At 61.1% G+C, this 57,671-nt stretch carries 44 protein-coding genes and 3 pseudogenes (1 of these 47 running past the window's edge); 40 read left to right on the forward strand and 7 right to left on the reverse strand.

The genetic code is table 11. The features are described from left to right. From AC1DIS_RS23285 to pgm, 3 genes are all read left to right on the forward strand, one after another. On the forward strand, window positions 1-1,487 hold a 1,487-nt coding region (locus AC1DIS_RS23285), incomplete at its 5' end, for a hypothetical protein (RefSeq protein ID WP_477781102.1). Between the two features lie 67 nt (window positions 1,488-1,554). Beyond that, on the forward strand, window positions 1,555-2,955 hold the full coding sequence (locus tag AC1DIS_RS23290) for an aminotransferase-like domain-containing protein (RefSeq protein WP_477743066.1): 1,401 nt from the start codon (window positions 1,555-1,557) through the stop codon (window positions 2,953-2,955). Between the two features lie 110 nt (window positions 2,956-3,065). Further along, a complete protein-coding gene (gene pgm / locus AC1DIS_RS23295; RefSeq protein ID WP_477781103.1) occupies window positions 3,066-4,712 on the forward strand; it encodes a phosphoglucomutase (alpha-D-glucose-1,6-bisphosphate-dependent) in 1,647 nt (548 codons plus the stop codon). A gap of 154 nt (window positions 4,713-4,866) precedes the next feature. Here the strand turns inward: pgm and AC1DIS_RS23300 are convergent, their stop codons facing one another. Next, window positions 4,867-5,562 carry a pirin family protein gene (locus AC1DIS_RS23300; RefSeq protein ID WP_018926013.1) on the reverse strand — a complete coding sequence of 232 codons (696 nt, stop codon included), beginning with the start codon at window positions 5,560-5,562 and terminating at the stop codon, window positions 4,867-4,869. A gap of 281 nt (window positions 5,563-5,843) precedes the next feature. On the opposite strand from AC1DIS_RS23300, the gene AC1DIS_RS23305 reads away from it, so the two are divergent. The 3 genes from AC1DIS_RS23305 to AC1DIS_RS23315 all read left to right on the forward strand — a co-directional run bounded on the left by AC1DIS_RS23305 (window position 5,844) and on the right by AC1DIS_RS23315 (window position 11,169). Continuing rightward, the gene (locus AC1DIS_RS23305; protein WP_477745500.1) at window positions 5,844-8,318 is read left to right on the forward strand and encodes a UvrD-helicase domain-containing protein; all 2,475 of its coding nucleotides are present in this window, start codon (window positions 5,844-5,846) and stop codon (window positions 8,316-8,318) included. A gap of 281 nt (window positions 8,319-8,599) precedes the next feature. Continuing rightward, window positions 8,600-9,976: a pyridoxal-phosphate dependent enzyme gene (locus tag AC1DIS_RS23310; protein ID WP_064618027.1), complete on the forward strand. Its 1,377-nt coding sequence runs from the start codon at window positions 8,600-8,602 to the stop codon at window positions 9,974-9,976. Next, window positions 9,973-11,169: a cystathionine gamma-synthase gene (locus AC1DIS_RS23315; protein WP_477743069.1), complete on the forward strand. Its 1,197-nt coding sequence runs from the start codon at window positions 9,973-9,975 to the stop codon at window positions 11,167-11,169. The genes AC1DIS_RS23310 and AC1DIS_RS23315 overlap by 4 nt, the downstream gene beginning before the upstream one ends. Window positions 11,170-11,386: 217 nt before the next feature. Here the strand turns inward: AC1DIS_RS23315 and AC1DIS_RS23320 are convergent, their stop codons facing one another. After that, window positions 11,387-11,662, reverse strand: coding sequence for a DUF1652 domain-containing protein (locus AC1DIS_RS23320; RefSeq protein ID WP_018926009.1), 276 nt, complete (start codon window positions 11,660-11,662; stop codon window positions 11,387-11,389). A gap of 279 nt (window positions 11,663-11,941) precedes the next feature. On the opposite strand from AC1DIS_RS23320, the gene AC1DIS_RS23325 reads away from it, so the two are divergent. The 5 genes and pseudogenes from AC1DIS_RS23325 (at window position 11,942) to AC1DIS_RS23345 (ending at window position 15,997) form a co-directional block, all read left to right on the forward strand. Next, on the forward strand, window positions 11,942-12,757 hold the full coding sequence (locus AC1DIS_RS23325) for a helix-turn-helix transcriptional regulator (RefSeq protein ID WP_477781104.1): 816 nt from the start codon (window positions 11,942-11,944) through the stop codon (window positions 12,755-12,757). Window positions 12,758-12,808: 51 nt separating this feature from the next. Next, complete coding sequence (locus AC1DIS_RS23330) at window positions 12,809-14,215, forward strand: NAD(P)/FAD-dependent oxidoreductase (protein ID WP_477743071.1); 1,407 nt, start codon at window positions 12,809-12,811, stop codon at window positions 14,213-14,215. Window positions 14,216-14,217: 2 nt separating this feature from the next. Further along, a pseudogene (locus tag AC1DIS_RS23335) lies at window positions 14,218-14,304 on the forward strand (cupin domain-containing protein); the annotation flags it as partial. 59 nt (window positions 14,305-14,363) lie between these two features. Further along, a complete protein-coding gene (locus tag AC1DIS_RS23340; protein ID WP_477781105.1) occupies window positions 14,364-15,449 on the forward strand; it encodes a polyamine ABC transporter substrate-binding protein in 1,086 nt (361 codons plus the stop codon). Between the two features lie 89 nt (window positions 15,450-15,538). Next, window positions 15,539-15,997: an REP-associated tyrosine transposase gene (locus AC1DIS_RS23345; protein WP_192350564.1), complete on the forward strand. Its 459-nt coding sequence runs from the start codon at window positions 15,539-15,541 to the stop codon at window positions 15,995-15,997. 270 nt (window positions 15,998-16,267) lie between these two features. On the opposite strand, the gene ahr is transcribed toward AC1DIS_RS23345, so the two are convergent. Beyond that, window positions 16,268-17,299: an NADPH-dependent aldehyde reductase Ahr gene (ahr, locus tag AC1DIS_RS23350; RefSeq protein ID WP_477781106.1), complete on the reverse strand. Its 1,032-nt coding sequence runs from the start codon at window positions 17,297-17,299 to the stop codon at window positions 16,268-16,270. A gap of 514 nt (window positions 17,300-17,813) precedes the next feature. On the opposite strand from ahr, the gene AC1DIS_RS23355 reads away from it, so the two are divergent. The 11 genes and pseudogenes from AC1DIS_RS23355 to AC1DIS_RS23405 all read left to right on the forward strand — a co-directional run bounded on the left by AC1DIS_RS23355 (window position 17,814) and on the right by AC1DIS_RS23405 (window position 32,806). Further along, entirely contained in the window at window positions 17,814-19,262 is a 1,449-nt protein-coding gene (locus AC1DIS_RS23355) for a serralysin family metalloprotease (RefSeq protein WP_018926004.1), read from the forward strand. A 67-nt stretch (window positions 19,263-19,329) separates the two neighbouring features. After that, entirely contained in the window at window positions 19,330-19,752 is a 423-nt protein-coding gene (locus AC1DIS_RS23360; protein WP_018926003.1) for an AprI/Inh family metalloprotease inhibitor, read from the forward strand. A gap of 212 nt (window positions 19,753-19,964) precedes the next feature. Beyond that, entirely contained in the window at window positions 19,965-21,752 is a 1,788-nt protein-coding gene (locus AC1DIS_RS23365) for a type I secretion system permease/ATPase (RefSeq protein ID WP_477781107.1), read from the forward strand. Beyond that, on the forward strand, window positions 21,749-23,098 hold the full coding sequence (locus tag AC1DIS_RS23370) for an HlyD family type I secretion periplasmic adaptor subunit (RefSeq protein ID WP_064618013.1): 1,350 nt from the start codon (window positions 21,749-21,751) through the stop codon (window positions 23,096-23,098). Before AC1DIS_RS23365 ends, AC1DIS_RS23370 begins: the two co-directional genes overlap by 4 nt. Window positions 23,099-23,100: 2 nt before the next feature. Beyond that, window positions 23,101-24,465 carry a TolC family outer membrane protein gene (locus AC1DIS_RS23375; RefSeq protein WP_138867582.1) on the forward strand — a complete coding sequence of 455 codons (1,365 nt, stop codon included), beginning with the start codon at window positions 23,101-23,103 and terminating at the stop codon, window positions 24,463-24,465. Window positions 24,466-24,639: 174 nt separating this feature from the next. Further along, window positions 24,640-25,143 (forward strand): annotated as a pseudogene (locus tag AC1DIS_RS23380) (S8 family serine peptidase); the annotation flags it as partial. Continuing rightward, a pseudogene (locus AC1DIS_RS23385) lies at window positions 25,139-25,396 on the forward strand (autotransporter domain-containing protein); the annotation flags it as partial. The pseudogenes AC1DIS_RS23380 and AC1DIS_RS23385, both read left to right, overlap by 5 nt. Before the next feature lie 66 nt (window positions 25,397-25,462). Then, the gene (locus AC1DIS_RS23390; protein ID WP_477743074.1) at window positions 25,463-28,510 is read left to right on the forward strand and encodes an autotransporter domain-containing protein; all 3,048 of its coding nucleotides are present in this window, start codon (window positions 25,463-25,465) and stop codon (window positions 28,508-28,510) included. Between the two features lie 23 nt (window positions 28,511-28,533). Further along, complete coding sequence (locus AC1DIS_RS23395) at window positions 28,534-30,231, forward strand: polyurethane esterase (protein ID WP_477743075.1); 1,698 nt, start codon at window positions 28,534-28,536, stop codon at window positions 30,229-30,231. A gap of 97 nt (window positions 30,232-30,328) precedes the next feature. Beyond that, window positions 30,329-32,182: a polyurethane esterase gene (locus AC1DIS_RS23400; RefSeq protein WP_477781108.1), complete on the forward strand. Its 1,854-nt coding sequence runs from the start codon at window positions 30,329-30,331 to the stop codon at window positions 32,180-32,182. Window positions 32,183-32,440: 258 nt separating this feature from the next. Then, a complete protein-coding gene (locus AC1DIS_RS23405; protein WP_477743077.1) occupies window positions 32,441-32,806 on the forward strand; it encodes a hypothetical protein in 366 nt (121 codons plus the stop codon). A 258-nt stretch (window positions 32,807-33,064) separates the two neighbouring features. On the opposite strand, the gene AC1DIS_RS23410 is transcribed toward AC1DIS_RS23405, so the two are convergent. After that, window positions 33,065-33,991, reverse strand: coding sequence for a 2-hydroxyacid dehydrogenase (locus AC1DIS_RS23410; RefSeq protein ID WP_026286404.1), 927 nt, complete (start codon window positions 33,989-33,991; stop codon window positions 33,065-33,067). Between the two features lie 137 nt (window positions 33,992-34,128). On the opposite strand from AC1DIS_RS23410, the gene gabT reads away from it, so the two are divergent. The 4 genes from gabT (at window position 34,129) to AC1DIS_RS23430 (ending at window position 38,485) form a co-directional block, all read left to right on the forward strand. Then, window positions 34,129-35,421, forward strand: a complete 1,293-nt coding sequence (gabT, locus tag AC1DIS_RS23415; RefSeq protein ID WP_204123552.1) for a 4-aminobutyrate--2-oxoglutarate transaminase — start codon at window positions 34,129-34,131, stop codon at window positions 35,419-35,421. Window positions 35,422-35,517: 96 nt separating this feature from the next. Continuing rightward, entirely contained in the window at window positions 35,518-36,174 is a 657-nt protein-coding gene (locus AC1DIS_RS23420; protein WP_064617999.1) for an HAD family hydrolase, read from the forward strand. Between the two features lie 45 nt (window positions 36,175-36,219). Further along, window positions 36,220-36,708 (forward strand): Lrp/AsnC family transcriptional regulator, encoded by a 489-nt coding sequence (locus AC1DIS_RS23425; RefSeq protein WP_003174918.1) that lies wholly within the window; start codon window positions 36,220-36,222, stop codon window positions 36,706-36,708. Between the two features lie 571 nt (window positions 36,709-37,279). Further along, window positions 37,280-38,485, forward strand: coding sequence for an acetyltransferase domain-containing protein (locus AC1DIS_RS23430; RefSeq protein ID WP_477743079.1), 1,206 nt, complete (start codon window positions 37,280-37,282; stop codon window positions 38,483-38,485). Window positions 38,486-38,552: 67 nt separating this feature from the next. Here the strand turns inward: AC1DIS_RS23430 and AC1DIS_RS23435 are convergent, their stop codons facing one another. Both AC1DIS_RS23435 and AC1DIS_RS23440 read right to left on the reverse strand, forming a co-directional pair. Next, entirely contained in the window at window positions 38,553-39,266 is a 714-nt protein-coding gene (locus AC1DIS_RS23435; protein WP_477743080.1) for a cupin domain-containing protein, read from the reverse strand. A 69-nt stretch (window positions 39,267-39,335) separates the two neighbouring features. Next, window positions 39,336-40,193 carry a GNAT family N-acetyltransferase gene (locus AC1DIS_RS23440; RefSeq protein ID WP_192350543.1) on the reverse strand — a complete coding sequence of 286 codons (858 nt, stop codon included), beginning with the start codon at window positions 40,191-40,193 and terminating at the stop codon, window positions 39,336-39,338. A gap of 241 nt (window positions 40,194-40,434) precedes the next feature. Between AC1DIS_RS23440 and AC1DIS_RS23445 the strand changes: the two genes are divergently transcribed. From AC1DIS_RS23445 to AC1DIS_RS23505, 13 genes are all read left to right on the forward strand, one after another. Continuing rightward, on the forward strand, window positions 40,435-41,907 hold the full coding sequence (locus AC1DIS_RS23445) for an aldehyde dehydrogenase family protein (RefSeq protein ID WP_477743081.1): 1,473 nt from the start codon (window positions 40,435-40,437) through the stop codon (window positions 41,905-41,907). 321 nt (window positions 41,908-42,228) lie between these two features. After that, the gene (locus tag AC1DIS_RS23450) at window positions 42,229-42,897 is read left to right on the forward strand and encodes a haloacid dehalogenase type II (protein WP_018925987.1); all 669 of its coding nucleotides are present in this window, start codon (window positions 42,229-42,231) and stop codon (window positions 42,895-42,897) included. 42 nt (window positions 42,898-42,939) lie between these two features. After that, window positions 42,940-44,214 (forward strand): NAD(P)/FAD-dependent oxidoreductase, encoded by a 1,275-nt coding sequence (locus AC1DIS_RS23455; RefSeq protein WP_064617988.1) that lies wholly within the window; start codon window positions 42,940-42,942, stop codon window positions 44,212-44,214. A gap of 94 nt (window positions 44,215-44,308) precedes the next feature. Beyond that, window positions 44,309-45,946 (forward strand): ABC transporter substrate-binding protein, encoded by a 1,638-nt coding sequence (locus AC1DIS_RS23460; protein ID WP_477781109.1) that lies wholly within the window; start codon window positions 44,309-44,311, stop codon window positions 45,944-45,946. Window positions 45,947-45,993: 47 nt separating this feature from the next. Then, window positions 45,994-46,950, forward strand: a complete 957-nt coding sequence (locus AC1DIS_RS23465; protein WP_018925984.1) for an ABC transporter permease — start codon at window positions 45,994-45,996, stop codon at window positions 46,948-46,950. Then, window positions 46,947-47,822 (forward strand): ABC transporter permease, encoded by an 876-nt coding sequence (locus tag AC1DIS_RS23470; protein ID WP_018925983.1) that lies wholly within the window; start codon window positions 46,947-46,949, stop codon window positions 47,820-47,822. The genes AC1DIS_RS23465 and AC1DIS_RS23470 overlap by 4 nt, the downstream gene beginning before the upstream one ends. Window position 47,823: 1 nt before the next feature. Then, complete coding sequence (locus AC1DIS_RS23475; RefSeq protein WP_477743083.1) at window positions 47,824-49,665, forward strand: ABC transporter ATP-binding protein; 1,842 nt, start codon at window positions 47,824-47,826, stop codon at window positions 49,663-49,665. Beyond that, window positions 49,662-49,970 carry a (2Fe-2S)-binding protein gene (locus AC1DIS_RS23480; RefSeq protein ID WP_018925981.1) on the forward strand — a complete coding sequence of 103 codons (309 nt, stop codon included), beginning with the start codon at window positions 49,662-49,664 and terminating at the stop codon, window positions 49,968-49,970. The genes AC1DIS_RS23475 and AC1DIS_RS23480 overlap by 4 nt, the downstream gene beginning before the upstream one ends. Further along, the gene (locus tag AC1DIS_RS23485) at window positions 49,952-51,343 is read left to right on the forward strand and encodes an FAD/NAD(P)-dependent oxidoreductase (protein ID WP_258614378.1); all 1,392 of its coding nucleotides are present in this window, start codon (window positions 49,952-49,954) and stop codon (window positions 51,341-51,343) included. The genes AC1DIS_RS23480 and AC1DIS_RS23485 overlap by 19 nt, the downstream gene beginning before the upstream one ends. After that, window positions 51,340-52,509, forward strand: a complete 1,170-nt coding sequence (locus tag AC1DIS_RS23490) for an NAD(P)/FAD-dependent oxidoreductase (protein WP_477743084.1) — start codon at window positions 51,340-51,342, stop codon at window positions 52,507-52,509. Before AC1DIS_RS23485 ends, AC1DIS_RS23490 begins: the two co-directional genes overlap by 4 nt. Beyond that, window positions 52,506-53,663: an acetylornithine deacetylase gene (gene argE / locus AC1DIS_RS23495; RefSeq protein WP_019578987.1), complete on the forward strand. Its 1,158-nt coding sequence runs from the start codon at window positions 52,506-52,508 to the stop codon at window positions 53,661-53,663. The genes AC1DIS_RS23490 and argE overlap by 4 nt, the downstream gene beginning before the upstream one ends. A gap of 149 nt (window positions 53,664-53,812) precedes the next feature. Continuing rightward, window positions 53,813-55,270 carry an NAD-dependent succinate-semialdehyde dehydrogenase gene (locus AC1DIS_RS23500; RefSeq protein WP_477743085.1) on the forward strand — a complete coding sequence of 486 codons (1,458 nt, stop codon included), beginning with the start codon at window positions 53,813-53,815 and terminating at the stop codon, window positions 55,268-55,270. Window positions 55,271-55,294: 24 nt separating this feature from the next. Continuing rightward, window positions 55,295-56,374, forward strand: coding sequence for a tartrate dehydrogenase (locus AC1DIS_RS23505; protein WP_477781110.1), 1,080 nt, complete (start codon window positions 55,295-55,297; stop codon window positions 56,372-56,374). 180 nt (window positions 56,375-56,554) lie between these two features. On the opposite strand, the gene AC1DIS_RS23510 is transcribed toward AC1DIS_RS23505, so the two are convergent. Then, window positions 56,555-56,779 carry a YgdI/YgdR family lipoprotein gene (locus AC1DIS_RS23510; protein ID WP_018925975.1) on the reverse strand — a complete coding sequence of 75 codons (225 nt, stop codon included), beginning with the start codon at window positions 56,777-56,779 and terminating at the stop codon, window positions 56,555-56,557. A gap of 207 nt (window positions 56,780-56,986) precedes the next feature. Here AC1DIS_RS23510 and AC1DIS_RS23515 point away from each other — a divergent pair, with 207 nt between their 5' ends. Continuing rightward, window positions 56,987-57,671, forward strand: the 5' end (the start) of a protein-coding gene (locus AC1DIS_RS23515) for a VRR-NUC domain-containing protein (protein ID WP_477743086.1). The gene runs 983 nt beyond the window's last position; the window shows 685 of its 1,668 coding nt (coding positions 1-685); its start codon is at window positions 56,987-56,989; its stop codon lies off the right edge, out of view.

Consider the following 57,671-nt stretch of genomic DNA (forward strand, 5'->3'; position numbering starts at 1 on the left):
CCCATACCCATGAACAGGCAATGAATTATGTTTATCAACAAGTACTGCAGCGCTTGCTGAGCTTTTTCTCTCGCGCCGAGCGCACGGCATTGCAACTGATGATTCAGCGCCTGGTGGTGTCGGCTGGAGGTATGGAGCGTATCGGCGATTACAAGGTGTTGGTGATCCAGTCCGGCTCCCGTGACAGCTGCTACACACTGGCGTTGCTGCGCGCCGCGCAACTGAGTATCGCCGGTCGGGCACCGGCGACGTTTCAGCTGCGAGTGGCCACTTTGCGCTTGAGTGGTACGGCTGCGACAGCACTGGAAAACATCCATCGCAGCAGCAGTGCATTGTTTCTATACGACGATCCCCGGGTCGAAATGTTGATGGTCGATAATCGTGAGGTCCTGCCGTTCAATCACTTGGCGCCAATCTCCGATGCCGGCCGCGAGTCGAATCGGCTCAATCTGCTGATGGTCGGGCACCGTCGGGCCTGGAACGGGCCGCTTGAGTTGTGGGACGACGGGTACCTGGCCACAGGTGATTTTTATGGACAAATTGCCCGCTGGGACAACGGCGTCGATGTCATGGTCAGCAGCGATTCACCCCGTCGGCAGGCTCAGTTTATCGAGGGTTTGAACCGTGCCGCAGCCAAGGCCGGGCTTGCGCCGACGAGCCGCCATGAAACGGGCTACGAGGGATTGTTCGCGCGGCTCGATGAACTGGGCAGCGACTGCTATCGCGAGTTTTATCCCGACTCTGCTCAGGCTGCGTGGCGTCCTGCCGAGCGCTTTGAGGCCTGCCGTCGCACGACCTTCATCGACATCCACGACATGCTGGTCAGCAACCTGGAAGAGCGCTGGCCGCTGCTCACTGACTTCCTCGGCTTCCAACCTGATGAACTGACGGCTCAATTCAGTGATAACAACCATGTCAGTCCGTCGATATCCGCGCACCTTCGCGGCTTGCAAGCGCGCTTTGTACACGGTCGCACCTACGAAGAGGGGGTCAGCGAATACCTGCAGCGGGCGTTGGTGATGATGCGTCGTAAACAATTGCCCGAGCGCTTTTGCGAGCAGGCAGTGGAGGCCCTCGGCAATCCGCTGACCATGGCCGATCAGCGCGGATTGGCGACAGCCGAGGCACAAAAAAATCTCGGTTTGAGTGAAGCGCAACTGGTGTGCCTGCTGTTCGCCCCGTTTGTCGATAACGGCGCGGCCCTGGAGCATTTTCTTCGTCAATGCCATCCCGGCATGCTGGTAGCGCTGCCGGAATTGCACCGGGCGATGCAGGGCGGTCCGGCACCCGAGCAGGTTCTGCAGTGGATGGTGGATGTCAGCGGGTTGCCGGTCAGCCTGATCGGTACGCTTTACCGCATGAGGCCGGTGGTTCGGGATGAGGGTAGGGTGCCAGGCACGGAAAGCGGCGACGCGGGCGTGCAAGTCGAAGACATGGACCCCGAGAATGAAGCAGCAGTGACTGGCGAATGGTCGATGGGCCAGTGAATGTTCCTGGTTTGGCGGACGCATCAAGAGTGCGTCATGACGTTCGTAGCGTGTTCGGTCATCACCCATGAAAGGATCACGAGATTCCGATTTCGCGTACCAGGCGGTGTACCGCTACCTGAACAATCTGATCAATGAGCCGGGCAGTGACGTGCGAGTGCGCCTGCCCTCATTGCGGCAGTTGGCGGATCGTTTGAGTGTGTCGATCTCGACCATTCAATACGCCTATTCGCTGCTGGAGAAGGAAGGACGCATCTATTCGGTTGCCAAGTCAGGCTATTACGCACTGCCGGTGTCTTCTATCGGTCTTCCCGGCAGCGGTAAAGACCTGCTCGAAACGGTCTATGTCAACGCCAGGCGCCCCGGCATGCTGGTGTTGAGCGCCGATGAACCGGCGTTGTTACAACCCCTGGACAGCCCGTTGTTGTTGCTGGAGAGAGAATTGCTGCGCCAGTATCCGCGCCAGCCACAACCGTCTTCACAACCCTGCGGCGAGCTGGAACTGCGCACGGCCCTTGCGGCACGCTACACCACTTCGCCGACACGCTGCTGGCATGCCGATGATGTCTATATCGGCGCAGATATGCGCGGCGTACTTGAAATATTGATCGCCGTTCTTGAGCTCAAAGATTCGGTGGTGGTGGTCGAGTCGCCGTGCGACTGGGTGATTCTGCGCTTGTTCCAGGACGCCGACGTGCAGATTGTCGAGCTGCCGCTGCAAGCCTGTGGTGGCCTGGATCTCGAACAGCTGAGAGAGCTGCTCGAGACCGGGCAGGTGCGACTGATGATGCTTTCATCGGGACTGAACATGCCGCGCGGGAGCGTGGCGCCTGACGACAACCGGCAGTCCACTGCGCAACTGCTGGGACGGCATGGCTGTTGGGTGTTGGAAAACGATTGTTACGGCGAGCTCGAATTCGAGCCGAGCGGCTTGCGGTTTCGCGACCTGGTGGACCCTGATCGGCTGATCGTGTTTTCCACTTTCGAGAAAATCATCGGCTCGGAGGCACCCTTTGGTTACCTGCTCTCGCGACAACTGCGTGCCGAACTGCAACGGCACTTTCTGCTGCGGGCATTCCGTTTGTCGCTGATTCGTCAGAAAGCCATCGCGCGGCTGTACAGCAACGGACGCATCGATCAACACCTGCTGGTGTTGCGTCGACTGCTCAAGGAACGCATGGTGCTGATGACCCAACTGCTCCAGGAGCGTCTGCCGGAATCGCTGCATTTCGTCGAGCCCCAGGGCGGGGCGACGGTGTGGATTCGCTCGTTGCGCCAGGTCAATGTACATCGAGTGTTCCAGAGACTGCTCAAGCAGCAAGTGGTCATCGCACCGGGGGAGTTGTTCAGTTTGCAGGGCCTGCACGCGCAGCACTTGCGCCTGAGTCATACATTCGGTGGCGACCACGAGCTCGTCGCTGCACTGGGGCTACTGGGGGATGCCTTGCGTCTGGAATCGATCGATTGAGCCGAGGTGGCAGAGCTCCTCGGAACCTGACATTCGATAACGTCGCGCAACGGCCAAACTGTCAGTAAACTGCGCTCCTATCCCGAACCACTCTCTCTCAGAGGTTTTGCATGACACTCAGTCCTTTTGCGGGCAAACCGGCACCGGCAGAACTGTTGGTCGACATCCCGCGACTGGTAACGGCCTATTACACCGGCCAGCCCGATGCAGCCATTTCTACCCAGCGCGTCGCCTTCGGCACGTCCGGACACCGAGGTAGCTCGTTCGACTTGAGTTTCAACGAATGGCATGTCCTGGCCATCAGCCAGGCGATCTGCCTGTATCGCGAGGCCCAGGGCATCGATGGCCCGCTGTTCGTCGGGATCGACACCCACGCACTGTCCACGCCGGCCGGTGCCAGTGCCCTGGAAGTGTTGGCGGCGAACGGTGTCACGGTGATGATCGCCGAAGGCGACGAGTACACCCCGACGCCGGCCATTTCCCATGCGATTCTTTGCTACAACCGCGGGCGCACTTCAGGCCTGGCGGACGGCATCGTCATCACGCCGTCCCACAACCCGCCGCAAAGCGGTGGCTACAAGTACAACCCAACCAACGGCGGCCCGGCCGATACCCACATCACCAAGTGGATCGAAGCCAAGGCCAACGAGTTGCTGGCAGCCAGGCTCGCCGGCGTCAAACGCATCAGCTACGAGCAGGCCCTGAAGGCCAGCACTACCCATCGTCATGATTACCTCAACACCTATGTCGCTGACCTGATCAACGTGATCGACTTCGACGCCATCCGCGATGCGAAGCTGCGTCTGGGTGTCGATCCGCTGGGCGGAGCAGGGGTGCGCTACTGGTCGGCGATTGCCGAGCACTACCGCCTGGACCTGGAAGTGGTGAATAAACAGGTTGATGCAACGTTCCGTTTCATGACCGTCGACTGGGACGGGCAGATCCGCATGGACCCATCGTCCAGCTATGCCATGCAAGGCCTGATCGGCCTGAAAGAGCGTTTCGACGTGGCGTTTGCGTGCGACCCGGACCACGACCGTCATGGCATCGTGACCCCGTCCGGTGGTTTGCTGGCGCCGAACAACTACCTCGCGGTCTCGATCGACTACCTGTTCCAGAACCGTCCACTGTGGCGCGCCGATGCGGCCGTGGGTAAGACCGTGGTCAGCAGCGGCTTGATCGATCGCGTCGCCAAACGCCTGGGCCGTCGTCTGTACGAAGTGCCGGTCGGTTTCAAATGGTTTGCCGACGGTCTGTTCGACGGCTCCCTGGGTTTTGGCGGTGAAGAAAGCGCCGGTGCATCGTTCCTGCGCAAGGACGGCGGTGTCTGGAGTACCGACAAGGACGGTTTGATTCCGGCGCTGCTGGCCGCTGAAATGACCGCTCGCACGGGCCGTGACCCAAGCCAGGCCTATCGCGCGTTGACCGATGAACTGGGTGAGCCGTTCTCGGTACGCGTTGATGCCAAGGCCAATCCTGAACAGAAAGCTCTGCTGAGCAAATTGTCGCCGGACCAGGTCACCTCGACTCAATTGGCGGGCGAAGYGATTCAGAGCATCCTCAGCCATGCACCGGGCAACGACCAGGCCATTGGCGGTCTGAAAGTCATGACCGAGAACGGCTGGTTCGCGGCGCGGCCGTCGGGCACCGAGGACATCTACAAGATTTACGCGGAAAGCTTTGTCAGTGACGACCACCTGAAACAACTGGTGGCCGAGGCCCAGACACTGGTAGATGGCGCAATTTCTGCGAAGTGATTGAAAGTCCTGTGGTGAGGGAGCTTGCTCCCTCGCCACAAATGAAATTGTCTAGTCCTGAAGCTGGTGTAAACCTTGTTCAGGACGGGACACACAGCCAAAAAAAGGGGCGACCATCAACGGTCGCCCCTTTTTTTGCCGCGCATTTACCGCCTCAAGCCACATCTACCAAGACGATTTCGCTGTCTTCGATCGCAGTCACCCGCAACACTTGCTCATCGGCAACCGCGACCCCGTCTCGAGCTTGTGCGCGCAAGCCATTGACTTCAATCGCTCCTGTCGCTGGCACCAGATAAGCGCGACGGCCACTGTCCAGACGATATTCAGCCGTTTCCCCGGCTTTCAGGTTGGCCGCCACCAGACGTGCATCGGCCCGAATCCGCAGGCTTTGATCGTCGCCGGCCTTGCCACTGGCCAGGGTCACGAAGCCTTCGCGCTGGCCTTTGGGGAAGGGCTTGGCGCCCCACGACGGTGCCAGACCGGTTTCGTTGGGGATGATCCAGATCTGAAAGATCCGGGTCTCGGTCGCTTCCAGATTGTATTCACTGTGGGCGATCCCGGTGCCGGCGCTCATGACCTGCACATCACCGGCTTCGGTACGGCCCTTGTTGCCCAGGTTGTCCTGGTGGGTAATCGCGCCTTCACGAACGTAGGTGATGATTTCCATGTCCCGGTGCGGGTGTTGCGGGAACCCGGTGCCGGGGGCAATCACGTCATCGTTCCACACCCGCAGGTTGCCCCAGTTCATGCGTTTGGGGTCGTAGTACTCGGCGAACGAAAAGTGGTGATGGGCATCCAGCCAGCCATGGTGCGCGCCGCCCAGGGAGTTGAAAGGTCTGAGTTCAAGCATGATCGTCTCCTGAAAAAGGTTCGTCATGGGGGCAGAACGTCTGAGCCACAAACGAGAACCGGTGGTTGATGGTCAGTATCATCCATCAGGTACCCATCGATAAAAAGCGTAAAAAATGCCTCAATACCATCGAATTATTTGATATCGAATAATCTCGAATTTTTCTCATCCAGCCTTCACTTCATCGCATAAGCCAATGACCTGTAAGCATTTCACTAGAACTCAACGGCAAATGCAGACACCATAGCCCCCGACAGCCTCACACACTGGAGTCCGCCTGCGTGCCGCAACACACACCCGATCTTCCGCCCGAACTTCGTCCCCTGGCCGAGATGCCTTTGCTCAAACGTCTGGCCGCCCGGTTCTTTGGCCACGGCCTGACCCGCCTGCGCGCGCAACACCGTGCGTCCTGGCTGCACGGGCAAGCCGACGGTTTTCGCAGCGGTCACAGCGCTGGCGTGGAATACGGCTATAAGGAAGGCAAGCTCGAGGGTCTGGAAGAAGGCCGGCAAGTGCTGCTGATCCGCGACTCGCGCTCCACCGAGCATCGACCGCCCAACGTCGATGACAACCTGTTCGACGATTGGCGCCTGCCATTGAGCGCCGAGCTGAAGAAGCGCATGAAGGCCGACGTGGCGCGACTGCTGCCTGCGCATGCCCAGCCGAGCGCTGCCCAATGGAAAATGATCTTCAGTGACACACCGTCGACTTCGGTGATCGCCGGCGCGGGCGCGGGCAAGTCGACCACCCTGGTGTTGCGTATCTTGCTGCTCAGCCATTACCTGGGGTTTGAGCTGAGCTCGATGACCGTGGTGACCTTCACCCGCGAGTCGCGCAAGGACTTCATCAATAAGCTGATCGAACTGTTTACCGTGTGGGGCCGGGCACTCAGCTTCAAAGAAGCGCGGGACCTGGTGCGTACTTTTCATTCGCGGATCCTGCCAATGGTGCGCAGCCTGCCGGGTTTCGAACGACTGCAAGCCTTCGAAAACCTCAGCTTTCGCGTGCAGGGCACCGATGAGGAGGTCGACAGCAACCCCTTCGACCTGCGAATCAACGACGCCCAGCGCCAGCAGCTCAACGTCTGCTATCACAGCCTGCATACCCGCGATGAGCGTTTCCGCGAATTGATCAAGCCGTTGTCTCGTCACGCCTTGCAGCTCAAGGAACTGGAGCGCGATCACCCGGACGTGCAAAAGCGCATGGCGGTGACTGAACTGGCGGCCAAGCGCGATGAAGAGCTGTGCGACACCATCGAGGACCTGTGGTTTCGCGCCGGCGCCTGGCCGATCAAGGGCATCGAGCCGAATCGTCAGACCTTCGACATCAACGGTTCGACCTTCCATTGCCACGGTTACATTCCGGCGCTGGATGCCTGGGTGGTGCTGGGTTTCGATCCTCGGGAAAATCCCCAGGTCAGCCGCCCGAATGCCAAGCTGACCGTGCGTGCGGAATGGGCTGTAAAGCGCACCTTGTTTCAAGCTTTCTGTCGTAAGCCATTGATATGGCTCGATAGTTACGAATCTTCAAAACGTGTTTTGGCGTCGCTTGCCGGTGACGCCAGCGCCGGGCCGGGCTTCGATTACAAGGTCAAGGGCGAGCTGGCTTCCGCGCCGTTGCTGGACTGTTTTGTCGCGGCAGCCGGGTTTATCGAAAACCTCGGCCTGGATGTGCCCAATGCCGTGGGCCAGATGAGTTTCGCCAAAGATGACCCGGACCGATTCTTCTTCGAGGCCTTGAGCCTGTTCTGGCGAGCGCTGGAAGATCATCTGCTGGATCAATCGCCACCCGTGATGACCTACAACCGGATGTTTGCCCTGTTCAGCGAGCATTCACCGGAGAATCTCAAGTTGCTCGGCGATGAACTGCTCAGGCCAATGTCGCACTTGATGATCGATGAGTTCCAGGACGTGTCGCCGCAGATCGTTTCCTGGATTCGCGCCAGCCTGGTCGAGATCCGCAGTCGTGGCCCGGCCATGCACGTAGGGCGCGGGGCGCAACGTTCGTCATTGCTGTGTGTGGGGGACGACTGGCAATCGATTTACGGCTGGCGTGGCAGCTCGCCGAGCTACTTCATGGAGTTCAACAAGGAGTTCCCGTCGCCGAGCACGACCAAGGTGATGCTCAGCGACAATTACCGCAGCCATCAGCACATCATCGACGCGGCGGAGCACATCGTCCGCGCCGCACCGGCAATCGCCGGCAAGAAGGCCAAGGCCAGCGGAGAACCCAAGGCGTTGCTGCCGGTGAACGTCCTCGATCGGGATGACCAGGGCATGGCCCAGCGCCTGATCGAGCACTACAGAAAAGGCGATTCAATCTTGATGCTTTATCGAAAAAGTAGCGATAAGTCATTGATAGAAGAACATATTCAGTCTGTAGTTAATGTTGATTCTAGCTTGCCGTACGACGCGCGACGGCTCAAGCAACTGACCTATCACAGCGCCAAGGGCCTGCAAGCTGATGCGGTATTCCTGCTGGGAGATTGCCAGCATCTGACCAGTTCGCCTTACAAGAACCAGGTCTATCGCATGGCCGGGCTCGGCAAGGCCGGCGACAGCGAGCCCTACGACAGCGCACAGAAAGACGAGATCCTGCGTCTGGCCTACGTGGGCATCACCCGGGCGGTGAGCCATTGCTACTGGTATGTCGATGGCCAGGATACCCAGGCGGCGAATATGCCCAAGGCCTCCGACCGGATCGGCAAGGGCAAGGCGTTTTTTGCCGATCATCGTCAGGGAAAAGTGCAGGCCTGAACCTCAAGAGAGTCTTGAGTCAAAAAACCTGTGGCGAGGGAGCTTGCTCCCGCTGGGCTGCGTAGCGGCCCCAAAAATGCGACAAGCATTGCCGATTTTTGTGAGCGCTGCGCACTCAAGCGGGAGCAAGCTCCCTCGCCACAACAAGCTCGCTCGCCACAAAAGTTGCGAGGGTCGCGATCCCGGCCTATGGTCCAAGCGAGGCTTTGATTGCGACGAGGCGCTCGACTCGCTTCAGGTCGCTGTCCATCCAGTGCGGATACCCGTAGCGAGGTGACGACATGCCGAACAACTCCCGTCCCGCCGTGCTCGAACTGATCGGCAATACGCCGCTGGTGCGTATCAGCCGCTTCGATACCGGCCCATGCACACTGTTCCTCAAGCTTGAATCGCAGAACCCCGGTGGTTCGATCAAGGATCGCATCGGCCTGGCGATGATCGATGCCGCCGAGCGCGACGGTCGCCTGCGCCCCGGCGGTACCATCGTCGAGGCCACGGCCGGCAACACTGGCCTGGGGCTGGCCCTGGTCGGTCGCGCCAAGGGCTATCGGGTGGTACTGGTGGTGCCGGACAAGATGTCCACCGAGAAAGTCCTTCACCTCAAAGCGATGGGCGCCGAGGTGCATATCACCCGCTCCGACGTCGGCAAGGGCCATCCCGATTATTACCAGGACGTCGCTGCGCGGCTGGCCAAGGACATTCCCGACGCCTTCTTCGCCGATCAGTTCAACAACCCGGCCAACCCGCTGGCCCACGAGTGCAGCACCGCGCCGGAGATCTGGGCGCAGACTCAGCATGATGTGGATGCCATCGTGGTCGGTGTCGGTTCGGCTGGCACGCTGACCGGGCTGACTCGTTTCTTTCAGCGCGTACAACCGAATCTGGAAATGGTGCTGGCCGATCCGGTCGGCTCGGTGATGGCCGAATACAGCCGCAGCGGCACCCTCGGTACGCCCGGTTCCTGGGCGGTGGAGGGCATCGGCGAGGATTTCATTCCGTCGATTGCCGACCTTTCCAGCGTGCGCAAGGCCTATTCGATCAGCGACGAGGAAAGCTTCGATCATGCCCGCCAACTGCTGCGCGCCGAAGGCATTCTCGGCGGCTCTTCGACTGGCACCTTGCTGGCGGCGGCATTGCGTTACTGCCGCGAGCAGACCGAGCCGAAGCGGGTGGTCAGTTTCGTTTGCGACACCGGCACCCGTTATCTGTCGAAGATCTACAACGACCAGTGGATGAACGATCAGGGCCTGCTTGCGCGCAAACGCTACGGCGATTTGCGTGACCTGATCGCGCGGCGTTTCGAGGATGGCCGGGTGGTCAGCGTCGGCCCGGACGACACCTTGCTCACCGCCTTCCAGCGCATGCGCCTGGCGGATGTGTCGCAACTGCCGGTGCTGGTGGACGGGCAGCGGCTGGTCGGGGTCATCGACGAGTCCGATATTCTGTTTGGCGTGCATGAAGACGCCACGCACTTTCGCATGACCGTGACCAGCGCGATGACCGACAAACTCGAAACCCTGCCTCCCGGCGCCAGTCTTGCTGAACTGGAGGCGGTGCTCGACCGTGGGCTGGTGGCGATCATCGCCGATACCTCGGGCTTCCATGGCCTGATTACCCGCGTCGACATGCTCAATCACTTGCGGAGATCACTGGCATGAGTCAGCACGATGAAAGCACCGCGCCACGGGGCTTTGCCACCCGTGTGATCCATGCCGGACAGACGCCGGACCCGACCACCGGGGCGCTGATGCCACCGATTTACGCCAACTCCACCTATGCGCAGCAGAGCCCCGGTGTGCACAAGGGCTTCGATTACGGGCGTTCGCACAACCCGACGCGCTTTGCCCTGGAGCGTTGCGTGGCGGACCTTGAGGGCGGCACCCAGGCGTTCGCTTTCGCCTCCGGACTGGCGGCGATCGCCACTGTGCTCGAATTGCTCGACGCGGGTGCGCACATCGTTTCTGGCAATGATTTGTACGGCGGGACTTTCCGTCTGTTCGAACGGGTGCGCCGGCGCAGCGCGGGGCATCGCTTCAGCTTCGTCGATCTGACGAACCTGACGGCCTTCGAAGCGGCGCTGCAGGACGACACGCGAATGGTCTGGGTCGAGACGCCGAGCAATCCTTTGCTCAGCCTCACTGATCTCACCGCTGTCGCACGGATCTGTCGCGAGCGCGGCATCATCTGCGTGGCGGACAACACCTTCGCCAGCCCGTGGATCCAGCGGCCGCTGGAGCTGGGCTTCGACATCGTGTTGCACTCGACCACCAAATACCTGAACGGCCACTCCGACGTGATCGGCGGCATCGCAGTGGTCGGGCAGAATGCAGAACTGGCCGAGCGCCTGGGCTTTCTGCAGAACGCAGTGGGGGCGATCGCCGGGCCGTTCGACGCATTCCTCACCTTGCGCGGGGTGAAGACCCTGGCGCTGCGCATGGAACGTCATTGCAGCAACGCGCTGGAGTTGGCGCAATGGCTGGAACGTCAGCCGCAAGTGGCACGCGTGTATTATCCGGGCCTGGCATCGCACCCGCAGCACGAATTGGCGCGGCGGCAGATGCGCGGGTTCGGTGGGATGATTTCCGTCGAGCTGAACAGCGACCTGACGGGCGCCAGGCGTTTTCTCGAGAGTGTGCGGATCTTTGCCTTGGCCGAGAGCCTGGGCGGGGTGGAAAGCCTGATCGAGCACCCGGCGATCATGACTCACGCCACCATTCCCGCAGAAACACGCGCACAGCTAGGCATCAGCGATGCGCTGGTGCGTTTGTCTGTGGGGGTGGAGGATGTCGAAGACCTACGCGCCGATCTGGGCCAGGCGCTGATGCAAGTTGCGGCGATGCATTCCTTGTAGCAGCTGTCGAGCAGCGCGAGGCAGCGTTCGGCGGCGAAGCCGTCGTGAATCCGGTTGACATAGTCTGCCTGATACACCGTGAGTTCTGATTTTACGACGGCTTCGCCGCCGAACGCAGCCTCGCAGGCTCGACAGCTGCTACAAGCCGATCGGGCTCGGCAGCTGCTACAAAAAGCCCGCTAAATCGATAAGCGGGCTTTTTGTCGGGTGTTGGCTGTCAGGCATAACTCCTGAGCGTCTGCGGAGGAATGAACGCTTCCAGCTCATCCTCGACCGCTTCGATAATCCGCTCTACATCGGCAGCGTTCATGACCGTTGCACAAGGAATGCCGGCAATGGCGATCATGGTTTCGCCGCTGGCTCGGTCGAACAGGCGAGCAACCATGCTGCCCGGTGCATCCATGGTCGCCTCGAAACCCATGGGATGAAAATGCCAGCGCATCAGCTGGCAGGCATTTGGAAAAGTAACCTTGCTGAATGAACCTTGATTCATGTGTTGCCCACCTTCYTCATCGAGCGCTTCCTTTAGCTCATGTTAGGAGGGAAGAGCCTTCAATGGCTCAACCGGTGACTGTCTTTAAAAGTAGCACCCGGATGTGAAAATCATGTGGAATTTTTCAGACCGTTCAGCGATTGGTTCAGTTTTTTTGATGCAGGTCATGAGATACGGGCATCTCGGCCAAGGGCCAGCATTGCCGGGCTGGGCATCCCATTGGTCGTTGAAGCCCGGACAGAACTTCGGCAAGCTCGGTTTTTTCTCGTCGAGTCCTCTATGCACGCCGATGATGATGGTCCGTTGCAAACCCAGGCCACGGGCGACACGGTCATGCGTTACCACCTGCGCTGGAAGCACCGCGATCTGGATGGTGTGATGGCGCTTTATCACCCGGACATTCAGTACAACGACTTTTTCCAGAACCGCGTGATGGGGCTGGACGCGTTGCGCGACTACGTGCGTGACAGCATGCCCCGGGATCCGGATGAGGCGCTGGAGCACTCGGACCGTATTCGACTGGATGGCAACACGGCGTTCATTCAATACCGCATCACCCTTCGCGGCGGTGAAGGGCTGGTGTCGTTTCGGACCAGCGAGGCGATCACCGTGCGTGACGGGCTGATCTGGCGGGTCAATGAATACGCCACCCTTGTACATGAACAAACATCCGGCAAAGCCGCCCGCAACCTGCGCCCGGCGGTCAGTCGGCTCGGGTTGTCACCGCGACAGCTGAGCTTCATGGCCGAAGACTTGCAGCAGTATTTCCAGGGACAGCAGCCGTACCTGGATCCCGAACTCGACCTGCAACGGGTGGCGAAGGAGTGCGGTTACAGCCGCAATCAGATTTCCTACCTGTTGAACCAGGTGCTCGGTCAAAGCYTCTACCGTTACGTCAATCAGGCGCGGTTGCAGCATTTGCTCGCGGCACTGGACAGTGCCACTCCACCACTGCGTATCGATGAGCTGGCCTTTGCCGCAGGCTTCAATTCGCTGTCGGCGTTTTACAGCTGTTTCCGCCAGCACACCGGTCTGTCGCCCAAGGCTTACGCCAAACAAATTTCTTTGCGTGCACGCGCGCAAGACGGCCCCTGAGCCCACGCACTAGGATCGACGCCATCGAAGTGTTGAGCGGTGGAGTCTTGCATGGCAGCGTGGCGAACGATCAGTTTGTGGATGGATCAACTCGACGAGCCGATGCTGGCGCGCCCGGCGCTGGAACAGGACCTGGACGTCGACGTGGCCATCATTGGCGCCGGGTACACCGGGCTCTGGACGGCGTACTACCTCAAACGCCTGGCGCCGGGACTGAACATCGCCATCGTCGAAGCCCAAACCGCGGGGTTTGGTGCGTCGGGCCGTAACGGCGGCTGGTTGATGGGCAATCTRCTGGGTGAAGACCGCTTGCTCGCCGGACTACCGGCGGAACAACGTCGCGCCTCTTTCGATCTGTTGCACAGCATCCCTGATGAAGTAGAGATCGTCCTCGAACGAGAAGGCATTGACTGCGATTACCGCAAGGGCGGGGCGCTTTACTGTGCGGCGCGTTACCCGGAGCAGGAAGCCAGCCTGCGCAATTATCTGGACGCGCTCTACCGCCAAGGGCTGACCGAGGCCGACTACCGCTGGCTCAGCCCCGAGCAATTGGCGCAACAGATCAGAATTGCCAAACCTTATGGCGGTATCTATGCACCGCACGTGGCGACCATTCACCCGGCAAAGTTGGTGCGAGGTCTGGCACGGACGGTGGAGCTCATGGGGGTCAACATTTATGAAAACAGCCCGGTCACCCAGTGGCAGTCGGGCAGTTTGCGTACCGCCCGCGCGCAGGTTCGCAACCGCTGGATCGTGCCGGCGGTAGAAGGTTACGCGGTCACGTTGCCGCCGCTGGGTCGTTATCAATTGCCCGTGCAGAGTTTACTGGTGGCGACCGAACCGCTGTCCGCCGCGACCTGGGACGACATCGGCCTCAGCCATGGTCAGGCGTTCAGCGAAAGCAGCCGCCAGGTCACCTACGGCCAGCGCACGGCCGACAACCGTCTGGTGTTTGGCGCCCGTGGCGGCTATCAGTTTGCCGGCAAGTTGCGCCATGACTTCGAGCTGAGCGCCAGCGAAGTGCAGTTACGACGCTACCTGTTCGGTGAACTCTTCCCGCAGCTCAAGAACGTGCGAATCACCCACGCCTGGGGCGGAAACCTAGGGATGTCCCGGCGCTTCAAGCCGCACATGCTCTGCGATCAGGCCAGCGGCATCGCCTTGTCGGGCGGTTATGGCGGGGAAGGCGTGGGTGCCAGCAACCTCGGCGGGCGGACGCTGGCCGATCTGATTCTTCGGCGCGATACCGAGTTGGTGCGCCAGCCGTGGGTGATTACGGAGGGCGGTCTCGACGCGCTCAAGGCCTGGGAGCCGGAGCCCTGCCGCTGGCTGGGCTACAACGCAATCATCCGCAGCTTCGTTCACGAAGACCAGACCCTGGCCAATCCGTCCACCGCGCCCTGGCGTCGCAAACTGGCCTGCCGGGTCGCGGGGTTCATGGAAGGTTTCATGCGCTGAACGGCGATGCACTGATGTTGCCGGCCAACAGCCTCGGCATCTGGGACATCCAGGAAACCGTGCGCAAGACCTACGTTTTGATTTTTTGATCTCTGATTGCCTGCCAGTTCTCCAATAAAAAGAAAACAACCCATACAGGAATCGACCCATGATCCGAAAGACACTGACGCTTGCTCCACTTGCGCTCGTCGCGACCCTCAGTCAGGCCGCCGAGACCGTGAAAATCTACAACTGGTCGGACTACATCGCCCCGGACACCACAAAAAACTTCCAGAAAGAAACCGGTATCGCCTTCAGTTACGACGTCTTCGACAGCAACGAAACCCTGGATGGCAAGTTGATGACCGGCACATCCGGGTATGACGTGGTATTCCCGTCCAACCACTTCATGGCCCGACAGATTGAGGGCGGGGTTCTGAAGAAACTCGACAAGAGCCAGCTGCCGAACTGGAAAAACCTCAACCCGGTGTTGCTCAAAACGTTACAAGCCAACGACCCGGGCAACGAGCATGGCTTCCCGTATTTATGGGGCAGCACCGGCATCGGCTACAACGTGGCAAAGGTCAAGGCTGTGCTGGGCGACAACGCGCCGGTGGATTCCTGGGACCTGATCTTCAAACCCGAGAACATGGCAAAACTGCAAAAGTGCGGCGTGGCGATCCTCGACAACGGGCCCGAACTGTTGCCGGCGGCGTTGARTTACCTGGGGCTGCCGCATCACAGCAAGAACCCCGAAGACTATAAAAAGGCCGAAGCGCTGCTGATGAAAGTCCGGCCCTATGTCAGCTATTTCCACTCGTCCAAATACACCAGCGACCTGGCCAACGGCGATATCTGCGTGGCCGTCGGCTTCTCTGGCGACATTCTCCAGGCGGAAAACCGCGCCAAGGAAGCCGGGAATGGTGTGGACATCGGCTATTCGATTCCCAAGGAAGGCGCGGCCATCTGGTTCGACATGGTCGCCATGCCCGCCGAYGCCCCGGACGAGAAAGCCGGTTACGCGTTCATGAACTACCTGCTGCGTCCCGACGTCATGGCCGGCATCAGCAACTACGTGCACTACGCCAACGGCAACGAACAGGCCGACCACCTGATCGATCCGGCGATCAAGAACGACACCAAGGTGTATCCGAGCCCGGAAATGATGGGCAAATTGTTTGCCCTTGAGGCGATGCCGTTGAACATCGACCGGGTGCGGACGCGGGTGTGGAACAAGATCAGGACCGGTAGCTGATCGGTCATCTTTTGTGGCCAATGGCTACGGTTGGGTTGACTGCAATGGGTTAGATTCCATGTCTCTTTCAGTAAGTAGGAGGCAATGGAATGCCTGTTTGTTCGAAAGCTGGTCATCTACGCATTGGGCGGTACTCGGAGCCTGGGCGCATCTACTTGTTAACAGCTGTGGTTCACGATCGGCAGCCAATTTTTACCGATTGGCGCTTAGGTAGGCTGGTTGCCCAACAATTACATCAGGCTCAGGAGGAGCATTGGGTAGAGTTTTTGACGTGGGTGGTGATGCCAGATCATATGCACTGTTTGGTAGAACTTCGGGATAAAACACTGGCCGAGCTGATGTGCCGAATCAAATCCCGAAGCAGTCTAGCCGTTAATCAGGCGCTAGGGCGAAGCGGGCGTTTGTGGCAGAAGGGCTATCACGATCGAGCGGTTCGGAAAGAGGAGGACGTGAAAGGTCTTGCCCGATATGTCGTTGCCAATCCTGTTCGGGCGGGACTGGTGATACGTGTTCATGATTATCCGCTGTGGGATGCGTGTTGGCTGTGATGATTTACGACTGCTGCGCAGCCGAACGCAGGCTGCGCCAGCTGCTACAAAAGCCGTGGCGTGCGCGGACCCGTAGCAGCTGCCGAAGGCTGCGTTCGGCTGCGCAGCAGTCGTGTCCTTCATAGGGTTGGTACCTCTTTTGGAAACGAACAGGTGTCCGGGGGCAACTGGGGCACCCAGAAGCGACCAGGTCAACATCGCTTGCTTCCAGGATCGCCTTACGTAGCGATGGCAAAAGGCGCGTGCGGTATTACCCGACGCGCCAGTCTGTCATTTGCTGGCGTCCAGCACGACGCGGTAACGCGCCTTGCCACTGCGTAGGTGATCAATGGCGTCGTTGATCCGGCTCATGGGAAAGTGTTCGACCTGCGGCAAGATCTGATGCCGGGCGCAGAACTCAAGCATGGTTGCTGTGTTACTGGGCGAGCCAACCGGCGAGGCGGACACACTCTTTTGTTGGGGCAGGAGGTTGAATACGTGCACTGGAATAGCGCCAGGCACGACGCCGACAAAGTGCAGGCGACCCTTGCCGCGCAGCGTGCCGAGCATGGCCGGCCAGTCGAGGTCGGCGTTGGCGGTGACCAGGAGAAAATCCAGGGTGCCGGCAATGGATTTCAGCGCGTTACTGTCGGTAGAGGCGAGCACGTTGTGTGCCCCCAGGCGCCTGGCTTCGTCCTGTTTGCTCAGCGACGAGGTAAAGGCCGTGACTTCGCAACCCCATGCGTTGAGGAAGCGTAGTGCCAGATGACCGAGGCCGCCGATTCCCACGACACCGACCCGGTCAGTGGGCTTGACGTCGAATTCCACGAGCGGGTTGAACACCGTCGAGCCTGCGCAGAACAGCGGTCCGGCCATGGCCGGGTCAAGTCCGTCCGGTATCGCAAGCGCCCAGGCCCAGTGCGAACGCAGGCGATCGGCGAAGCCGCCGTTGCTGYCGACGATGGTGGGTTGGACTGTGTTGCATAGCTGGTGGGAGCCTTCGATACACGAGGAGCAATGCATGCAACTGCCCTTGTACCAACCGATGCCCACCCGTTGCCCCACTTCGAGACCGCGTACCTGTGCGCCCACTCGCACGATACTGCCGACTACTTCGTGGCCTGGGATAAACGGGTAGTGGCTCAGGCCCCATTCGTTATCGATCATCGACTGGTCGGAGTGGCAGACGCCGCAATACTCCACGGCGACTTCCACCTCCTCGGCGCCCAATGGGCCGGGATCGTAGCTATAGCGCTCCAGCGGCGCGCCTGCCGATGTTGCGGCCCAGCCGGTAAAAGTTGTGAGTTCGGTACTGTTGCTCATGGGATACCTCCAGATCAGGAGACAGGGACTTTGGCCGTTCGGATGCGGTGGCCTGGCAAGCCAGAGCGTAATCAGTCTAGCAGGCCGCAATCACGAGCATGGTCTGAGAGCGGTGCCGGGATTAACGGGTCGTCGGAGCCCTGTCGTCGTCCACTGCGGCAACTAACTGGACGTTTAATTTGATTGATATCAATACACTGGCGCTGATACTAAGAAGTCCAAAAAAAGAGAGCCAATCAACAAAAAAACAACTTACCAATATTTAATATTTAAATATGAAATTGTCGGACAATCCGGCTGAAACCCTGTACTAAGAACAATCTTTCGACAGCACAAGCAATGTTTGCTGGAGTTCTGCGAAACAGTTCAATTTGACGTCAAAAAAAATGTAGACGTTTGATTTCGAATTGTGTCAGTTTTCATACGCCTTCATTGGGCGAGTGATAGGACGATCTCGCCAGAGATTGTCGTATCGGACAAAAACTGTTCCATTGCTAAACAAGGAAGTGTGTTTATGTCGAAAGTAAAAGACAACGCTATTGATCTTGCCGAACAGGCCTTTGCACCATTGGCTGCCGCCAGTTCTGCCTACAACCAGATCGATAGTTTCAGCCATCAGTATGATCGGGGTGGCAATCTCACGGTCAATGGCAAACCCTCCTTCTCCGTCGACCAGGCCGCTACCCAGCTGCTGCGTGACGGCGCTGCTTACCAGGACAAGGACGGCAGTGGCAAAATCGAACTTACCTACACGTTCCTGACCTCGGCCTCGTCGAGCACCATGAACAAGCACGGCATTACCGGGTTCAGCCAGTTCAATACGCAACAGAAAGCCCAGGCCGTGCTCGCCATGCAATCCTGGGCCGACGTGGCCAACGTCACCTTCACCGAGAAGTCCTCCGGTGGTGACGGTCACATGACCTTCGGCAACTACAGCGGTGGTCAGGATGGCGCAGCGGCATTCGCTTATCTGCCTGGCACGGGCGCCGGTTATGACGGTACTTCGTGGTACCTGACCAACAGCAGCTATACGCCGAACAAGACGCCGGACCTGAACAACTACGGCCGTCAGACCCTGACCCACGAAATCGGTCATACCCTGGGGCTGGCCCACCCTGGCGATTAYAACGCCGGTGAAGGTGCGCCGACCTACAATGACGCGACTTACGGGCAAGACACCCGCGGTTACAGCGTCATGAGTTACTGGAGTGAAAGCAATACCGATCAAAACTTCAGCAAGGGCGGTGTGGAAGCGTATTCTTCCGGCCCGCTGATGGACGATATCGCGGCCATCCAGAAACTCTACGGTGCCAACACCACCACCCGTACCGGTGACACCACCTACGGCTTCAACTCCAACGCCGGTCGCGACTTCTTGAGCGCATCTTCCTCGTCGGACAAAGTCGTGTTTTCGGTGTGGGATGCGGGCGGCAAGGACACCCTGGATTTCTCCGGCTTTACCCAGAACCAGAAGATCAACCTCAATGAAGCCTCGTTCTCCGACGTTGGCGGCCTGGTGGGCAACGTGTCCATCGCCAAAGGTGTCACGATCGAGAACGCGATTGGCGGCTCGGGTAGCGACCTGTTGATCGGTAACAGTGTGTCCAACGAACTGAAGGGCGGTGCCGGCAACGACATCCTCTTCGGCGCGGGCGGTGCAGACAAACTGTGGGGCGGCTCGGGTTCGGACACCTTCGTGTTCGCGGCCAGCAGCGACTCCAAGCCAGGCGCGGTCGACCAGATCCTCGATTTTGTCAGCGGCCTGGACAAGATCGACCTGACCGGCATCACCAAAGGCGCGGGCCTGCATTTCGTGAACTCGTTCACCGGTGCGGCAGGCGATGCAGTGTTGACCACTTCGGGCGGCAACAGCCTGTTGTCGGTGGACTTCTCCGGGCACGGCGTGGCTGATTTCCTGGTCAGCACCGTTGGCCAGGCGGCGTTCTCGGACATCGTGGCCTGATTCAAGGCATAAAGGAGGGCGGCGCTTTACGCGTCGCTCTCTGCCCCGATCCAGAGTAAAACGCCCTATGACCCAGAACGCTTTTACCTGCAAAACAACCGCGTGGCTGTTAGCGACGCTGATGATGTTTCTTGGAGAAGTAGCCATGGCAAGCAGTCTGAAATTAGCCGATCCGTCGGAGCTCGCCGGCAAATGGCAAGCCATTTTGAATACCGCGCAAGACTCGCCCGAGTCCCAGGCGCTGCAGGACAAACCGTCGAATGTCTGCACGATAGAGCTTAAATCGGACCAGACCCTGGGTGAGGGGGCCGATTGCTTCAGTGCCTGGCTGAACAAATCGGCGATGGGCTGGTTCCCGGAGCCGGACGGCATTGCCGTGACCGGGGAAGAAGGCTCAAGAATTGTGTTTTTCAGCCGACAGCATGAGGGGCTTTATAAAAGCACCTTGAAGTCGGGGCTGATTATTACGCTCACGCGCGCAGCGCAATAAGCGAAAGGCGTCGGACCGACGACAGGTACTGAATATAAAGACCGTTGTTGCAGTTATAAGCAGCAGATCAATAACCAAGACTCTTTAAAGTCCACAAAGAGTTGTTATTAATCTGTCAGCAATAACCGGCAAAAGAATGTCTCGACCCGTGTGCGGACAGTTAATTGGAACCTTGCCAAGTGAGGCGAGGTTTAATACCTCAGGAAAAACCAATGAAGATGGCGAAGAGCCCGGCCACCGCACCGTTATTCAAGGCACTGGGCGACTATAAGAGCATCTTGATCAGCGTCGGCTGCTTTACCGCATTGATCAACGTTCTGATGTTGGTCCCGTCGATTTATATGCTCCAGGTTTATGACCGGGTGCTGTCGTCGCAAAACGAAACCACACTGGCGATGTTGTCGCTGATGGTGGTAGGGTTCTTCGCCTTCATCGGGTTGCTGGAGACCGTGCGCAGTTTCATCGTCATCCGTATCGGCAGCCAACTGGAACGCCGTTTCAACCTGCGGGTGTATCAGGCTGCTTTCGAGCGCAACCTGTTCAAGGGTGAGGGCAACGCCGGGCAATCCCTGGGCGACTTGACCCATATTCGCCAGTTTGTCACCGGTCCGGCGCTGTTTGCCTTCTTCGATGCGCCATGGTTTCCGGTCTATCTGTTTGTGATTTTCCTGTTTAACGTCTGGCTCGGCGTATTGGCCACCGCAGGGGCGGTGTTGCTGATCGGGCTGGCCTGCCTCAACGAGGCCATGACCAAAAAGCCTTTGGGCGAAGCGGCAGGGTTTTCCCAGAAATCCAGCCAACTGGCCAYCAGTCATCTGCATAACGCCGAAACCATTCAAGCCATGGGCATGCTTGGTGCATTGCGCAAGCGCTGGTTCGGGGTGCACTCGCGTTTTCTCGGCCTGCAGAATCAGGCCAGCGATACCGGCGCGGTCATCAGTTCCTTGAGCAAAACCCTGCGCCTGTGCCTGCAATCCCTGGTCTTGGGGTTGGGCGCCTTGCTGGTGATCAAGGGCGACATGACCGCCGGGATGATGATCGCCGGCTCCATTTTGATGGGCCGGGTGCTGAGCCCTATCGATCAGTTGATTGCCGTGTGGAAACAGTGGAGCGGCGCCAAACTCGCGTACCGCCGCCTCGACGCCTTGCTGCAAGCCTTTCCTGCGAGTGACGAGGCCATGGCGCTGCCGGCGCCGAAAGGCCAGATCACGTTCGAGCAAGTCAGCGCCGGCCCGCCGGGGCAGCGGGCAGCGACCTTGCACATGGTCAATTTCAACCTCAGCGCCGGCGAAGTGCTGGGCGTGCTCGGGGCTTCCGGCTCCGGTAAGTCGACCCTGGCACGGGTGCTGGTCGGCGTCTGGCCGACGCTGGGCGGCACGGTGCGCCTCGATGGCGCGGACATTCATCGCTGGAACCGCGACGACCTCGGCCCTTACATCGGCTATCTGCCTCAGGACATCGAATTGTTCAGCGGCAGCATCGCCGAAAACATCGCCCGATTCCGTGAGGCAGACCCGCAAAAAGTCGTCGAAGCCGCGCAACAGGCTGGCGTCCATGAATTGATTCTGCGCATGCCCCAGGGCTACGACACCGTGCTCGGCGAAGACGGCAGCGGTTTGTCCGGTGGCCAGAAGCAACGGGTGGCCCTGGCTCGTGCGTTGTACGGTCATCCGAGCCTGGTGGTACTGGATGAACCGAACTCCAACCTCGATACCGTCGGCGAAGCGGCACTGGCCGGCGCCATCGCACACATGAAGGCCCGGGGCACCAGCGTGATTCTGGTCACCCATCGTTCTTCGGCCCTGGCCCAGGCCGACAAGTTGCTGGTGCTCAACGAAGGTCGCTTGCAAGCCTTCGGCCCAAGCCAGGACGTGCTGAAGGCGCTTGCCGGCAACCCGTCGGCTACCCAGGAACAATCACGTGAAAAAGCCGCGCAGGCACCGGGCGGGCTCAGCATGAGCCGGCAGTATCAGCCCACGACCAGGAATTCGGGTGTATGAGCAGCACACGCATGAACCACGACAGCGAAGCGACGATGGAACACGACTACATTGCCGAACGCCCTGAGCGCGACGCCCGTTTCTTCGCCCGCATGGGCTGGATTCTGGCGATTGTCGGCGCCGGCAGTTTTTTCACTTGGGCGAGCCTCGCGCCGCTCGATCAAGGCATCCCGGTGCAGGGCACCGTGGTGGTCTCGGGCAAGCGCAAAGCCGTGCAATCGATGAGCAACGGCGTGATCAGCCAGATTCTGGTGCGTGAAGGCCAAGTGGTGAAACAAGGCCAGCCACTGTTCCGCCTCGACCAGACCCAGGTCGCGGCCGACGTGCAATCGCTGCAAGCGCAATACCGCATGGCGTGGGCCAGCCTGGCGCGCTGGCAGAGTGAACGGGACAACCTCAAGCAGGTGAATTTCCCCGCTGAGCTGAGCAACGATCCCGACCCGCGCCTGGCGCTGGTGCTTGAAGGCCAACGGCAATTGTTCAGCAGCCGCCGCGAAGCGTTTTCCCGTGAGCAAGGCGCTTTGCGCGCGAACATCGAAGGCGCCAGCGCGCAACTGGCTGGCATGCGCCGCGCGCGCACGGACCTGACAGCCCAGGCCAGTTCCCTGCAACAACAGTTGAGCAATCTGCAGCCTTTGGCAGACAACGGCTACATCCCGCGCAACCGCTTGATGGAGTACCAGCGTCAGCTGTCGCAAGTGCAGCAACAACTGGCAGAGAACACCGGCGAAAGCGGCCGGGTGGAGCAGGGCATCCTCGAGTCCCGACTGAAGCTGCAACAGCACAGCGAGGAATACCAGAAGGAAGTCCGCAGCCAACTGGCCGACGCGCAGCTCAAAAGCGTGACCCTGGAAGAGCAGCTGACTTCCGCCGGCTTCGACCTGCAACACAGCGAAATCGTCGCCACCGCCGATGGCATTGCGGTCAACCTTGGGGTTCATACCGAAGGCGCGGTAGTACGCCAGGGCGAAAACCTGCTGGAGATTGTCCCGCAAGGCACCAGCCTGGAAGTGGAAGGGCACTTGCCGATCAACTTGATCGACAAGGTCGGCACGCACTTGCCGGTGGACATTCTGTTCACCGCGTTCAACCAGAGCCGTACCCCGCGAGTGCCGGGCGAAGTCAGCCTGATCTCCGCCGACCAAATGGTCGATGAGAAAACCGGTGCGCCGTATTACGTGCTGCGCAGCAGCGTCAGCGATCAGGCGATGGAAAAACTCAACGGCCTGGTGATCAAGCCTGGCATGCCGGCAGAAATGTTCGTGCGCACCGGTGAACGTTCACTCCTCAACTATCTGTTCAAACCGCTGCTCGACCGGGCAGGCTCCGCGTTGACCGAGGAATAAGGATGTTCGGTTGTATGAATAAGCTTTCCCTGCTCGCAGCGACCCTGGCGTTGCTGACGTGCAACAGCGCAATGGCCATGGGGCCGTTCGACATCTACGAGCAAGCGTTACGCAATGATCCGGTGTTCCTCGGTGCCATCAAGGAGCGCGATGCCGGCCTCGAAAACCGCGACATCGGCCGCGCCGGGCTGTTGCCGAGGCTGGGTTACAACTACAACAAGGGGCGTAACTCCTCCAAGGCCACCAATCTGAATGCCCGCGGTAACAGCCAGAGTGAAGATCGCAACTACAGCAGTTACGGCTCGACCCTGACCCTGCAACAGCCGTTGCTCGATTACGAGGCTTACGCTGCGTATCGCAAAGGCGTGGCGCAATCGCTGTTCGCCGATGAAAACTTCCGTGGCAAGAGCCAGGAACTGCTGGTTCGCGTGCTGGAGAATTACACCAAGGCGCTGTTCGCCCAGGACCAGATCGACATCGCGCGCGCGAAGAAAAAAGCCTTCGAGGAGCAGTTCCAGCAGAACGAGCAGATGTTCCGCCAAGGGGAAGGCACGCGCACCGACATCCTCGAAGCCGAGTCACGTTACGAGCTGGCGACCGCCGAGGAAATCGAGGCGCGGGACGAACAGGATGCGGCTCTGCGGGAACTGGGCGCCCTGGTGGGTGTAGCCGCCATCGACATTGGCGACCTGACGCCACTGGATCAGAACTTCCAGACCTTCACCCTGCAACCGGCCAACTACGACACCTGGCACGAGATGGCGGTGGCCAATAACCCGAACCTGGCTTCCCAGCGCCAGGCGGTGGAAGTGGCGCGCTATGAAGTCGAACGCAACCGCGCCGGGCACCTGCCGAAAGTCAGCGCCTACGCCTCGATGCGCCAGAACGAATCGGAAAGCGGCAACACCTACAACCAGCGCTACGACACCAACACCATCGGTATTGAAGTCAATATGCCGCTGTACGCCGGTGGTGGCGTCTCGGCCTCGACCCGGCAGGCCAGCCGCAACATGGAACAGGCTGAGTACGAGCTGGACGGCAAGACCCGGGAAACCTTGATCCAGCTGCGCCGCCAGTTCAGCGCCTGCCTGTCGGGGGTCAACAAGCTGCGCGCTTATCAGAAGGCCCTGACCTCGGCCGAAGCGCTGGTGGTCTCGACCAAACAAAGCATTCTGGGTGGTGAACGGGTCAACCTCGACGCATTGAATGCCGAACAACAACTATTTACCACCCGCCGGGATCTGGCGCAGGCACGCTACGACTATCTGATGGCCTGGACCAAATTGCATTACTACGCCGGCACCTTGAACGAACAGGACTTGGCCAAGGTGGATGAGGCGTTCGGCCAGGGCGCGAGGGCACAGTAGCCGTTAGAAAACAGTGTGGCGAGGGAGCTTGCTCCCGCTGGGCTGCGAAGCAGACCCAATGGCGGTTGCTGCGCAACCGAACGGGAGCAAGCTCCCTCGCCACAGAATCACAGCAACACGTCGCCCCTGGGGCCTAGAACTCTAAAAACGCCAAGAAAGCGAGATTTCATGCACATGGACGTACAGATCAAGCCGATGTCGGTCGGCACGCTGCTGCTCTTGATTTCATCAGCGCCGGGTTCGGCCCAGGCGCAGTACCTGGAAACCGGCACCCTCGGTGACCCGGCCAGTTGGCGTTCGGCGGAGTTCCAGCGCGATTGGGGCCTGGGGCGGATGCAGGCCGATCAAGCCTATGCCGCCGGCATCACCGGCAAAGGCGTGAAAATCGGCGCGGTGGATTCCGGTTTCGATTCCAGCCATCCCGAATTCGCCGCCGACCGTTATCACGCCGTGACGGCCAGCGGCAGCTATGTCGATGGTCAAGCGTTCAACGTCGACGGCACGCTAAACGCCCAAAACGACTCCCACGGTACCCACGTCACCGGCACCATGGGCGCGTCCCGGGATGGCAGCGGCATGTACGGCGTGGCGTTCAACGCACAAATCTACGTCGGCAACACCAACAAGAACGACAGTTTCCTGTTCGGTCCCACCCCCGACCCGCGCTACTTCACAGCTGGACCTGAGCGGCAGCCTCGGTTGGCAGCACAACCTGAGCAACACCGATTCCGAAGAACACCTGGCGTTTGCCAGCGGTGGCGCACCGTTCGCGGTGCAGAGCTCGCCGCTGGTTCGTGATGCGGCGCTGGTGGGCGCCCATGCCTGCCTGGTCTCGAGTCGGGACATTCGGTTGAACCTCGATTACACCGGCCAACTGGCCAGCCGCGAGAAGAGCCATGGAGTAGGGCTGAGTCTCAATTGGCAGTTTTAGTAGCAGGACAAGACACGCCTTTGAAGGCCCAAGGATCTTTGCAACACAACTAAGGACGGTAGCTTGATGGATAACAAGTACAACAAACTTGCCTTGCTCTGTGCACTGGCAACCCTGGGCACCGCACACGCGGGACCCTACGTGGAAAACGGCAGGGTCGGTGACCCGAACAGTTGGCGCAGCGCGGAGTTCAACGCCGACTGGGGGCTGGGGGCGATCAACGCTCAGGATGCCTATGCGGCCGGTTACACCGGCAAAGGGGTGAAACTGGGGATCTTCGACCAGCCGGTCTACGCCTTGCACCCGGAGTTTTCCGGGGCCAACAAGGTAATAACCCTGGTCACCAGTGGCATCCGCGAGTACACCGATCCGTACATTCCGGTCAAAGCCGGGGACGCCTTTCTCTATGACGGTTCGCCTTCAGTAGGTTCCAACGGCAAACTCGGCGCCCACGGCACCCACGTTGGCGGGATCGCCGCGGGCAGTCGCGATGGCGGACCGATGCACGGCGTCGCCTTTGGCGCGCAAATCATCAGCGCTGACAACGGCGACCCAGGCCCGGAAGACGGCATCATCCGTGGCAACGACGGCGCGGTGTACAAGGCCGGCTGGGACGCCCTGATCGCCAGCGGCGCGCGGATCATCAACAACAGCTGGGGCATCGGCATCACCGACCGCTTCGACCTCGGAGGCCGGGACCCGGCATACCCGCACTTCACCGTGCAGGACGCGCAGCTGCAATTCAACGAAATCCAGACCTTGCTCGGGACCAAACCCGGCGGCGCCTACGACGGCGCCATTGCGGCGGCCCGCAGCGGCATCGTCACGATCTTCGCCGCCGGCAACGACTACAACCTCAACAACCCGGACGCCATCGCCGGCCTCGGTTACTTCGTCCCCCAGATCGCGCCGAACTGGATGACCGTCGCCGCGTTGCAGAAGAACCCGGACATCAACAGCCCCGACCTCTACACCATCAGCACCTTCTCGTCGCGCTGCGGCTACACCGCGAGTTTCTGCGTGTCGGCACCGGGCAGCCGCATCTATAGCTCGATCATCAGTGGCACCAATGCCGATAACCTGACCACCGGCTACGCCAACTACAACGGCACCTCGATGGCGGCGCCGCACGTTGCCGGCTCGGTGGCAGTGTTGATGGAACGCTTCCCGTACATGACCGGCGCGCAAGTTGCCAGCGTGCTGCGCACCACCGCCACCGACCTCGGCGCACCCGGCGTCGACGCACTGTACGGCTGGGGCATGATCAACCTGCGCAAAGGCATCGATGGCCCGGCGATGTTCGTCACCGAGCAGGACATTCACGAGGAGTTCCGCATCAACGGCGCCTACGGCTCCAGCCAGTTTGTCGCGGACTTGCCGGGTATCGGCGCGATCATCGATGCTGGCAAACCCACCGAGCGCGTGTGCAATGACGTGCATTGCGGGCTCGACTATTGGCGTAACGACATTTCCGGCCATGGCGGCCTGACCAAGCAGGGCATCGGCACGCTGGTGCTGACCGGCGCCAACACCTACACCGGCCCGACCCTGGTCAATCAGGGCCGATTGGCGATCAACGGTTCGCTGCTGTCGGCCGTCACCGTCAACAACAGCGGCATCCTTGGCGGTAACGGCAGCATCGCGGCACTGACCGCGAAAAGCGGCGGTACTGTAGCCCCCGGCAATTCCATCGGCACCTTGCAGGTGGCGGGCGACGTGACCTTCGAACCTGGTTCGACCTACGCCGTAGAACTGTCGCCCACCAGCAGCGACCGGATCATCGCCGGCGGCAAGGCGATCATTGACGGCGCAACGGTCAGCCTGTCGCTGGAAAACAGCCCGACGCTGCTGACCACCGGCGAGGCGAAAACCCTGCTCGGCAATCAGTACAACATCCTGCAAGCGGCCGGCGGAATCGAAGGGCGCTTCGGAGCAGTGCTGCCGGATTACCTGTTTATCGGTGGCACCCTCGACTACGCGACCAACGGCATTCAACTGGCCGTCGAGCGTAATGCGACGTCCTTCACCAGCGTTGGCCAAACCCCGAACCAACGCGCCGTGGCCGCTGCCGCCGAGCAACTGGGCGCAGGCAATCCGCTGTACGAAACCCTGCTGCTGTCGCCGACCGCAGCTGTCGCGCAACAAGCGTTCCAGCAGCTGTCTGGCGAGATTCATCCGGCGATCGGCACGCTGCTGATCAACGACAGCCACTACCTGCGCGATGCCGTCGGCGAACGTTTGCGCGAGCATGATCTGTTCGACGCCGGCGCACCGACCGATGACCGCAGCAATGCCTGGCTCAAAGTGCTCGGCGCCTGGGGCAAGAGCGATGGCGGGCATGACAACGCCAGTTCCAACAGCTCCATCGGCGGGCTGCTGGCCGGTGTCGATGGCTTGATCACTGAACATACGCGCTTGGGTTTCGTCACTGGTTACAGCGACAGCTCATTGAGCATGGGCGATGGCACGCACTCTTCAGCTTCGGTCGACAGCTATCACTTGGGCGCCTACCTGGGCCATGAGATCGACGCGCTGCGCCTGAGTGTCGGCGGCGCTTACAGCTGGCATCGCATCGACGTCAAACGCGACCTGCAATTCGGTGACGTCAGCGGCAAGCAGAAATCCAAACGCGATGCGACCACCGCACAACTGTTCACCGAAGCGGCCTATCGCCTGGACCTGCAACCGCTGGCACTGGAGCCGTTCGCCAACCTGGCCTACGTGCATTTGAACAGCGACAGCTTCAGCGAAAAAGGTGATGCCGCCGCACTCAAGGGCGGTGAAAACAACCGCGATGCGGTGCTCTCGACCCTCGGTCTGCGGGCGAGCAAAGCCATTGCGCTGTCCGACCAGCATCAGTTGGAACTGTCCGGCACGCTCGGCTGGCAGCACAACCTGAGCAGCACCCGTTCCGAAGACCACCTGGCCTTCGTCAACGGCAACACCGCGTTCAGCGTGCAAAGCGTGTCCATGGACCGCGATGCCGCGGTGGTCGGCGCCCGTGCCGGACTGGCGCTGGGCCGCGATACCCGTTTGAACCTGGATTACAACGGGCTGCTCGGCTCCCGGGAAAAAGACCACGGTGTGGGCCTGACCCTGGACTGGCAGTTCTGATTTGACGCAAAGGAAGCCACAACATGGGACTGTTTGATTACAAAAATGCCGGCAGTGCGGCCGGCAAGGCGTTGTACTCCGACGCGATCGCGCTGACGCTCTACGCGTACACGCCCACCGGCCAGCCACTGCCAGCGACCGCTTGGGCGCCGATTGGCGCGGCAGCCCTGGGCTATCAGGGCAAGGTGGGGCCTCAAGGCACCTTCTATGGCGAGAAGGACGGTTTCACCAGCGCCGAAGCCGAAATCCTCGGTAAATACGACGGGGCAGGGCAGCTGATCGGCCTCGGCATTGCGTTCCGTGGCACTGGCGGCCTGGGTTACAGCGACACCTTCGGCGACGTGAAAAACAACCTGCTGGCCGCGGTCGGACCGGCGGATTACGCGAGCAACTACGCGAAAAACGCCTTCGATACCTTGCTCAAAAGCGTCGCCGCGTTTGCCATCGCCCACGGCCTGAGCGCCAAGGACGTGCTGGTCAGCGGGCACAGTCTCGGTGGGCTGGGGGTCAACAGCCTGGCGGAGTTGAGCGGCAATAACTGGGGTGGTTTCTTCAAGGACGCCAACTACATCGCCTTTGCCTCGCCGACCCAAAGCGCCACCGGCAACAACGTGCTGAACATCGGTTACGAGAACGACCCGGTGTTTCGCGTGCTCGACGGCACCACTTTCAGCAGTGGCTCGCTGGGCAAGCACGACGGTCATCAGGATTCGGCGACCAACAACATCGTCAACTTCAATGACCAGTACGCGTCCACCGCGCAGAATCTGGTGCCGTTCAGCATCCTCAACCCGCTGAACTGGTCGGCCCATGGCTCGTTGGGCTATGCCGACGGCTTGAACCGGGTGATCGACTCGCGCTTCTACGACCTCACCGACAAGGACTCGACGCTGATCGTGTCCAACCTGTCGGAGTCGTCCCGAGGCACCACCTGGGTCGAAGACCTGGGCCGCAGCGGCGAGCCCCACACCGGCAGCACGTTCATCATCGGCACCGACAGTAATGACTGGCTCAAGGGCGGCGCCGGCAATGACTTCATCGAAGGTCGAGACGGTAACGACCGGTTCCGCGATGACGGCGGCTACAACCTGCTGCTGGGCGGCAAGGGCAGCAACACCTTCGAGCTGCAGAAGCCGTTGCAGAACTTCAGCTTTGCCAATGACGGCGACGGCACCCTGTATGTGCGCGACGCCTACGGCGGCATCAGCATGACCCGCGACATCGGCGCGCTGGTGAGCAAGGAATCGGGCTCGTGGTGGGGCAGCAAGGAGGTGACCTACAACGTCACCGCCAATGGCTTGCTCAATGGCACGGAACTGACCCACTACAACCATTCGCTCAACGGCGATGCCTTCAGCAACACGCTGGTGGCCAGCGTCGACGGTGACTGGCTGTTCGGCAATGCCGGCGACGACCTGCTGCGCAGCGATAAAAGCCATGTGACCTTCGTCGGCGGCACGGGCAATGACGTGATGCATGCCTCGGGCGGCGGCAACACCTTTTTGTTCAGCGGCGCCTTCGGTTTCGACGCGATCAATGGCTACCAGGGCAGCGACAAACTGGTGTTCATGGGCGTCCAGGGCGCGGGGCAGGGCTATGACTACACCCAGCACGCTTCACAGGCCGGCAACGACACGGTGCTGAAGATTGGCGATTACGCCGTGACGCTGGTGGGGGTGGGACTGGATAACCTGTCGGCTTCGGGAATTACGTTTGCGTAAAGGCGGCATGCACTAGAGGCTCCGGGGCGCCTCGTGATCGAGGCGTCCTGGCTGTGAGCTATCTCTGACAATTCCAACAAAGAGAGAGGCAATACCAATGGGTGTGTATGACTACAAGAACTTCGGCGCAGCAGACTCCAAGGCGTTGTTCAGCGACGCCATGGCGATCATGCTGTATTCCTATCACAACCTCGACAACGGTTTCGCCACCGGTTACCAGCAAAACGGTTTCGGCCTGGGCTTGCCGGCCACCCTCGTGACCGCGCTGATCGGCGGCACCGACTCCCAGGGCGTGATTCCCGGCATTCCCTGGAACCCCGATTCGGAAAAGGCCGCGCTCGACGCCGTGCAAAAGGCCGGCTGGACCCCGATCACGGCCACGCAACTGGGCTATGACGGCAAGACCGACGCTCGCGGAACCTTCTTCGGCGAGAAGGCCGGTTACACCAGCGCGCAAGTGGAGATCCTCGGCAAGTACGACGCCCAGGGTCATCTCACGGAAATCGGCATTGCCTTTCGTGGCACCAGCGGCCCAAGGGAAATCCAGATCGGCGATTCCATCGGTGATGTGATCAACGATCTGCTGGCGGCGCTCGGCCCCAAGGATTACGCAAAAAACTATGCGGGCGAAGCCTTCGGCAATTTGCTCGGCAAAGTCGCGGCGTTTGCCCAGGCCAATGGCCTTGCGGGCAAGGACGTGCTGGTCAGCGGCCACAGCCTCGGCGGGTTGGCGGTCAACAGCCTGGCGGACTTGAGCAGCGAAAAATGGTCCGGGTTCTATCAGGATTCCAACTACATCGCCTACGCCTCACCGACCCAAAGCAGCAGCGACAAAGTGCTGAACATCGGTTATGAAAACGACCCGGTGTTCCGCGCGCTCGATGGCTCGTCGTTCAACCTGGCTTCGGTGGGGGTGCACGACGCTCCCAAGGATTCAGCGACCGATAACATCGTCAGCTTCAACGACCACTACGCCTCGACGGCGTGGAATGTGTTGCCGTATTCCATCACCAACATCGCCACCTGGATTTCACACTTGCCCACCGGTTACGGCGACGGCATGACCCGGGTGCTGGAGTCCAAGTTCTACGACCTGACCAGCAAGGACTCGACGATCATCGTCGCCAACCTCTCGGACCCGGCGCGAGCCAACACCTGGGTCCAGGACTTGAACCGCAACGCCGAAACCCACAAAGGCAGCACCTTCATCATCGGCAGCRACGGCAATGACCTGATCCAGGGCGGCAAGGGCAACGACTACATCGAAGGCCGCGACGGTAACGACACCTTCCGCGACAGTGGTGGCTACAACATCCTGTTGGGCGGCAAGGGCAGCAACGTGCTGGACCTGCAGCAGTCGGTGAAGAATTTCGTCTTCGCCAATGACGGTGTCGGCAACCTGTACGTGCGCGACGCCAATGGCGGCATCAGCATCACCCGCGACATCGGTAGCATCGTCACCAAGGAGCCGGGGTTTCTCTGGGGCGTGTTCAAGGATGACGTGACCCACAACGTCACCGCCAATGGCCTCACCGTCGGCAGCAACCTGACCCAGTACGCCTCGAGCGTGAAGGGCACCTCCGGCACCGACACTCTCAAGGCCCATGCAGCGGGCGACTGGTTGTTTGGCCTGGACGGCAACGACCACTTGATCGGCAGCGCCGGCAACGATGTGTTTGTCGGCGGGGCGGGTAATGACCTGATCGAGTCGGGCGGCGGGATTGATACTTTCCTGTTCAGCGGCGCGTTTGGCCAGGACCGGGTGGTGGGCTACCAGGCCAACGACAAACTGGTGTTCCTCGGGGTTCAGGGCGTTGCGCCAAACGACGACTTCCGCGCCCATGCCACGGCGGTGGGGCAGGATACGTTGCTGACGTTTGGCAGTGATTCGGTGACCCTGGTGGGTGTCGGGCTGGACAGTTTGTCCAGTAGCGCGATTGTGATCGCCTGAGGGTGAGGCGGCGCCGGTAAGGGCCTCTTCGCGAGCAAGCTTCGCTCCTACATTGGAATCCATTTCCCCTGTAGGAGCGAGGCTTGCCCGCGAAGAACGATAACGCGGTAATCCTGCCTGTCCCCGTGACTCACTGGCCACACCCGGACTCGAATACCTGCCTCAACAGCAACTGGCCCTAAAGCATCAGCCCATCCACGCGTTATCCTTATGACGCCGGTGCTGCATGCCGCCATTGAGTACAGGAGATTTTGCAACGTGAGTAACAGCAAGAGGTACACCTTCGGTCTGGCGCTGGCCTTGTTATCGGCAGCCGCCGCCGCAGAACTGCCTCAGAGCTCGATTCTGACCCGTTACGGGGTCACCTCCGATCAACTGCCGAAACCGCCAGCAACCGAAACCGCCAAGCCCGTCGAAGAAAAAAGCCGCTTCCAGCTCCAGCCGGAACAGCCCTGGGTGACCGTGCGCCTGGGTGACGGCAAACAACCGGAGAAGACCGGCAATATCAGCATCGACCGTTCGATGCAGCAGGAACTGGAACGCTGCCAGCGGATGCAGGAACAACTGCTTCGGCGTGGCGGGCAATACATTTCCTGCGATAACAGCATTCCGGGCACCCACTAAATCTATTAATGCCGGACAATTAAGCCGTAATGCGATCTGTAGCAGCTGTCGAGCTTGCGAGGCTGCGTTCGGCTGCAGAGCAGTCGTAAAACCAGACATTGCGGTGCATCAGGCAGACCGCGTTAGCCGGATTCACGACTGCTTCGCAGCCGAACGCAGCCTCGCAAGCTCGACAGCTGCTACGGCGAACGCACAAAGAGTGCGTTGCGGCTGAACTGACCGGCATTAGCCCCTGAGCGCCCGTTACTGCATCGGCGTTCAATAACCCTGCGCGCGATCGATCTCGCCGAGCATCGGCTCACCCCGTTGATGCCGGCGGATGTTCTCCAGCAATACCCCGAACGCGCTTTCCGGCTGGGTCATCGCGGCGATATGCGGTGTCAGCAGAATCTGCGGGTGGTGCCAGAACGGATGATCTACCGGTGCCGGTTCCTGTTGCAGCACATCAAGGACTGCGCCGCTCAAGTGCCCGCTGTCCAGCGCTTCCAGCAGATCCTCTTCGATCAAATGCCCACCACGGCCCATGTTGATCAGCGCCGCGCCCTTGGGCAGTTGCTCAAACAGGTTGCGATCAAGAATGCCCTGGGTCTGTTCGGTCAGCGGCAACACACACAACAGAATGTCGCACTGGCTGAGGAACGCCGACAGTTGCGCGTTGCCGGCATAGCAATCGACCCCCGGAATGTGATGGGCACTGCGCGCCCAGCCAGACAAGGCAAAGCCCAGCGGTTGCAAGGTCGCCAGAATCTGCTGCGCCTGGGCGCCGAGCCCCATGACCCCGACCCGACGTTTGGCCGCCGGTTGCAGCAAGTGCGCCTGCCAGCAGCGGGCCATTTGTTGCTGGCGGTAGCGCAGCATGTCGCGGTGCAGGCTGAGTACGGCAAAAGTCGCGTATTCGCACATGCCACGGGTGATGCCCGGATCCAGCAGACGCACCACCGGCAAGCTCGCCGGCAAGCGACCGAGGTCGAGTTGATCGACGCCGGCGGACAAGGCAAACAGCACTTGCAGATTCGGCAGCACAACGTCGAGATCGTCAGGTGCCTGCCACGCGGCCAGGTATTGAATGTCCTTCGGGTCGCCGATGTCCGGCCAGGCGCGCCATTCAATATCCGGGGCGTGTTCGGCAAACAGCGCTTGCCACTGTTTGCCGCGCACAGGGTCAGCTTTATACAGCAGGGCCATGGGCATTTCCTGAAAGGTGAAGGGAGTTGATCCGAATTTCTCAGGGGGCAAGTTCGGCGTAGTTCGTTTCGCGCAAGCCTTAACCTGAACACCATCGCAACCACTTCCCGGTTGCCGGACTCACGATGGGAAATGCCATGAATAGCAAAGTCGACGAAACCCCTCATTTGCTCCGTCAGCGCGATCAATTCGTGCCACGTGGCCTGGTTACCGCGCATCCGTTGGTGATCGATCGGGCCCTGGGTTCAGAATTGTGGGACGTGGACGGCAAGCGCTACCTGGACTTTGTCGGCGGTATCGGTGTGCTTAACATCGGTCACAACCACCCGAAGGTGGTCGCGGCGGTGCAGGCGCAGTTGCAAAAAATCTCCCACGCCTGTTTTCAGGTGGTGGCCTATAAGCCTTATCTCGACCTGGCCCAGCGCCTGTGCGAAATGATCGGCGGCCAGGACGCTTATAAAGCAGCGTTCTTCACCTCCGGCGCCGAAGCGGTGGAAAACGCGGTGAAGATTGCCCGCGCCCACACCAACCGCTCGGCGGTGATCGCCTTTCGTGGTGGGTTCCATGGCCGGACCTTGCTCGGCACCACGCTGACCGGCATGAGCCAGCCGTATAAACAGAACTTCGGGCCGTTCGCGCCGGAGGTTTTCCACACTCCGTATCCGAATGCCTATCGCGGCGTCACCAGCGACATGGCGCTCAAGGCACTGGACGAGTTGTTGGCGACCCAAGTGGCGCCTGAGCGGGTCGCGGCGATCATCATCGAACCGGTGCAGGGCGATGGCGGTTTCCTTGCGGCACCGGCGGAGTTTCTTCAGGCCCTGCGCGCGCTGACTGAAAAGCACGGCATCGTGCTGATCCTCGATGAGATCCAGACCGGTTTCGGGCGTACCGGCAAATGGTTCGGTTTCCAGCACGCCGGGATTCAGCCGGATCTGGTCACCGTGGCCAAGAGCCTGGCCGGCGGTTTGCCGCTGTCCGGTGTGGTCGGCAAAGCCGAGATCATGGACGCGCCATTGCCAGGCGGCCTCGGCGGTACTTACGGCGGCAACGCGCTGTCGTGCGCGGCGGCGCTGGCGGTGATCGAAGCCTACGAGCAAGAGCAGTTGCTGGCCCGTGGCGAAGCGTTGGGCGAGCGTCTGCGTCAGGGACTGTTGCGCTTGCAGGCCCGTTACCCACGGATCGGCGACGTGCGCGGCAGCGGCTTCATGCTGGCGATCGAGCTGATCAAGGATGACGAGGCACGGACCGCAGATGCCGACCTCAACCAACGACTGATCGATGAAGCCCGGGCCGGTGGCCTGTTGGTAATCAAGTGCGGCGTGCAACGCAACGTGTTGCGCTTCCTCGCGCCACTGGTGACCAGCGAAGCACAGATCGATGAAGCGTTGCAGATTCTCGACGCGGCACTGGCACGAGTCTTGAACTGAGCTCACGCCAGCTCACGGGCGCTGCCACACGGCATCGCCCGTGAGCATTTATGGAGCATGGATTGATGGAATGCATCATCGGAGGCTTTACACACCATGGGGCTGACTGATTATCGAGCGTTGCTGATCGATTGCGATGAGGTGCTGGTGGATCGCGATTCCGGAGTCTGGGCGGCGTTGCAGCCGCTGCTCGACAGCCGTGGCGGTCACCCGGACAAGGCACAGGTGCTGGCCGAATTCAGCGAGGTGGTGCGGGCGCTGTACCCGCGTTTCGGCGAGTTGGGCTTCAGTGGTTTGCTGTGTTTCGCCCACCGTCAATTGGCCGAGCGCTGGGCGTTGAAAGCCAGTTGGGAGGAGGGCATGAGCTTCGCCCGGTCCGTCGTCGGCTGGTCGTTGTTCGAGGATGCACCCGGCGCCATGCTGTACTTGCGCAAGTTTTATCGCCTGCTGGTGCATGGCGACCGTGACGCCGAAGATCGCGGCCTGCTGTGCGAACGCCTGGGGATCATGCCCGACGATTTTATTTCCCTGGCAAGCGACCCATTGCAGGACCATGACTGGCTGGCGGCCAATGACCTTGATGCCAACACCATCCTCCAGGTAACCCGGCCTGGCGCCCGGCAACCGGGGGCGGGGGCGGTCTGCCTGATCTGTCGCGGCCGGGCCAGACAACCGTCGCCGTGCGCGGCGGATTACTGCATTAACAGCATGGCGGATCTGGTGGCTCAGCATCAGCTGTCTTTACGGCGCTGATTTTGCTAGAAGATTGTCTTACAAACGGCAGTCAAGAGGTACGCAATGGAAGGTTTAGTAAAACTGGACCGAATCGACATCAGCATCCTGGTTGAGCTGCAAAAGGACGGGCGCATGACCAACGTCAGCCTGGCCGATGCCGTGGGCCTGTCGGCCAGCCCCTGCCTGCAACGGGTCAAGCGGCTGGAGTCGGCCGGGTATATTTCCAGCTACAAGGCTCACCTGAACCTGGCCAAGATCACCGACTCGGTCACGGTGTTCACCGAGATCACCTTGAGCGACCACAAGCGCGAAGACTTCGCCAAGTTCGAGTCCAATATCCGTCTGGTCGACGAAGTGCTCGAATGCCACCTGATCAGCGGTGGCTACGATTACCTGGTACGCTTCATGACACGCAGCATCCAGCATTATCAGGAAGTGGTCGAAAGCCTGCTGGACAAGAACATCGGCATCTCCAAGTATTTCAGCTACATCGTCATCAAGTCACCCGTACTGAAGGACGGCGTGCCGCTGCGCAAATTGTTGCGGCACTGAAGCTGACTCCACATCCCCCATTCCCTTGCAGCCTGCCGCGCCTTCGAAAGAGGCGCGCGACGGGCTCTGTGTAGCAGCTGCCGAGCAGCGCGAGGTGGCGTTCGGCTGCGTAGCAGTCGTAAACCCTGAATGCACGGTGTACCTGACGGATCGCAGTGACTGATTTTGCGGCTGCTTCGCCGCCGAACGCCGCCTCGCGCTGCTCGACAGCTGCTACGGAGAATTCGGTTTGGGCATGCACCTCAATCGGACATCGGGGCCGCACAACCGCTTCAACACGCTTCATGCTGGCGCAGGCCGTATAAACCGCTGTTTACGCGGCGAAAACAGTCTTCGTTTGCGTTACGGGCGATGAATTCGGAACAAAGCGCAAAATCGCCTGCGTTGTAATGCGTTCAGAGAGAGGGGCAGGTCGTTGCACGGTTTCAGTTCAACACTGTCGTTCTATCGAAAGGAAGGTCAGGTACCCTTGCCGCGGGCGCCGTCGCAGCTGCCGGCATCGGAAGTTGCCAGGCTGAAGAAACAGGGCTGAGCCAGCGGTAGTCCACTGACCAAGACATGAGTGACTGATATGACCCTATCCACAAGCGTGGCAGGGCAGGCGGGAAGTGTTTCCCCTGCGYTGGCCACCAGCGTTGCCAAAACCAACACCCGGATGTTGGCCATCGATGCCTTGCGCGGCTTCGTCATGCTGTTGATGCTCATCGACCATGTGCGCGAAACCTTTCTGCTGCACCGTCAGGTCACCGACCCGATCGATGCGCTGAGCGTGACCCCGGACCTGTTCTTCACCCGCCTGCTGAGCACCCTTTGCGCCCCGGTGTTCATCTTCCTCACCGGGTTGTCGGCCTGGCTCTACAGCCAGAAACACACGGCCAGTGAAACCTCGGTGTTTCTGCTCAAGCGCGGGCTGTTCCTGGTGTTTCTGGAGCTCACATTCGTGTGCTTTGCCTGGAACGCCGAGTTCCCGCCCAAGACGCTGTGGCTGCAAGTGATCTGGTGCATTGGCATTTGCATGATCGTGCTTGCCGGGTTGCTGCACTTCAAGCGCGGTTGGCTGATCGTGCTCGGGGTGGCCATTGTCGCCGGGCACAACCTGCTCGATGGCGTGACCGTGGGGCCGGAGTCGCCGTTCTTCGTGCCGTGGTCGATCCTGCATCAGCGCGTATTCATCGACATCACCGAGTTCACCCGGGCTCGCACCACGTACCCGGTGTTGCCGTGGATCGGCGTAATCCTGCTGGGCTGGGCCATCGGGCCGTGGTTCGGCAAGGACATGGACCCGGCAGAGCGGATTTCCCGCTTGCTCAAAGTCGGTTTCGGCCTGCTGGCGGCGTTTGTGGTCATCCGCTATCTGAACGTTTACGGCGAGAAACCCTGGGTGCAGACCGGTGATTCGCTGCGCACCTTCATGAGTTTCATGAGCGCGAAGAAGTACCCGCCGTCACTGATGTTCCTGATGCCGACCCTTGGCCTGGGGCTGATTCTTCTGGCGTTGTTCGAGAAGGCCCAGGATCGTTGGTCCACCGCGACCCTGGCGGTCTACGGTGGTGCGCCGATGTTCTTCTATTTGCTGCACCTGTATGTGCTCAAGGCCATGTACCTGGTGGCCGTTGCCATCTGGGGCGCCAATCAGGGCACCTATTACGGCTTCGATAACCTGCCCATGGTCTGGCTGTGGAGCGTGATTCTCGGGGTGCTGCTGTTCTTCCCGACGCGCTGGTTCGCCAACCTCAAGCAGCGCCGTCGCGACATTGCGATTCTCAAATACCTCTGATTCAAAGACTTTGCTGAATTCAGCACAAACACCTGTGGGATCGCTGCACCGCCGCTCCCACAGTTCTCTATTTGACGGCATACACCTTGCGCACATACCGCGTACTGCTCCAGGCGCACGGTGCGCCTTGCGGCACGAACACGGTGTCACCGGGGTTGACCGTTACGCTGGTTCCATCCGGCGCCTGCAAAGTCACGCTGCCTTCGAGCAGGTGCATCAGCTCGTTGAGTTTGTGCGCTCGGCCATGGCGGGTGTACGGAGTCGAATCCCACACGCCGACGCGCAGATCAGTGGCGTCATCTTCGAAGGCATTGCGCGAGCGACACTGCGGCGTAGGCCCGATCAGTATCTGCGGTTCCGGTGCCGCCGAAGGGGACAGCATCGCCAGCGGGTCGAGCGCTGTCAGCCCCGGTTTCTGTTCGGCGCTGGGGCTGGTGACGGCGCAGAAGGCCCAGCACGTATCGGGTTGTGCCTCAAACCTGAGCGCTGTGCCGCGACCGATCACGGCGCTGGTACCGATGCCCAGTTCCAGCACCTGTTCCCCRGATTGCAGCACGACGCGCCCGGCATGGACCACGATCACTTCGGTGTGCGGGAAGTGCTCGATATCGACGGTTTTGCTGGTGTGAACAAGGCCCGCCGAGACGCCGTCGGACCCAATGTAGGCGATCTGACGACCGTCCATGAACGGATCGATGGAACTCAAGGGCGCTGCCTTGAAAGACGTAGAAACGCGGCTGCCGTCGGCGCGGGCCAACAGCACAATGGTGGGTTGAGACATGGGGGTGACGCTCCCTGCAAATGGGGGGTAGAAAGTGATGGAAGGCGCTCGCTTCATCGCGCGCCGGGATCAGCCGATGGCTTGGGTGACGAGGGCAAATTGGCGTACGCCGTTGGCCGCTTGCGGCGGTGTACCCCGTGCCATTTGCGCCACGGTGTCGACCTGTTTGAGACCGGCCAGCTCCAGCCACTCGCTCAAACCACTGTCCGCTGGAATGTCGATTCGCACGAAAGCGTCCGGCACCTGGGCCAGCAACACGGCGATCAGGTGTTTGGCCTGTTCAAGATTTTCGGCGATGACCGGGCCGAGGCAACGACCGCGACCAAACGGGCGCAGCAGGGCGAAGGCACGCAACTGACCGTCGCGCTCGATGCCTACCGAATGCTCGGCCACCGCAAACAGCTCCGTGAGCACCGCTTGCCGGTCCAGACCACTGCCGGCGTTGGCCAGTGCCAGTTGAGGAGCCCGATCCGTCGCCTGTAACGGGCGGCATTCCTCACCGTCCGCCAGTGGTTCAAGCGCGGGCACCTGGGCCAGGCCTTGATGCTGCTGAATTCGTCCGTACTCGACAAACCCCTGGCTGGCATAAAGCGGCGCACCGGCGAGGGTCGCATTGAGCATCGGCGTGCGCGACTGGCAGGCCTCCAGTGCGTGCTCCATCAATCGACGGCCGATGCCCTTGCCCTGATAGTCGTCACTGACAATCACCAGACCGATGGTGGCGAAGTCGCCTTGCCGGCAGGCGAATGCGGTACCGATTAAACGCGGGCCATCGAGCACCACGAAACCTTCGCTGACCCGCTGCAACATCGCCCAGTCTTCCAGGCGATGAGGCCACTTCAACTCAACAGACAAGGCATGGGCCGAAGGCAAATCAGCAGCGGTCATCGGCCGATAGACATAAGCGGAAGGGTGCGAGGCGGACATGATGAATCTCCGTTTTACAGTGTGCGCGATCAACCGGTTTTCCGGCGCGAGGATGCCTGTATCCCATCTGTGTGAAGGCCTGACAAGGGGGGCGGAAGGATTCGGCAGATTCCTCACATCAAAGGCCTGCAGACCACACTTACTACTTAATTGCCCCATAAGGTCGGCAGCAAATGCTTGGGCTTTTTTTCTACGATGGAGGCCTGAGTAAACGCCTCGCCGTCCCTTTCTGGAGTGCTCCATGGATAGCTTCGATCCTCGCCTTATCGCTGTGCGCAGCGCTCACTTTATTGCTGGCAAATACCGCGACGCCCAACCGGGGCTGGAGGTGGTTCGCCCTTCAGACGGTCAGGCCTATGCCCAGTTGCCGATCGCCGATGCCGACCTGGTGGATGAGGCGGTCAACGATGCCTGGCAGGCGTTTAACCGCAGCGATTGGGCCAGCCGTCCGCCCCGGGAACGGGCACGGGTCATGCGTCGCTGGGCCGATCTGATCGAAGCCGATATCGCCGTGCTGGCGCCGCTGGAAGCGGTGGGCTCGACCCGTCCGCATAAAGATGTGATCGCCTGGGACATTCCTTATGTCGCCGAGGGCATTCGTTTCTTTGCCGAACTGGCGGACAAGCACGGCGGCCAAGTCGCGGCGACCCAGACCGATCGCCTGGGCATGCAGATCGCTGAACCGTACGGCGTGATCGCCGCCATCGCGCCGTGGAATTTCCCCTTGAGCATGGCTTCATGGAAAGTCGCGCCGGCGCTGGCTGCCGGCAATGCCGTGGTGCTCAAGCCGTCGGAGCTGACGCCGTTTTCCAGCCTGCGCTTTGCCGAACTGGCGCTGCAGGCGGGCATTCCTGCCGGGATTTTCAACGTGGTTCAGGGCGATGGCCGCGTCACTGGCGACGCCTTGTGCCGTCATCCACGGGTGGGCAAGGTAACCTTTACCGGCTCCACGGCGACCGGCTCGAGCATCATGTCCACTTGCGCATTGGTGGGGCCGAAACCGGTAACGCTGGAGCTGGGCGGCAAGAGCCCGCAACTGGTGTTCGCCGACGTGCCGGACATCGCGAAAACCGCGCGCACCGTGGCGCTGGCCATCACCGGCAATGCCGGGCAGGTGTGCGTGTCTGGTTCGCGGTTGTTGATCGAGCGCTCGATCATGGAACCGTTCGTTGCGCACTTGCAGGCGTACTTCGAGGAATTGCGCCCGGGGCCGACCTGGTCGTCCGAGAGCACGCTGTCGCCGATCATTTCCCGGTTGCAGGCCAGCCGTATCGACGGCATCGTCCAGCGTTCGCGCCAGGCCGGGGCCGAAGTGCTGACTGGCGGTGGTTTGTTTGAAGGGCTGGGCGGTGCCTATTACCAGCCGACCTTGCTGGCTGGCCTGGACAATCAGAACCCGGCGATCTGTGAAGAAATCTTCGGCCCGGTGCTGACGGTGCAGGCGTTCGATGACGAACAGCAGGCACTGAGCCTGGCCGCGCACGCCACCTACGGCCTGGCGGCGGGCGTGCACACCGCCGACATCAACCGCGCCCTGCGACTGGTCCGGCGGCTGGAGGCGGGCACGGTGTGGGTCAACCGCTATGGACGCAGCAACGACTACATCCTGCCGACCGGCGGCTACAAACGCTCCGGCATCGGCAAGGACCTGGGGCGCGAAGCCTTCGAAGCCAACTTGCGCTTCAAGAGCGTGCTGATCGATATCGTCCAATAACACGGCCCCCGTAGCAGCTGCCGAGCAGCGCGAGGCGGCGTGAGGTCTGCCGTGAATGGGGGCGTTCGTCAGCCTCGCATAGCCATGAAGGTCCATAAGGGCGCATAAATACGGGGGTTGCCCAAGGCTGGAGCGAGCCGCAAAGTCTGCTGAGGGGGCAGGCTAAAACGGTGGTTTGTATCAAGCACAGGTCGCTTTTAACGCCATCTGCTGATTTCACGGTGTTGTAATGACGGTGTGCTGCAGCGTTGCATCGCCGCTCCCGAAACGCAGCGAATACCTGTCGCGCCATGACCTCAACGAACTTCAGGACCGCACTCAATGAGCTTTCTACGCCCCAAATTCATTACGTTCGACTGCTACGGTACGCTGACCAATTTCCACATGGGCACGATGACTCGCGAACTGTTCGCCGACCGCGTGGCGCCCGAGCAGATGGATCAGTTCGTCAAGGACTTCTCGGCCTATCGCCTGGACCAGGTCATGGGTGACTGGATGCCGTATGACGAAATCCTCAAGACCTCCCTGGCGCGGGTCTGCAAGCGTTGGGGTGTCGAATACCGTGGCGAAGGCCAGCTGTATTACGACGCCGTGCCGACCTGGGGCCCGCACCCGGACGTGCCGGCCGGTCTGTCGAAAATCGCCGACAAGATCCCCCTGGTGATTTTCTCCAACGCCAGCAACAGCCAGATCATGTCCAACGTCGACAAGCTCGGCGCACCGTTTCACAAAGTCTTCACCGCCGAACAGGCCCAGGCCTACAAGCCGCGCCTGGCCGCGTTCGAGTACATGCTCGACAACCTCAACTGCGGCCCGGAAGACATCTTGCATGTGTCTTCCAGTTTCCGTTACGACCTGATGCCGGCCCACGACATGAAGATCAAGAACAAGGCCTTCGTCGCCCGCGGTCACGAGGTTCCGGGCAATGCGTTCTACGGCTACCAGCAGATCACCGACATCGGTGGACTGGCGGCGCTGGTCGGTCTCTGAGTTGAACGGTAACGGCGCTCTTCACGGAATAAGGGGTTAGACATGGGCAGTGAATCCTACTGGCTCGACACCGCACCGGCGTTTACCGGTGCTCAGCTCGGCGCATTGCCCGGGCAGGTCGACGTGGCCATCGTCGGTGGCGGTTTCACCGGCCTGGCGGCGGCTCGCGCGCTGGCCTTGAAGGGCGCCAGTGTGGTGGTGCTGGAAGCCGGGAGAGTGATCGGCGAAGCCTCCGGGCGCAACGGCGGCCAATGCAACACCGGCGTTGCCCAGGACTATGCCGGGCTGAGTGCCAGCCTCGGTGCCGACAAGGCGCGGGCCTATTACCAGGCCTATGAAAGCGCGGTGCAGAGCGTTGTGTCCCTGGTGGAGCAGGAGCAGATCGCTTGCGACCTCAAGCGCAACGGCAAGCTCAAACTGGCGGCCAAACCGCTGCACTACGAAGGCCTGGCGCGCACCTGCGAATTGATTCGCAAGGAGGTCGATGCCGAGGTCGAGTTGCTGAACGCCGAACAGACTCGCGCCGAAGTGAATTCGGCCCAGTTCCATGGCGGCTTGCTGCAGCGCAACGGTGTGCAGATGCATGTCGGGCGTTTCGGCGTCGGTCTGGCTGAGGCTGCGGCGCGTCACGGCGCGCTGATCTATCAAGGTACGTCGGTGACGGACTGGAAGGCCCAGGCCGGCGGTTATCGGGTCAACACCGCCAAGGGTTCTTTGCACGCCGGGCAAGTATTGCTGGCGACCGGCGCTTGTCAGCACGGTGGCCTGGGCTGGTATCGGCGGCGGATCGTGCCGGTCGGCAGTTTCGTGATCGCCACTGAGGTGCTGCCGCAGTTCCTCATCGATCAGTTGCTGCCCGGTCGGCGTGCCTATGTCACCAGTCGCATGATCGGTAACTACTTTCGCCTGACCCCGGACAACCGCTTGCTGTTCGGCGGACGTGCGCGGTTCGCGATGTCCGACAGCGTGTCCGACGCCAAGAGCGGCAAGGTGCTGCAAGCGGCGATGGTGCAGATGTTCCCGCAGTTGGCCAAGGTGAAAATCGACTATTGCTGGGGCGGGCTGGTGGACATGACCTCCGACCGTTTGCCTCGCGCCGGCCAGCATGGCGGGGTTTATCACTCCATGGGCTACAGCGGCCATGGGGTGCAGATGTCGGTGCACATGGGCCAGGTGATGGCCGAGGTGATGGCCGGCAAAGTCGAGGCCAATCCCTGGCGCGAACTCGACTGGCCAGCGATTCCCGGGCATTTCGGCAAGCCGTGGTTCTTGCCGTTCGTGGGCGCTTACTACCGCCTCCAGGACTATTTGCATTGAGTTGATGTTGTGGCGTCACCGTCGTTTGCGTTTCCAGGACGTTCCGGTCAACCGGAGCACTCGAATCTTCTGATTTTCGACAGGTACAACTGATATGACTGACAACAAGATCGACTCGAAACTGATTTCCGGCCAGGACAGCCTGCGGGTATTCGAAGGCCTCAATCGTGGCATGTCGCGCCGCCACGCCTTGCAGATGCTCGGCGTGGCGGGTGTTGCCGCAGCGGGTGCCGGCAGCCTGTTCGGCGCCGCCGGCAAACTGTTCGCTGAAGAAGCAGCGACCCCGGGCAAAGGCAAGCCGGGCGGGCGGATTCGCGTCRCCGGCATGTCCAGCTCCACCGCCGACACCCTGGACCCGGCCAAGGGCGCGCTGTCTACCGACTACGTGCGTCACTTCATGTTCTACAACGGCCTGACTCGTTTCGACAGCCACCTGGTGCCGCAACTGGAACTGGCCGAGCGCATCGATAACACCGATGCGACGCTGTGGATCATCACCCTGCGCAAGGACGTGACCTTCCACAACGGCAAGACCMTGAGCGCCGCCGACGTGGTGTTCTCGCTGTCGCGCCACAAAGACCCGCTGACCGGTTCCAAGGTCATGCCGCTGATGGCGCAGTTCGAAGAGATCAAGGCCACCGGCACCCACGAAGTGCAGATCCGCCTGAGCGCGCCGAACGCCGAGCTGCCGTCGATCCTCGCCGTGTCGCACTTGTTGATCGTTCCCGAAGGCACCACCGACTTCAACCAGGGCATCGGCACCGGGCCGTTCACGGTCAAGGAATTCAAACCGGGCGTACGCTCGATTGCCGCGCGCAACACCGGCTACTGGAAACCGGGCCTGCCGTACCTGGACGAGATCGAATTCATCGCGATTGCCGACGAACCGTCACGAGTCAACGCGCTGCTGTCGGGCGACGTGCACATGATCAACGAGGTCAACCCACGCTCGACCACACGGATCAAGGCCAGCGCCAAACACCGGGTCGTCGATGCGCCGTCGGGCAACTACACCGACCTGATCATCCGTCAGGACCAGATGCCGGGTAAAAGCGCCGAATTCACTCAGGCGATGAAGTATTTGCTGGACCGTGAGCAAGTGAAGTCCGCGGTGTTCCGTGGCTTTGCCGTCGTCGGTAACGACCATCCGATTTCCCCTGGCTCGCGCTACTACAACGCCGACCTGCCGCAGCGGGCCTACGACCCGGAAAAAGCCAAATTCCTGCTGAAGAAGGCCGGCATGGAAAGCATCAGCATGCCGCTGGTGGCATCGCCTGCCGCGACCGGTTCGGTGGACATCGCCGTGCTGTTGCAGCAATCGGCGAAACAGGCCGGGCTCAAGCTCGACGTCAACCGCCTGCCCAGCGACGGCTACTGGTCCAACCACTGGATGAAGCACCCGCTGAGCTTCGGCAACATCAACCCACGGCCGAACGCCGACGTGATGTTCTCGCAGTTCTTCCAGTCCAGCGCGCCATGGAACGAGTCGGGCTGGAAGAACGATCAGTTCGACCAACTGCTGATGCTCGCCCGCGGTGAAACCGACGACGCCAAGCGCAGCAAGATGTACGCCGACATGCAGGCCCTGGTGCATGAACACTGTGGCATCGGCGTGCCGGTGTTCATTAGCAACATCGACGGTGTCGACCAGCGCATCAAGGGCTACGGCAGCAACCCCCTCGGCGGTTTCATGGGCTACATGTTCGCCGAACAGGTCTGGCTCGATGCCTGATCGGCCGCACACGGGCGTCAGCGGGGCTATTGCATGAGGGTAGGGCGATGAATAGCAACACACTGTGGTTGATCGGCCGGCGCCTGGGCGCGGCGATCGTGACTTTGTTGATCGTGTCTATGGTCGTGTTTGCGATCACGGCGGTATTGCCGGGGGACGCGGCGCAACAGGCACTCGGGCAATTCGCCACGCCGGAACAGGTGGCGGCCTTGCGCCTGAAACTGGGGCTGGATCAACCCGGTGTGGTGCGTTACCTGCATTGGTTGATGAACCTGCTGAGCGGCGACATGGGGCAATCGGTGTCCAATGCCTTGCCGGTCAGCGAGCTGATGGCCGGGCGGGTGCCCAACACACTGATGCTGGCGGCCGTCACGGCGCTGGTGTCGGTGCCGGTGGCGCTGATCATCGGCATCGGCTCGGCCATGGGCCGGGGCGGGCGCATGGACAGTGTCCTCAGCTTCATCACCCTGGCTCTGGTCGCCGTGCCGGAGTTTCTGGTGGCGACCCTGGCAGTGCTGATCTTTGCGGTGAACCTGGGCTGGCTGTCGGCGCTGTCCTATGCCAGCGACATCACCTCACCTTGGCAATTCATGCGCACCTACGCCTTGCCGGTGATGACTCTGTGCTGCGTGATTGTCGCGCAAATGGCGCGCATGACCCGGGCGGCAGTGATCGATCAGCTCGACAGCGCCTATGTGGAAATGGCCCGGCTCAAGGGCGTGAGCCCGGTACGGATCGTGTTGCGCCATGCCTTGCCCAACGCCATCGGGCCGATTGCCAATGCCATCGCCCTGAGCCTGTCGTACCTGCTGGGCGGGGTGGTGATCGTCGAGACGATCTTCAACTACCCCGGCATCGCCAGCCTGATGGTCGATGCCGTGACCAACCGTGACATGGCGCTGGTTCAGGCCTGCACCATGCTGTTTTGTACGGCGTACCTGGGGTTGGTGCTGATTGCCGACCTGTGCGCGATTCTTTCCAATCCGAGGCTGAGAAACCAATGAACGATCTCATGGCGAAATCGGCGCCTGCCGGGCCCGAGCTGGCATTGGGCAAGGTTGCCCATGGACCGTCGTGGCTTGGCCTGGTCGGGGCGGCGATGTGTGTGATCTGGCTGCTGGTGGCTATCTTCGGTCCGTGGCTGGCGCCGCACCCGGTGGGTGAAGTGGTCTCCGATAACGTGTTCGACAGCCTCAGCGCGGCTTACCCGTTGGGCACCGATTACCTGGGCCGCGACATGCTCAGCCGCATTCTCGTCGGCGCGCGGTTCACCGTGGGGCTGGCGCTGATTTCAGCGGTGTTGGCCAGCACGCTGGGGACCGGATGTGCGCTGCTGTCGGTGGTGTCGCCGAAATGGCTGGACGAAGTGATCAGCCGTTTGATGGATGCCTTTATATCCATCCCGAGCAAGATGCTGGCGTTGATCATGGTCTCGGCGTTCGGTTCTTCGGTGCTGTTGCTGATTTGCACCGCTGTGCTGAGCTTCACCCCAGGCGCGTTCCGCATCGCCCGCAGCATGGCGGTGAACATCGAAGCGCTGGAATACGTGCAAGTCGCCCGCACCCGTGGCGAGCGCCGGTTGTACATCGCCTGTGTGGAAATCCTGCCGAACATGCTCAACCCGGTGCTGACCGATCTGGGGCTGCGCTTCGGCTTCATCGTGCTGCTGCTCAGTGGCATGAGCTTCCTTGGCCTCGGTGTGCAACCGCCGGATGCCGACCTCGGTTCGCTGGTGCGCGAGAACATCGGCGGCCTCAATCAGGGCGCGCCGGCCATCGTGATTCCGGCGCTGGCCATCGGCACCCTGACCATCGGCGTGAATCTGTTCATCGACCGACTGTCGTCACGGCGTAGTCGACGTACGGGAGGTCATTGAAATGAGTGATTTGATTCGAGTCGAAGACCTGCGCGTGGTCGCTTGCGGCGAGCGTGGCGAAGTGGAGATCGTCAAAGGCGTGAGCTTCTCCCTGGCCAAAGGTGAAGTGCTGGCGTTGATCGGTGAGTCCGGCTCCGGCAAGACCACCATAGCGCTGGCGTTGCTCGGCTATGCCCGACGCGGTTGTCGATTGGCGTCCGGCGTGGTGCAAGTCGGCGAGCACGACATGCTGGCGTTGAGCGAAGGCGAGCTGCAAGGCCTGCGCGGCAATCGGGTGTCGTACATTGCCCAGAGCGCCGCCGCTGCGTTCAACCCGGCGAAAAAACTGATCGATCAAGTGGTGGAGGGCGCATTGATTCACGGCCTGGGTAGCCGGGCCGTGCTGGAAGCCAAAGCCATCGAACTGTTCCGCGATCTGGCCTTGCCGGATCCCGATCACATTGGCCAGCGTTACCCGCACCAAGTATCCGGCGGGCAGTTGCAACGGGTAATGGCGGCCATGGCGCTGATCAGCGATCCGCTGCTGGTGGTGCTCGACGAGCCGACCACCGCCCTCGACGTGACGACGCAGATCGACGTGCTGCGCGCCTTCAAGCGGGTGGTCCGCGAGCGTGGCGCGACGGCGGTTTATGTGTCTCATGATTTGGCGGTCGTAGCGCAAATGGCCGATCAGATTGTGGTGCTCAATGGCGGGCAGATTTTCGAGCAGAGCGCCACCGCGCCGTTGCTCAAGGCTCCGGCCCATGAATACACCCGCAGCCTGCTGCTGGCGGCCCGCCCGGACACGACGATCCGCCCACCTTGCGGCATCGCTGAAGAAACACCGCTGCTGACCATCCAGGGGCTGACCGCCGGTTACGGCAACAAGAACCTGCAAGGCATGCCGTCGATTCGTGTGCTGGAAGATATCGACCTGACCGTGCGCCGGGGCCAGGCCATTGGCGTGATCGGTGAGTCGGGTTCCGGCAAGTCGACCCTGGCGCGGGTGGTGGCCGGGTTGCTGACGCCGGCCTTGGGCGGCCTGACCTTCGATGGCCAGCCACTGGGCGGCAGCCTGTCCGAGCGCACCGATGAGCAGTTCCGCCGGATTCAGATGGTGTTCCAGAATGCCGACACTGCGCTCAACCCGATGCACAGTGTCAGCACTATTCTGAGCCGTCCGCTGAAAATGTACTTTGGCCTCAAGGGCGCCGCGCTGCGCGAGCGTATCGGCGAACTGCTGGACCTGGTGCGCTTGCCGCGCGCCATGGCCGAACGCCGTCCGAATGAGCTCTCCGGCGGGCAAAAACAGCGGGTCAACCTGGCCCGTGCCCTGGCGGCCAAACCGGACCTGATCCTCTGCGACGAGGTGACCTCGGCGCTGGACACCGTGGTCGGCGCGGCGATTCTCGAACTGCTGCGCGACCTGCGTCAGCAACTGGGCGTGTCCTACCTGTTCATCAGCCATGACATTTCCACGGTGCGCGCGCTGTGCGACGACATTGTGGTGATGTACAGCGGCCACAAGGTTCAGGCCGGCAGCCGGCAGGCGTTTGCCCAGGCACCGTTCCATCCCTACACCGACCTGTTGATCCATTCGGTGCCGGAACTGCGTCAGGGCTGGCTGGAAAACTGCGGCACCACCTGCGGCACGCTGCCGCCGATTGGCGCCAAGGCCAATGTGCCAGAGCTGTGCACCTTTCTCAGTCGCTGCCCGGTGCGGGTCGACGGCCTGTGCAATCGCACCGCGCCGAACCGGCGGATCATCGACGGCGGTAGCGAAATTCTTTGTCATCACGACAGTGCCGAGTTGCTGAAAACACAGCAGGGTTTATCCACCATGAGCCTGGGAGCTTATGCATGAAAGGGCGTTTTGTGAGGCTGGCCGAGCAGGGCCGGCCGACCGTCAAGCTGACGGTGGACGGTTCGCCCATTGAGGCGTTGCAGGGCGACACATTAATGGTCGCGTTGCTGACCCAGGGCTCGGCGCTGCGCCAATCGGAATTCGACTCGGGCCGCCGCGCCGGTTTCTGCCTGATGGGCGCCTGCCAGGATTGTTGGGTCTGGACCCGCAGTGGCGAGCGTTTGCGCGCCTGTTCCAATGAAGTCCGCGAAGGGCTGGACATCGTCACCACACAACCGGAGGCAATATGGCCACTGCACGGCTGAGCGCTCAACGAGTGGTTATTGTCGGCGCCGGGCCGGCCGGCATTCGCTGTGCCGAAACGCTGCTGGCGGCTGGCTTGAAACCGATCCTGATCGATGAGAATCGCCGGGATGGCGGGCAGATCTACCGTCGCCAGCCCGAAGGTTTTACCCGGGACTACGCCACCCTGTATGGCACCGAAGCGGCCAAGGCCAAGAATCTGCACCAGAGTTTCGACCGATTGCGCGGGCAAATCGACTACCGCCCCGACACGCTGGTGTGGAACCTGACGCCAGGGCAATTGTGCTGCGTCAGCCAGGGCAAGCACTCGACGGTGGATTACGATGCGCTGATCCTCTGCACCGGTGCCACCGACCGCTTGATGCCGATTGAAGGCTGGCAGTTGGCAGGCACCTACAGCCTCGGCGGGGCGCAAATCGCGCTCAAGTCCCAGGCGGTTTCCATCGGCCACCGCGTGGTGTTCATGGGCAGCGGGCCGTTGCTGTATCTGGTCGCCAGCCAATACGTCAAAGCAGGCGCCAATGTGGCGGCGGTGCTCGACACTTCACCCCTCAGCAAGCGCATCGCGGCAGTGCCGAAGCTGATGGCGCGTCCGGGATTGCTGTTCACCGGGATGAAGTTACTGGCGCAGTTGTACCGGGCGAAAATCCCGGTGCATCTGGGGATTTCGCCGCTTCAGGTCCAAGGCGATGCAGCCAGCGGCGTCAGTGGTGTGCGGGTGCGTACCGCGCGCGGTGAGACGTTAACGGTGGATTGTGATGCTGTGGCGTTGGGTTATCACTTGCGCCCGGAAACCCAACTGGCCGATCTGGCCGGTTGTCGCATGCGCTTCGATGAGGCCTCCAGCCAGTGGTGGCTGGCCGTCGATGAAGAGGGCCGCACCTCGGTCAACGGTGTGTATGCCGCCGGGGACGGTTCGAAGATTCGCGGCGCCGATGCCGCCGAGCACGCCGGGCGTCTGGCGGCGATGGCGTTGCTGGAAGATCTGCAGCAACCGGTGAACGCCGGTTTGCGTGACGAACAACGGCACGCGCTGGCGGTGATGGATGAGTTTCGCCTCGGCCTGGCCCAGGCGTTTCCCTGGCCGACGGCGCAAGCCAAAGCCTTGCCGGATTCAGCCATCGTCTGTCGCTGCGAGATGATCAGCGCCGGCGAGTTGCGCCGTACCGTGAGCGAGAAGGGGGCCTGTGAAGTCAATCGGGCCAAGGCCTTCAGCCGGGTCGGCATGGGCCGCTGCCAGGGGCGTTATTGCTCCCAGGCCGGGGCCGAAGTGATCGCGGCGGCGGCAGGCGTCAGCGTGCAACAGGTCGGTCGGCAGCGTGGACAGGCACCGGTCAAACCCCTTTCGATGCTCACCGAGGAGGTGTCGCCATGACGCTACACAAAGCCGATGTAGTGATTGTTGGCGGCGGCCTGATGGGCTCGGCGGCGGCGTTTTTCCTGCGCCAGCGCGGGCAGTCGGTGATTCTGCTGGAGCGCGACCAGATTGGTCAGTACGCCAGCGGTGTGAACTTCGGCAACGTCCGGCGTCAGGGACGCTTCCTCGGTCAACTGGAATTGGCCAACCGTTCCTGGGCGCTGTGGAAACGCTTGCCAGAGCTGATCGACGACGACCTCGAATTCATTGCCAGCGGGCACATGCGCGTGTGTTACCGCGAGGATGAAATCCCTGAACTGGAAGCCTATGCGGCAGCGCCCGAGGCGGCGCAGCTGGATTTGAAAATCTATCGTGGCGCCGAGCTGCACCAGCGCTTTCCGTTCCTCGGGCCGGACGTGAAGGGCGGTTCTTACGCGCCCCACGATGGCCACGCCAACCCGCGTTTGGCCGCGCCGGCGTTTGCCCGGGCTGCCCGCCGCCTCGGGGCGCGGATCGAGGAACAGACTGAAGTCGCTGAAGTGCAGAAAATTGCCGGCGAGTTCACGGTGACCACCACCGACGGTCGCAAGTTCGGCGCCGAGCGCTTGCTGATCACCGCCGGCGCCTGGGGCCAGAAACTCTCGGCGCAGTTCGGCGAACCGGTGCCGCTGGATACCAACGGCCCACAAATGGCCGTGACCGAACCGGTGCCGTACGCCTTGCCAACGGTGATCGGCGTGTACACCAAGATCCCCGAAGAAGTGATCTACTTCCGCCAGATCCCGCGCGGCAACATCATCATCGGTGGCGGCTACCGCAGCAAACCGGACATGCTCAACCGCCGCGCCTATGTCGAGCCGCGCAGCATTCTTAATCAGATGGACCAGATGCGTCGCCTGCTACCGGGCGTCGGCAACCTGAACATCATCCGTGTGTGGAGCGGCATTGAAGGCTACTTGCCCGATTCCCTGCCGGTGATGGGCCCCAGCGGCAACGTTGACGGTTTGTATTACGCGTTCGGCTTCTGCGGTCATGGCTTCCAGCTCGGCCCAGGCGTCGGCGACGTGATGGCCGAACTGATCAGCACCGGCAGCACCAGCACTTCGATTGAGCCGTTCTCGATCCGCCGGTTCACCCCTTCAGCCGAGCAACGGACAACCGAGCAAAGGAGCAGGGCCTCATGAAACCCCGTGTACTGGATATTCTCAAACGCCTGATGGCCTTCGACACCGTGTCTTCAGAGTCGAACATGGCCCTGATCGAGTACGTACGCGACTTGCTGCTGACCAAGGGCATCGAGTCACTGATCGTCAAGGACGAAACGGGTAAAAAGGCCAACCTGTTCGCCAGCACCGGCCCTAAAGAGTTACCAGGCATTCTGTTGTCCGGCCACACCGACGTAGTACCGGCGGCGGGGCAGGCCTGGACCTTGCCGGCGTTTGAGGCGACGGTGCAGGACGGGCGGATCTACGGGCGTGGCAGTTGCGACATGAAGGGGTTTATCGCGTTGGCCATCGACGCCATGCTCGATGCCGCCGACCATTCGTTGAGCCGACCGCTGCAAATCGCCTTGTCCCATGACGAAGAAACCGGCTGCGTCGGTGTACGACGTTTACTCGACGTGCTGCACCTGGCGCCGGTACGGCCGTTTTTGTGCCTGATCGGTGAGCCGACCAACATGCAGTTCGTGCTGGGGCACAAGGGCAAGGGGTCTTACCGCACTTATTGCCGTGGCCTGGAAGCGCATTCCTCGTTGGCGCCGCGTTCGGTCAATGCGATTCACGTGGCCTGCGATTTCATCGCGGCTCTGCGTCAGAGCCAGCAGCAACTGCAAGAGCAGGGCGCACAGGATGCCGATTACGACGTGCCTTACAGCACCGTGCACGTCGGGCAGATTGTCGGCGGCAAGGCGCTGAACATCGTGCCGAACCTGTGCACCCTGGATTTCGAGGTACGTAACTTGCCGGCGGACGATCTGGATCAGTTCCTGGAGCAGATGCGCGAGCGTGCCGAAGTGATCGTGCGCGAGGCGAAAAAGCTGTCCAGCGTGGCAGACATCGAGATCGAAACCCTCAACGTCTATCCGGGCCTCGATACCCATCCGAGCGTTGAAGCGGTGCGCTTCCTGAAAAACTTCGCCGCGCCGGACACCGGCACCGCCAAAGTCTCGTTCGGCACCGAGGGCGGGTTGTTCAAGCAGCGTCTGGACGTACCGGTGGTGGTCTGCGGCCCGGGCTCGATCGAACAGGCGCACAAGCCGGACGAGTTCATCGAGATCAGCCAGATGCAGGCTGGGGAGCGGTTTCTGGAGGGATTGCTGGGTTCCCTGAAACTTTGAGATCGTCAAGATCTTTTGATTTGTGCTTGCCGGTAGAGCCTGCCGTCCCACCGCGAATTTCAGCATCCAACACTGCCCATCAAACGCTTTCAGCATCCTCATCCGTGGCACCTCCCTAGACTGGAAATGTCTCGGATCAGGACTCGACCATGCTCAAGAATCGTTTGAAAGACCCCAGCCTTCTGGCAGAACTCGCTTATGTGGACGGGCAGTGGATCGGCGCCGATAACGCCGCGACCCTGGACGTCATCGACCCGGCCACCGGCCAGTTGCTTGCCCGGGTGCCGGCCATGCAGGGCGCAGAAACCCGACGCGCCATCGAAGCCGCCGAGCGGGCCTGGCCCGCGTGGCGCACACGCCCGGCAGCAGAACGGGCGGCGCTGCTGGAGCGCTGGTATCAGGCGATGATCGACAACCTCGACGACCTCGCCTTGATCATGACCTGCGAGCAGGGCAAACCGCTGAACGAAGCCAAGGGTGAAATCCGCTACGGTGCCGGGTTCGTCAAATGGTTCGCCGAAGAGGCCCGCCGGGTCTACGGCGAAACCATACCGGCCCCCAGCGGCGACCGCCGCCTGCTGACCCTCAAGCAACCGGTCGGCGTGTGCGCCGCGATCACCCCGTGGAATTTCCCCAACGCGATGATCACCCGCAAGTGCGCGCCGGCCCTGGCCGCCGGGTGCCCGATCATCGTCAAACCCTCGGACTTGACCCCGCTGTCGGCCCTGGCCCTGGCAGTACTCGCCGAACGCGTCGGCATTCCGGCCGGGGTGTTCAACGTGCTGACCGGCATGCCCGCCGGCATCGGCGAAGAACTGACCGGCAATCCGACGGTGCGCAAGATCTCCTTCACCGGCTCCACTGCGGTCGGTCGGCTGCTGATGCGTCAGAGCGCTGAGCACATCAAGCGCTTGAGCCTGGAACTGGGCGGCAACGCGCCGTTCATTGTGTTCGACGACGCCGACCTGGAGCAGGCGGTAACCGGGATCATGCTCAGCAAATTTCGCAACGCCGGGCAGACCTGCGTCTGCGCCAACCGCATTCTGGTGCAGGATGGCATCTACGAACGTTTCGCCCAGCGACTGGTGGAGGAGGTGGGCAAACTCAAGGTCGGCAATGGCCTGGACGCCGACGTGACCATCGGCCCGCTGATCAACCCGGCGGCGGTGAGCAAGGTCGCCCGGCACATCGACGATGCCCTGAGCCAGGGCGCGCGTTTGCTCTGCGGCGGCATTCCCGAGGGTGACAACCAGTTCGTTCAGCCGACCGTCCTTGGCGACACCCACGCCGACATGTTGCTGGCCAACGAAGAAACCTTCGGCCCGGTGGCGCCGTTGATGCGGTTTACCTCTGAGGCCGAAGCGCTGGCCTTGGCCAATGCCACGCCTTACGGCCTGGGCGCCTACTATTTCACTCAGGATTTGCGCCGTTCCTGGCGGTTCGGCGAGGCGCTGGAGTTCGGCATGGTCGGCCTCAACACCGGGCTCATTTCCATGGAAGTCGCGCCGTTCGGCGGCATCAAGCAGTCTGGGCTGGGCCGTGAAGGCAGCAAGTACGGGCTGGATGAATACCTTGAAGTCAAAGCTTTCCACATCGGCGGGCTGTAATTAACGGACACGGGGGCACGATTGATGAGCAAGACATTCAGAATCGCCGCGATTGCCGGCGATGGCATCGGCAAGGAAGTCCTGCCGGAAGGGTTGCGGGTACTGGAGCAAGCCGCGAAGAAGTGGCAGTTGGAGCTGAGCATCGAAGTGCTCGACTGGGCTCACTGCGATTACTACCTGGAACACGGGAAAATGATGCCCGACGATTGGTTCGACCAGCTCAAGGGGTTCGATGCGATCTACTTTGGCGCCGTCGGCTGGCCGGACAAGGTGCCGGACCACATTTCTTTGTGGGGCTCACTGCTGAAGTTTCGTCGCGACTTCGACCAATACGTGAACATTCGCCCGGTACGTCTGTTTCCCGGCGTGCCGTGCCCGCTGGCCGGGCGCAAACCGGGGGACATCGATTTCGTGGTGATCCGCGAGAACACCGAAGGCGAGTATTCCTCGGTCGGCGGCAAGATGTTCGAAGGCACCGAGCATGAGTTCGTGCTGCAAGAGTCGGTGTTCACCCGGCGCGGCGTGGACCGGATTCTCAAGTTCGCCTTCGACCTGGCCCAGACCCGACCGCGCAAACGCCTGACGGCGGCAACCAAGTCCAACGGGATTTCCATCAGCATGCCGTACTGGGACGAACGCACGGCATTGATGGCCGCGCAGTACCCGGACATCACTTGGGACAAACRGCACATCGACATCCTGTGCGCGCGTTTTGTACTGCAACCGGACCGGTTCGATGTAGTGGTGGCGTCGAACCTGTTCGGCGACATTCTGTCCGACCTGGGACCTGCCTGCGCAGGCACCATCGGCATTGCGCCGTCGGCCAACCTCGATCCCGAGCGGCGTTTTCCATCGCTGTTCGAACCGGTGCACGGCTCGGCCCCGGACATCTATGGGCGCAACATCGCCAACCCGATCGCGATGATCTGGTCCGGTGCGTTGATGCTGGATTTTCTGGGCAATGGCGATGAGCGTTATCGCGCCGCGCACGACGGGATTCTGCAGGCGATCGAACGGGTGATTGCAGAAGGGCCAATCACCCCGGACCTGGGCGGGCAGGGCTCGACTCAGGAGGTCGGCAAGGCGATCGCGCAAGCGCTTTAAAGCCTGCGACGCACTCCTTGTGTAGCAGCTGTCGAGCCTGCGAGACTGCGTTCGGCTGCGCAGCAGTCGTGAAATCGGGCACTGCGGTGTTTCAGCTAAACCGTGGACAGGATTTACGACGACTTCGTCGCCGATCGCAGCCTCGCAGGCTCGACAGCTGCTACGGCCGAACGCAGGGGATCAGTCTTCCTTGCGAATCGTGGCCACGTCATCGGCGCGGACTTTCACTTTCGCCCCGGAAATATCTTCGAATTCGAAGAAGCCATCCTTGCCCTTGGTGTTCGGCATGTCCTTGGTCAAATACTGGGTGCCGTTCTGCAGGGTCACGACCGTTGGCGTCGAGCAACCGGTCAGGGCCAGAAAGGCCGCTGCCGCCAGAGGCAAACCCAGAGTCTTGATATTCATACACACCTCCATCACTCAATAAAAACAGTGCGAACGCCTCGTTCGAGATCAATCCTCACTGTGCTTCTAACGCGGTTGGTGCGATGGAATGGCAGAAAGTTCGATGGTCACCCGAAAATTGTCCGATTGCGTCGCCACTTATCCTTTTCCGTTTGCACCGGGTGGGGCATAGCTGGTATCTGTACGCATAACCAGTATTCGCTTGCCATGGCCCGATTGCCCGTGATTGTAAATCCCCTCGACGACCCGTTCTATTACTTGAACAACTTCATGCAAGTACTTGATTGGCTTGAGCATCGTTATGCCGATGTACTCAGTATCGAAGAGCAGGACTTCATCCGCGACTTCAATCGACTGCCCCGCGAGTCCCAGGCTTTGCTGGTCAGATTGGTGATGCGCAAGGGCGTGCATTTCAGGGTCGGCAAACTGAGTTACGTCGAAATCGGCGACATCGCCAGCGCCGCGGCGCCGCTACTGGCTTTGGGCTGGATCGACGAACAGTCGCCGCTGCCTGTCGAGGAGGTGTTCGAGGTGCTGCTCAAGGCCGAGATTCTCCAGTGTTTTGGCGATGCCATCGATCAACCGAAAGGCAAAAAGAGCGATTGGCTGCCGGCCCTGAGCGAGCAGTTTCCTGAAGAGCAAAGTTTTGCCCAGTGGTGCCCGGCACTGGATGACCGGTTGTTCAGCCTGACCGTCATGGGCCTGTGCGATCGGTTGCGCCTGATGTTCTTCGGCAATCTTTACCAGGATTGGTCGGAATTCGTTCTGGCTGACCTGGGCATCTACACCTACGAAAAAGTCGAGTTTTGCGCCGAGTCCCGAGGCTTGCGCAGCCGCGAAGACGTCGACGCCTGCCTGTTCCTGCACAGCTGTCAGCAGCATTTCGAGGCCG

It is taken from the genome of Pseudomonas sp. 05N433 (genome assembly GCF_056396925.1).

Excerpts from the sequence above, each read along its gene's own strand:
- AC1DIS_RS23320 (WP_018926009.1), bottom strand. The coding sequence starts at position 11,662 with ATGAATCAAGGTTCATTCAGCAAGGTTACTTTTCCAAATGCCTGCCAG.
- AC1DIS_RS23310 (WP_064618027.1), top strand. The coding sequence starts at position 8,600 with ATGCCGAACAACTCCCGTCCCGCCGTGCTCGAACTGATCGGCAATACG.
- AC1DIS_RS23425 (WP_003174918.1), top strand. The coding sequence starts at position 36,220 with ATGGAAGGTTTAGTAAAACTGGACCGAATCGACATCAGCATCCTGGTT.
- AC1DIS_RS23395 (WP_477743075.1), top strand. The coding sequence starts at position 28,534 with ATGGGACTGTTTGATTACAAAAATGCCGGCAGTGCGGCCGGCAAGGCG.
- AC1DIS_RS23375 (WP_138867582.1), top strand. The coding sequence starts at position 23,101 with ATGTTCGGTTGTATGAATAAGCTTTCCCTGCTCGCAGCGACCCTGGCG.
- AC1DIS_RS23410 (WP_026286404.1), bottom strand. The coding sequence starts at position 33,991 with ATGGCCCTGCTGTATAAAGCTGACCCTGTGCGCGGCAAACAGTGGCAA.
- AC1DIS_RS23440 (WP_192350543.1), bottom strand. The coding sequence starts at position 40,193 with ATGTCCGCCTCGCACCCTTCCGCTTATGTCTATCGGCCGATGACCGCT.
- AC1DIS_RS23480 (WP_018925981.1), top strand. The coding sequence starts at position 49,662 with ATGAAAGGGCGTTTTGTGAGGCTGGCCGAGCAGGGCCGGCCGACCGTC.
- AC1DIS_RS23360 (WP_018926003.1), top strand. The coding sequence starts at position 19,330 with ATGACCCAGAACGCTTTTACCTGCAAAACAACCGCGTGGCTGTTAGCG.
- AC1DIS_RS23510 (WP_018925975.1), bottom strand. The coding sequence starts at position 56,779 with ATGAATATCAAGACTCTGGGTTTGCCTCTGGCGGCAGCGGCCTTTCTG.
- AC1DIS_RS23345 (WP_192350564.1), top strand. The coding sequence starts at position 15,539 with ATGCCTGTTTGTTCGAAAGCTGGTCATCTACGCATTGGGCGGTACTCG.
- AC1DIS_RS23450 (WP_018925987.1), top strand. The coding sequence starts at position 42,229 with ATGAGCTTTCTACGCCCCAAATTCATTACGTTCGACTGCTACGGTACG.
- AC1DIS_RS23500 (WP_477743085.1), top strand. The coding sequence starts at position 53,813 with ATGCTCAAGAATCGTTTGAAAGACCCCAGCCTTCTGGCAGAACTCGCT.
- AC1DIS_RS23485 (WP_258614378.1), top strand. The coding sequence starts at position 49,952 with ATGGCCACTGCACGGCTGAGCGCTCAACGAGTGGTTATTGTCGGCGCC.
- AC1DIS_RS23470 (WP_018925983.1), top strand. The coding sequence starts at position 46,947 with ATGAACGATCTCATGGCGAAATCGGCGCCTGCCGGGCCCGAGCTGGCA.
- AC1DIS_RS23465 (WP_018925984.1), top strand. The coding sequence starts at position 45,994 with ATGAATAGCAACACACTGTGGTTGATCGGCCGGCGCCTGGGCGCGGCG.
- AC1DIS_RS23475 (WP_477743083.1), top strand. The coding sequence starts at position 47,824 with ATGAGTGATTTGATTCGAGTCGAAGACCTGCGCGTGGTCGCTTGCGGC.
- gabT (WP_204123552.1), top strand. The coding sequence starts at position 34,129 with ATGAATAGCAAAGTCGACGAAACCCCTCATTTGCTCCGTCAGCGCGAT.
- AC1DIS_RS23420 (WP_064617999.1), top strand. The coding sequence starts at position 35,518 with ATGGGGCTGACTGATTATCGAGCGTTGCTGATCGATTGCGATGAGGTG.
- AC1DIS_RS23315 (WP_477743069.1), top strand. The coding sequence starts at position 9,973 with ATGAGTCAGCACGATGAAAGCACCGCGCCACGGGGCTTTGCCACCCGT.
- AC1DIS_RS23390 (WP_477743074.1), top strand. The coding sequence starts at position 25,463 with ATGGATAACAAGTACAACAAACTTGCCTTGCTCTGTGCACTGGCAACC.
- argE (WP_019578987.1), top strand. The coding sequence starts at position 52,506 with ATGAAACCCCGTGTACTGGATATTCTCAAACGCCTGATGGCCTTCGAC.
- AC1DIS_RS23370 (WP_064618013.1), top strand. The coding sequence starts at position 21,749 with ATGAGCAGCACACGCATGAACCACGACAGCGAAGCGACGATGGAACAC.
- AC1DIS_RS23290 (WP_477743066.1), top strand. The coding sequence starts at position 1,555 with ATGAAAGGATCACGAGATTCCGATTTCGCGTACCAGGCGGTGTACCGC.
- AC1DIS_RS23300 (WP_018926013.1), bottom strand. The coding sequence starts at position 5,562 with ATGCTTGAACTCAGACCTTTCAACTCCCTGGGCGGCGCGCACCATGGC.
- AC1DIS_RS23455 (WP_064617988.1), top strand. The coding sequence starts at position 42,940 with ATGGGCAGTGAATCCTACTGGCTCGACACCGCACCGGCGTTTACCGGT.
- AC1DIS_RS23490 (WP_477743084.1), top strand. The coding sequence starts at position 51,340 with ATGACGCTACACAAAGCCGATGTAGTGATTGTTGGCGGCGGCCTGATG.
- AC1DIS_RS23445 (WP_477743081.1), top strand. The coding sequence starts at position 40,435 with ATGGATAGCTTCGATCCTCGCCTTATCGCTGTGCGCAGCGCTCACTTT.